Here is a 57,671-nt window from a genome sequence, read left to right as displayed (position 1 = left end):
CCGAACAATCCCGGATTGCCGAGCGCATTCAGCGCCTTTTGGAATTCCCCGTCCAGTTTGGTGGACAATGACGGATTGTCCTGTTTCAGATGCAAGGTGTTCAGCACTTTAAACGTCCCGTACGCTTTGGCCAGCAACACCTTGGCTTTGGAGTAGTCGTTGAAATCCTGCGACAGGTTGTCCAACCGGCGCTGGATATTGCGAACCAACGCCTGCCGCCAATAAAACAATGCCTGATCGGCTTTTTTTACTTGCAAGTTTTGTTCAATCGCCTTTGTCAGTTGCGGTCCGATCTCCGCGTGCTCGGCCATTTCAGCGCGCACTTGCTTGAACTCCCGTTCAGCAGTCGCAAAATCAGCCGGTTTCTTGTTCAAGGCGACGTATGCTTTTTGATACGCGTCCGCTACTGGATCCTCATCCGGTTTTCCGTACGAATAGGCCCATGCCGTGGAGGTTTGCATTCCCCAAATCACGAGCAGAGCCATTAACATAACCAACCACTTTCGCATTGTCTTTCCTCCCCAAGGAGTGTCCGATCTATCGGATTGTCCTGGGTAGCTCTCCCGCCTATCTCGGCTGCAGAACCACCCAAGACGTGTGTGATCAATATCACGCGCATCACTTACCCGGCTCGCTCCACTAGCGCCTGGGAAAATGATGCCGCCCCTTATGGAATTACCAGGTATGCCTAACCCCAGTTTGCCCTTCTCACGACAGCCGCAGACTGTCCATATTGCCGGGACGCTTCAGTTGAATCGGAAGCATGGCTCACATCCCCATTTTTGCGAACGGCAACCGTCTGTTCGGTACGAATTGTGGCTGACGGTGCAACGACACGGCGTTTGAACCGAACCCAGCTGAATACGACGGCAAAATAACCGAGATAGGCAAGAATTTGCTCGATCGACGGGCTGTGGCTGTAACCGAGCAGTGTTTTGAAGAAAATCCCGACATTGCCGCTGATCAACGGATGCGTGCCGTGCTCCCGGACATAATGAGCCTCATCCACCGGATGTTCCGGCATCAACCAATCGAGATTGTAAACGTGCGGCATCGCACTTTTCATCAGACCGATATCCTGCATCATGCCGATCGCCTGCACCAAAAGTCCGGCAGCGATCAATACGATCATCGCACCCGTCACACGGAAAAATGTCTGCAGAGAAAACCGCATCGCCCCACGGAAAAACAGGTAGGAAACCACACCGGCGACCGCCACGCCAAACAGCGCTCCCCAGCTCGTAATGGCTTTATCAATCTGGCCGCCCGAGATGCCGGCGAAGAAAAAGACGGTTTCCACGCCTTCGCGCACGACCACCAAAAACGCGTGAATGATCATGCCGATCACGCTACCGGTGGTAAGGATATCACTCAGCTTGCTCTCCAGGCGTCCCTTGATCCCTTTGCTCTGGTCCGCCATCCACAACACCATTTGTGTTAACAGGACGGACGAGATCAGCATAATGGTAATCTTCAGATAGATTTCGCTTCCCATCACTTGAAAACCGGTCAGTACCACTTGGAATAAGAGTGCAACGAAAAAACTGGCCACCACGGCGGCTCCTGCTCCCGTCCACACCCATTTGTTGAAGTGGCTCGCTCCGACCCGTTTCAGGTAGGAAGTGATCAATCCCACAATCAACAACGCTTCCAATACTTCGCGAAAAGTAATCAAGAACGCCTGTACGTCCAGAGACCCGGCCAATGTGTCCACTCCCCTCTGCCTGTTTCCGTGCGGTCATCTATGATAATGATAACAGTTATCAATTTCATCGTCGGTTTTATTATATGACGGGTAAAAACGAAGGTCAACCGAGCTGGAAAAGCTTGTACGAAAAACGGAGAAAAAAACACAGACCGTGATTTTCGGTCTGTGAGACTGTTGACAAAGGGTTGTGCCATCGCGATTTCAGGCGTGCCATTATCCCTCTCGCTCCTGAATCGCTGCGCTCAAAGGTCGCTCTGATCAATCCCGGCCGGCGTCTCTTTTTAACGCACAGCATCATAGCGCGTGACGAACGGGGACTCCTTTTTCGCAATACGCCCTTCAGCCGCCAACCGGTCCAGCTCTTGCTTCAACCGTGGCACGTCCCATGTCAGGCCGCATTCCCGGTTCACATGTGTGACCGCATCCAGCAGGTCGGTGTCAAACAGCGGTAACCGTGACAGCAACACGTTCAGCACATTTTCGTCCTGTTCCTGTCGGATCGACTGCAATTCTTCAAACGGATTGGTGACATGCGGACTCCGGGTATAGGCCGCCCGCACCCGCATGAACACGGTACGGCCGAATACAGCGGAGGAAACGAACGTATCGCCGGAGCGCAAGTACGGCAACCGCTTCCCCTCCTCCGGTGTCAAGTCGGTCTCTTCCCGCAACGTGGCGATGTCGGTGCCACGCACGGTACGGAAGACAAACTTGGTGTTCAACTGAGCCGTGATCGTCTCATCCAAGAGGGTGGGACGTTGGGTGGCAAACACGAGGAAAACGCCGTATTTCCGACCTTCCTGGGCGATCTCCTTTAAAATCGCCTTGGCCGGTGAGTCCACCCCTTTGGGGGCGAAATTGTGTGCTTCGTCCGTTACGATGAGAAACGGCGGAAAAAACCGACCGTTCTCCCCGTTCATCCGGGCATCTTTGTACTCCCGCCTTTTACGGTACAACGCGCCGATCACATAGGTGGCAAACACCTGCAACAACCAGGCCGAACCCTGTACCACCACCAACCTTCCCTGTTCCAACGCCCGCTCGATCGGCCGGATGTCCTGCTGGAACAATCCCGCCTTTTCCAGCCGGTTAAGCCGCCATTGAACCCCTTTGAGCGACGCGAGCGGCAAGCTGTTGTATTGTTGATACAATGTCAGCAAATCCTTGAGCTTCTCCGCCTCTACCGGATCGATGTCTCCGCCGTGCAACCGACGCTCCAGCCCCTGTTTGCCTTCTTCCAAAGCCTGAGCCACATTGTTCAACCGGTCGCTGAACGTGCGGAACGAATCCTTTTTCTTGTGCAACATCTGCACCACATTCACCATCGATTCCGTCACACTTCCGCCGGCGGCACCGAGCAATCCCTGCAAATCCCGGGTGGACAATGAGGAAAAATCAATCCCCACATGCTGTCCGATCTGTACGGCCACCCAGCGATTAGTGAAATCCGGAGCATATTTTGCCAACTCCGGCACCGTCTCACTGAAATCCATCTCAAAGTGCGGATCGAACACCACAGTGGGAATTCCCAGTTTCATCAGCTCTTCCAGCATCACCCGCAAACCGAACGATTTCCCGGAACCCGACCCGCCGAAAATCCCGATATGCGGATACTGCTGCATCGCACGGATGTCGAATAAAAAAGGGACGCCCGCCTGCGGTCGCATGACCCCATCTTCAACGATGTGTACCTGATCCCTCAGATCCTCATCCAACGTATCCGCCAACGCTTCCGTTCCGCGGATCTCCCCCAAGACCATCCCTTCTGTCGGCGTTGTCTTCACCAACAAGCCGCGCACCTCGTCAAACCGGGGTTCCCGTACGGGACAACCGGTCCGAACCGGATGAGGTGCCTCAGAAAACAGACGTAATTTGGCCAGGTTCAACTCATCCGAACCGATATCATAACCGATCTGTTCCAACGAACGGATGACCTGTGTGTCTACCAGCGAACGATCGAGACCCATCGGTATCAGACGGTTGTAAGAAAGGGTTTCCACCACTTCCCCGCGCGGGTAGTTCAGCGCCGGATCTTCGATCACCAGAATCTCGTTGATGCGAAATTTACGTTCCCTCGATACCACGTACACTTCCTGCTGTGTCGTTACGCCGACCACTTGCATGGCCATTCCTCCCCTCCTGGAGATGATCCGTCACAACACGCGTTCGCTGCGTTTGGGCAAAAACAATCGATGGCGCAAATCAGGATCGATATACTCCTCCACCATCGCCTCCACCAACCGGTCCGTCACCCGCACCTCGGCATCGACGATATCGAGCCACAACGGGATTCCCCTCCCCTGCTCCGGGGTCAACGTACGGACCAGCCGAACCAGATCCCATTTGTGCGCTGCTTGCGACAACAGCCCGTCGATCCCGATCGGTTGCGGACTCCGGGACGAACGGAGGATCACTTTCCACAACCCGCTGCCCGCAGGACTCCAACCCGCCCATTCAAATGCCTCTCCGGGTTTCAGCGTCCCATAAAACACCTCACGATCCGTCCATGCGGGATAATCGGGGAACACCTCACGTGCCAAACTCTTGGTGCCAATTTCTTCTGAAACCCCCACCAACAACACGTCCGCAGATTCCGCAAGTCGAGCCAACCGGGTCCATTCTTCTGCGTCATCGATCAAAAAATGAAGCAGAGAACCGTCCATCATCACGACCCTGGGCTGCCAGTTCTCCACGGCATATATCGCAGCCTGCATCTCCAGCCTAGACAGAAGTGCTCCCCGGTGGCGCGCTTCCCGCGCAGCATCCGCTTCGTCTTCACCGTTCGTCAAGAGCGGTGTATAGACGTCCCCCGCCCAGTATTCCTCTCCTTTGGTTCCCTTGGCCAATGCCTGAAACACCGACAATGTCCGGGGATGACTGCCCGGCGTGGAGTTGACGGAACCGTCCACACCCACCAGTGTACGATCCCCCAACCACCGGACGAATTCCGTATCTTCCAGCCTGGAGACGGAGACAAAATCCCCCACGTTTTGCAAACGGCGTCGAATGGCTGTGTACTCAAACGCTTCACTCGGATAGGCCTTGCGCAGTTCCCGGTTGGTTTCCTGCAGTTTACGTTTCAACACGTCCGATACGGGGAGCATGTCCGTTCCTCCTTTGCGTTCCCCAGCCTGTATTTTCAGTCTACCGGAAAACCGCAACTCCTTCATCTACTAATCTGCCGTTTTAATAACTTGCAAGGATGTCTGTGATCATAGCGAATAAATCCCTCTCCCTAACATATTAATTTTTTTGTAAAACTACCAAATTGTCTTGTTGACTGTTATGGGAATCGCTGGTATGATGAAGTTGACGCCGTTCCTGTCGAAATTTGGCGTTACAGAAAAGACCAAGACCAAAGACCAAAGAGAGAGGAGAATTGGACATGCTCAAATCTACGGGTATCGTACGCAAGGTGGACGAGCTGGGACGTGTGGTGATTCCGATCGAACTTCGTCGAACCCTGGGAATCGGCGAAAAAGACGCTTTGGAAATTTACGTGGACGGAGAGCGCATCGTACTCAAAAAATATGAACCGGCCTGCATCTTTACTGGTGAAGTGGACAACACCGTTCGTTACAGAAACAAAGTGGTCAGTAAGAAATGCATCGAAGAAATGTACCAACTGTTGCAAAAAGAGAGAGAAGGTGTTACTGCTGAATAATTTGGCCTAAACACCCTGAATAAGGTCGGTTCCGGATACATAGAAAAAATGAAAAGGGACCGGAAAAATTTTTCCTTCCATGGCTTTTCGCGCTCGTTAAAGTCAATCCATTCTTTAAAAAATGGATCGTTTTTCAGCGTGAATCGGATGGATTCACTTATTGACTTTTAAGTGGATATATTTTCTGCACAACGTATAAACTGAATATTCTTTACAACCTTATGTTTATTCCTACTACCAATGGCCTAGGTATTAGTTGCACTCATCATGAAAAGCGCCCCCGTTTGATACGGGGGCTTATTCTTCACCGCTTCGCCATTCGCCGATACGTATGACGTTTTCCCCTGAGCGCGATGGAGTAGGCCATAATGTTTTCCGGCGGTGCCATGCCCGAAAAGCCAGCATCGCCGATATGGTACAAGTCCGCTCCACATTCTTTGCCCGTAACCGCCAGCGTCTCCAACAGTGAAGGTGCTGCCCCTTCCTGCGATGTGCCGACGGTAAGCATCACCAGCATTCCCACTTCGTGTGCAGCATCAATCCAGCGGATCAGCTGCCGATAGTTCACTCCCGGAACCGTACCGGCATGCGGCAGCAACAAGACATCACATCCAACTTCGGCAATGCGGGCGATTTGTTCTTCAGACAGCCAATGGTCCGTACCCGTACCCGCCCCGTGCATTTTGCCGGCCATGAGAATGAGGTCTTCTCCTACAGCCGCACGTATCGTACGCAAGACGTCGATGATCGCCTCCATTGTCACCCCGGTTTCAGGATTCCCGGTCACCGTGACGAAATCGACTCCTTGTTCGCGGGCTTTGACCGCATTGTCCGCCGTGGCCAATCTTCCCGGCGATACTGTATGCCTGGTGGCAGGTTCCAAATTGATTCCCACCGGCCTGCCGGTTACCCGTTTCACTTGTTCCGCCGTTACTCCCCAGCCCAGGTGATGTTCCCATCCCTTCAATGGCTCAGGCAGATCCGGTATCGGGGTACGGGAGGGGAATCCTGTCACCATAGGCCTCTCCACATCATACAAGTTCAACAGCAACAGATCGGCACCGAAGGCAGCCGCCAATTCGGGGTTGCTGCAACCATCAACCAATGGTGGTACGGTTACCACCGTTTCAGCCACGACCGTTCTTCCCTCCGCTGCCCGGATGGACTCCAGCAGCTGACGACCGGAGTAACGGGTCAACTCTTCCTGTGTGGCGTCTAAAATCCGTTTCACCTGGGTCATCCTTCATCCTCGCGTTCCATCCATTTCAGAATCCGATCCTTCAACAGTTCGGATCGTGTGCCAAACACGGCTTGATAGTTCCCCTTACCTAACCTGACCACACCGGACGCACCCAACCGTTTCAGCGCCTCGGTATCCAGTTTTCCCTCATCTTTGACGGTCAACCGCAACCGCGTGATACAGGCATCCAGCTGCTCGATATTCTCCTTGCCGCCGAGCGCTCGCAACACGGCGAGTGCCTCCTCATCCTCATCATTTTTGCCAATGGCAACCGGCGATTCCCCGTCTTCCCCCTCTTCCAACCTGCCGGGCGTGGGCAGATCCCATTTTTCGATGGCAAACCGGAAAATCACATAATACAAAGCGGCATAAACCAATCCGATGGGAATGATCCAAAAGGCGTTATGTGCCAACGGATAGTTGATGACGTAGTCGATAAACCCGGCTGAGAAACCGAAGCCGTGCCGGATATCCAACAAATACAAGAGGGCCATCGAAGTCCCGGTCAATAAAGCGTGAATTCCGTATAATACCGGGGCCAAAAACATGAACATATACTCGATCGGCTCCGTAATTCCGGTCAAAAAGGCGGTCAACGCCACACTCAACAACACGCCGCGTACCGCGGCCCTCTTTGACGGCTTGGCGGCGTGGATCATAGCCAAGGCGGCAGCTGGCAAAGCAAACATCATAATAGGATAAAAACCGGCCATAAACGACCCCGCTGTCGGGTCACCTGCGAAAAAGCGCGTCAGGTCTCCCGTATAGGTGTGTCCACCTTTTGTAAACGTTCCGACAGTATACCACACCAACGTGTTCAGGATGTGGTGCAATCCAAAGGGGATCAACAACCGGTTAAGCAGACCGTAGACGAATAATCCGATCGAACCAACCCCGATCAACCAATCTCCTGCTGCTTGGATTCCCTTTTGCACTTCAGGCCACACAAACAAAAACACGACGCCGATTCCGATCATCACCACAGACGTCACAATGGGGACAAACCGTTTTCCTCCGAAAAACTGCAACCAGTCAGGCAAACGTATATCGTGGTATTTGCGATACAGATAAGCAGTGACCAAACCGGTGATAATGCCGCCCAGCACTCCCGTGTCCAACTTGGTGTCTTCCGTGTCGTGCACACCGACAACTGCTTTGAGTACCATATAACCTACCACTGCCGCCAGTGCAGCCGCACCGGCTCCGCCGGTCATGCCCACGGTTACACCGACAGCGAACAAGAGGGGAAGGTTGTCGAAAATGGCGCCCGCCCCTTTGCTTAACACTTCCCCGACTTGAAACCAGATACTCCCCTTGGCAACGAGATTCGGATCACTCAACAACGCGCCCAGCCTGAAGAGGATAGCTGCCGCCGGCATCACCGCAATCGGCAGCATGAACGCTTTTCCCACCTGCTGCAGTTTTCCCAAGATATTCACCTTTACCACCTCCAAGAGGTTGCTGGTACCAGCTTATGACGCTTGTTCGTCAAATAGGCACTGATGTGTAATGCGAGTCAAATCTTTCCCCCTCGCGATAACATGCTTTCCTTCCTTTCGATATTTCTCTTTTTTCAAATATTTTTCCTGTTTCTCCTCCGAATCAAGATATGTCACAACCATATGGATTTCTTAAAAAGAAAAAGGCTTAATGAGGCTTCTCCAGCGAAAGCCCGCCAAAAAAAGCCACCGGATCGATCCAGTTCCCAGATGATCCGATGGCGATGCTAAGAAAGGTGAAGGGCATTCGAGGAAGAACGCCGGCTGTTGCTCAATCAAGCGGAATGCCTTACCCAGGCACCGTTAAGAGGCCGATCATGATGCTATGGAGAGCGAGTGACCGGTGAGAAGCAAGCCCGCCAACGAGCCGATCGGAACGAACAAGAGCGAAGACAGATGATCATCGGGGTGAGGAGTCCCCTGTATGTCAAGGTCAAGCTGATGAACACCAAACCGATCGCCACGACGATGGAGGTACCCAAACTGATGAGCCCTTCCTGGATGTCTTTCTCGCCTCCGCCGACCTCTGCGCGGATTCCTCTCTTCGACCACGAGGATTTGCACCATCCTGGCTTTCCTCCATCATTCCTTGATGATGTGGTCATCTCTTTTAATCCTGCTCTCGGTGATACAGATTGTACACTTCCCGTTTGGGTAAACCACGATCTTGTGCTGTTCGCTGGATCGCCACTTTTTTGGTTTCCCCTTGTGCGAGATAATGTTTCACATGCTCTATGACAGTCAATGACTGCCACCAAGCGGTTTCCTCCGAATCGTCCATGGAAGGCGTCTCCCCTTCCCAACCGGCGATGACAACCGTATACTCCCCGCGTGGTGGGTGATCCTCCAGCCATTGAAGACACTCGCTCACCGTACCGCGTAACCACTCCTCATGTCGTTTCGTCAGTTCACGTGCCAAAGCCACACGCCTGTCACCCATCACTTCCAGTACCGTTTGCAACATGGCCTTCAGCCGGTGCGGGGCTTCGTAACAGACCAACGTGGCCTCCACCCTTCTCCATCGACGACAAACCTCTTCCCGTTCACGGGTGTTCCGGGGTAAAAAACCCAAAAAGAGGAACGGTTGGGGGGGCAGGCCAGATGCGACGAGAGCCGTTACTGCCGCATTGGGACCCGGAACGGGAATGACGGGGATGTCGCACGCAATCGCTGACCGGATCAATTCCTCCCCCGGATCGGAGATTCCGGGCATACCGGCATCGCTCACGAGAGCGACTGTTTCTCCTTGTTTCAGACGATCGATCAATTCCTTTTCCCGAGTGTGACGATTATGTTCATGGTAACTGATGAGCGGTTTTCGAATGCCGAATCGGTTCAGCAGTTTTTGCGTGTGGCGTGTGTCTTCGGCGGCGATGACATCGGCTGTTTCAAATGCGTTTTTGGCTCTCGGAGTCCAATCGTCCAAGTTGCCGATCGGTGTGCCCACGATGTACAATATACCGCCCGTGTGATCAAAACTCTTTTGCACCTGCAACTTACTCACACCTCCATTCCATACATGAGCCGTTCTTTTTGCCTACGGCTCATCCGTTTGATCTCCCTCTCCCGCTTGAGCGCCCATGACCGATCCGGCCCCGTTTCCACCCATCTGACGATAAACGGTCCCCTGCCGCGGGTATACTTGGCTCCTTCACCCGATTCATGCTGACGAAGGCGACGATTCAAATCGGTGGTGATCCCCGTGTAAAATGTGCCGTCCGCACATTCCAACACATATACCACATACGGTTTCGCGCTCATTTGCGCAACCTCCCTCACAAAAAAAACACCGGCTGTTCCGACGAGACTTCTCACAAAAGTCCCGCGGAAAGCCGTCCCTTACCTGAAGGTTCCGTATCCTCCCCCTGTCAAGACATCCTGATGTCCAACGCAAAACCTGCTCGTGGAAAATCGGGCACCTTGTCAACAACCTGACTTTGCGAATAACGGTCACTCATTTGTTCAAAAAGGACAGACAGAACAAACAATCTCCATCTGAGCGCAAACTACCGTAATGCACATTGCAGATGTGAAACCCTTCGTTGTAGAGGCGGGTTAGGTTGTCATACCCCTCTCCTCCCGCTTCCTCGGAACGTTTTCGCACATGTTTTCCTTCTTCCGTCCGGCTCAACTTCTTCAATTGTTCGCGTAAGTTCTGGTTTTCCATCACCAGACGCGTATTTTCTTCGATCAGCTGGACAATCTGTTCCTTGAGGCCTCCCAATTCGGTATAAAGATCGCCGATGCGTTCTTCGATTTGGGACACTTGGGTAAAAATCGCCTGTTTGTCCACGCCCCCCACCTCAATCACCCGATCTCTGTGGCATAACCATCCGCCGGTGGTTTCAATACCGCTACACCGAAGATTCTGTCATGACGATGATCGTAATGGCGTCTGTTTCTCATCTGACAACGGTGACTTCCTCCGCAGGATGTTCCACTTTGCGGCCGGATTCTGTCAATTCCACTTGGACTTTGCGTTCCAGCATGTTGAGAACGACTACTTTTCCTTCGCCTTCGGGGGTTTTTACCCGCGCCCCGATGTCGGGCATATTGCGTTTGGCCATTTCATAATGTTCATTTTCGAACTTGAGACAACACATCAACCTGCCACACAACCCGGATATCTTCGCCGGATTGAGTGACAGATTCTGATCCTTGGCCATTTTGATTGAAACGGGTTCAAAATCACCGAGAAAGGAAGAACAACACAAAATACGGCCGCAAGGTCCGATTCCACCCAACATTTTGGCTTCGTCACGGACCCCGATTTGACGCAATTCGATCCGCGTGCGAAAAACAGCGGCCAAATCGCGAACCAACTCACGAAAATCAACACGTCCGTCGGCCGTAAAATAAAAAATGATCTTGTTGCGGTCAAAGGTGTATTCCGCATCCACCAACTTCATTCCCAACCCGTGCTGGCGGATTTTCTCCGCACAAATGACCATCGCTTCCTTGGCCGATTCACGATTGGCCTTCATCACTTCAGCATCCCGATCGTCGGCGATGCGAATCACCTTTTTCAACGGCAATACCACTTCATCTTCCGACACAAACCGTTTTCCGACGACCACCTTGCCGTATTCGATCCCGCGAACGGTTTCCACGATGACGTGGTCACCGCGGCGGATCGGATGGTCGCCGGGATCAAAGTAGTATATCTTACCCGCTTGCCTGAAGCGGACTCCTACGACTGCCAACATGGACAGATCCCTCCTGCATGACCAGGACCATTTGATCCAACACCGCTTGGGGTTGCATGGGCCCAGCCAACTGCCGTCGGGCATGAAGAATGGACTCCATCGCATGTATCAGGTGAGAAATGGTCCATTGAGCGGCTTGACGCTCCCTGACGGCACTCCATTCGACAAAGACCGGCTCGCCTGCGCTCCCCAACTTGACACGGAGTAAATCCCGCAACCAGAGCAGCATCAGGTCAAGCATCGTTTCCAGCGTTTCTTTTGACGCTTCCCGATCCATCCACTCTGTTTGCAGGGTAACAAGCGCTGCCGACCTTGTCGATAACAGTTCCTCACTCCATTTTATCACCCGCTCACAAAGCTGGGCAAATCCATCCCCGGAAGCCAACTTTCGTGCCTGTCCCAAACCTTGGCTCAAATGACCGGCGATGCGGGCCAGTGTTGGGGAAATTCCTTCTTGCTCCAAAGATTGTGCGATGACATGGGGAGAGAGAGGAGTGAATCGGAGCAACTGGCAACGTGAGCGTATCGTCGGCAACAGTGCATGTACATTTTCCGCAATCAGAACAACGACCATACGCAGAGAGGGTTCCTCCAAAAACTTCAACAAACTGTTGGCCGCCTGCACCGTCAGTTTGTCCGCCTGCTCCAGTATGGCTACGCGTGTCGCCCCTTTTTCTGCACTGTATTGAAACGCCCGTTGCAACTGGCGAACCTGTTCGATTTTGATCGATTGGCCATCAGGCGTAATCATCGTTACATCGGGATGATTACCGTGATCGATCCGGCGGCAATTTCGGCATTCACCGCAAGCGTCGCCGGACAACCGCTCACAATGAAGTGCCTTGGCCAGCTCCAGCGCCATCTGTTTGCGTCCTGTGCCGGACGGTCCGACGAAGGCATAGGCATGCGCCAAACGGTCGGTGCGCAATCCGTTTTGCAGAAAGCGAGCCACATGCTCCTGTCCGACAACATCCCCAAACGCCATACGTCATCCCTCCGTCAGTATTGTTCAAACCGTTCCACCGGCAGGACGAATACCGTAGCGCCCCCCACCTGTACCTCAACCGGCGGCGACGGGTACGCATCGGCACTGTCGCCCATCGGTAACATCAGGCGTTTTCGGGATTGGCAATTATGTTGGATGATATTGAGCACCCGGTTCACGTGTTCATCATCCACACCGATGAGAAACGTCGTGTTGCCGGATTTTAAAAACCCACCGGTACTTGCCAATTTGGTCACCCGTAATTCTTCTTCGATGAGCGCCTGGGCAAGACGATGGCTGTCTTTGTCCTGCACGACGGCAATAATCAGCTTCACCGGTCAACCTCCTTCTCTTCAATACCCAAAAATGCCGCAAGATCAGCCCGGATCCGCTCAAACACCCGATCCTCCGAATCGGTGGCATCCACCACCACATATCGTTGAGGGTCGGCCGCCGCCAGCCGGAGAAAGCCTTCCCGTACTCGCTCATGGTATCCTTGCCCTTTTTGTTCGATCCGATCCGCAAGCTTTCCTCTTTTTTTCAAGCGCCTTTCGCTTTCATCCACAGGCAAATCCAGCAGATATGTCCGGTGGGGTCGAAGTCCACCCGTCGCAATGCGGTTGATCGCCTTCACTTCGTCCAGATCCCATTCCGGTGCATATCCTTGATACACCAAACTGGAGTCGACAAATCGATCGCACAGCACCACATCACCCCGTTTAAGCGCGGGCAAAATGCGCTCCTCCACCAATTGTGCCCGCGAGGCAGCATACAGCAGGATTTCCGTTCGTTGCGTCATTTCCCTCAAGGTAGGGTCCAGCAAAATCTGGCGAATCCGATCGCCGATCGGGGTTCCTCCCGGTTCTCGCAACAGTGTGCAGGGCAAGTTCATTGATCGCAAATAAGCGGCCAAACGTTGAACCTGTGTCGATTTTCCGCCGCCTTCCGGTCCTTCAAACGTAATCAACCAACCGTTCAACATCCGTTCCTCCATCATCTTTTCAGTTTGATTACCTATGACTACGTTCACTGTAACACGGATAGCGAAAAGGGGAAACGTCCGGAAAGCCCCCGAATTTTTCCACCCCGTTCCACCACTCGTTCCATATACGACACCTTTTCTTCTGTTACGGGCTCACCGGGCAACAACAACGGGATTCCCGGAGGATACGGCACCACCATTGCACCGGATATCCTCCCGGCTGCAGAGCGGAGCGGCACATTGGTTTTCTTGGCCGCCATCAACTCATGAAGCGGTCGATCGGCCAGCGTCCACGCACGCAAATCCGGGACGGACCAAGGACTCTCTTCGGCCATATCGGGAATTTCCCGGTCCAGTCGCCGCAAGGTCTCCCACAGCAACGCCCAATCACTTTCCCTCGTCCCTATGGAAAAGACGAACAGGACGGATTGATGATCAGCAAGTTCTGCATAGATCCCGTGCTGCTCCAACCACTCCAACATTCGATAGCCCGATATCCGTTTTTTGGCCTGAATCGCCAGCTTCAGCGGATCTTGACTCTTAGCGGACAACGGTTCCAGATGAGCCAGCTTGGACACCCGCCCCCGCAGGCGAAGAGCAGCCCCGATGACACGTGAAAGTTCCTCCCTGCCACGGGTCATCATGTAGCGCCTGGCCAGATCCAGCGAAGCCATCAATGGATAGGACGGACTGCTGGATTGGATGACACGCAGCCATGAGACGAGATCCTCCGGATCAATGGCGTCACCTTTCACATGCAACATCGACGACATGGTCATCGCCGGTAACATTTTGTGAGTTGACTGCACCGCCACATCGGCACCAGCCTGCATGGCCGACAATGGCAGTTGATCAGAAAAAGGCAAATGCGCTCCGTGGGCTTCGTCCACCACCAACGGCACACCGTATTGATGGCAGATCGCCGCGATGGTTTTTACGGGTTGTACTACGCCAAAATAAGAAGGGCTGGTGATCACCACCCCTTTGATCCCTGGGAAACGGTGAAGCACTTCTTCTAACTGCCCAACATCGATTCCACAGTCCAATCCGGTGACCGGATCGAGACAGGAGCCGAGATACACTGGTTGAACACCTGCCAAACGACAGGCGTGAAACACGGATTGATGCGAATGACGCTGAACAGCAAGCATATCTCCATGTCGGCAGATGCTCAGAATCGTCGCCAAAATACCCGCTGTGGTGCCCCCTACCAAAAAAAACGTCCGATCCGCACCGAAAGCGTCAGCCGCCAACGACTGTGCCTCAGCAATCACACCTTGGGCGTCGTGCAGATCATCCAAGGCCCCCACCTCTGTCAGGTCGATCTCCAAAATGGAACGAAAATGCCGGAGGCCCTCCTCATCAAATGCACGACCTTGTTTGTGACCCGGGACATGATAATTCCCACGGGAATGTGAACAATGAGAGCAGAGCGCTTCATACAGTGGCGCCCGAAAATGGTCGAGCAAATTCTCCCCTCCCTCATACACAAAGAAACAGGGACACGAAGAGGTCCCCGTTTCCATTTGTTTTATGTTGTCTTATGCCTGCTCTTTCAGCCAAATTTTCCGCATCTGAACGACGAAAAACGGATACTTTTCGTGTTCGACGGGTGTGCGGATCATCTCACGCTCACAACGCCCGCAAATGAATTCTTCCATTACCGTAATCCCGTCCCAATGACGCTGATCACACACGATACAACGAAAGGGCATCACACGTTCCTGCAATCTGCCGACCCACCTTTTCGTCTTTGTCGTTTTACCCATTATCACCAGGGCGCTGGTGGATCATACCTTCTCTTTGCAAGACACAACCACACTTCGCTTCTATTTTATTTTATGCTGAAACCCATTCCATGTCACTCTCTGTTAAGCGCACAATTCAATCAAACAAAAAAGCAGCCCACCATGTGGTGAGCTGCTTTGTTTCGACCTGCCTGGCAGCGTCCTACTCTCCCAGGGGCTCCCGCCCCAAGTACCATCGGCGCTGGAGGGCTTAACTTCCGTGTTCGGAATGGGAACGGGTGGTTCCCCTCCGCTATCACCACCAGACAGGATATGGTGTTTGGTTACACCTTCAAAATTGGTTACGGGATTGTCTGCATTCACTCTGCGAGTGAGGGGAAGCCCTCGACCGATTCGTATCCGTCAGCTCAACGCATTACTGCGCTTACACCTCGGACCGATCTACCTCGTCATCTACAAGGGGTCTTACTCCCACGAGGGGATGGGAAATCTCATCTTGAGGGGGGCTTCGCGCTTAGATGCTTTCAGCGCTTATCCCGTCCGCACTTGGCTACCCAGCGATGCATCTGGCGACACAACTGGTACACCAGCGGTGCGTCCATCCCGGTCCTCTCGTACTAAGGACAGCTCCTCTCAGATTTCCTACGCCCGCGGCAGATAGGGACCGAACTGTCTCACGACGTTCTGAACCCAGCTCGCGTACCGCTTTAATGGGCGAACAGCCCAACCCTTGGGACCGACTTCAGCCCCAGGATGCGATGAGCCGACATCGAGGTGCCAAACCTCCCCGTCGATGTGGACTCTTGGGGGAGATTAGCCTGTTATCCCCGGGGTAGCTTTTATCCGTTGAGCGATGGCCCTTCCACTCGGAACCACCGGATCACTAAGCCCGACTTTCGTCCCTGCTCGACTTGTAGGTCTCGCAGTCAAGCTCCCTTCTGCCTTTACACTCTTAGGCGCGATTTCCAACCGCGCTGAGGGAACCTTTGGGCGCCTCCGTTACCTTTTAGGAGGCGACCGCCCCAGTCAAACTGCCCACCTGACACGGTCCTCCAGCCGGATCACGGCTGCGAGTTAGAACCCCGGTACAGCCAGAGTGGTATCCCACCGGCGCCTCCACCGAAGCTGGCGCTCCGGCTTCTCAGGCTCCCACCTATCCTGTACAAGCTGTACCTAGATTCAATATCAGGCTGCAGTAAAGCTCCACGGGGTCTTTCCGTCTTGCCGCGGGTAACCTGCATCTTCACAGGTACTACGATTTCACCGGGTCTCTCGTTGAGACAGCGCCCAAGTCGTTACGCCTTTCGTGCGGGTCGGAACTTACCCGACAAGGAATTTCGCTACCTTAGGACCGTTATAGTTACGGCCGCCGTTTACTGGGGCTTCGGTTCAGAGCTTCGCCTTTCGGCTAACCCTTCCCCTTAACCTTCCAGCACCGGGCAGGCGTCAGCCCCTATACTTCGCCTTACGGCTTAGCAGAGACCTGTGTTTTTGCTAAACAGTCGCTTGGGCCTCTTCACTGCGACCTCCTCGGGCTGTTAACCCTACCGAGGCACCCCTTCTCCCGAAGTTACGGGGTCATTTTGCCGAGTTCCTTAACGAGAGTTATCCCGCGCGCCTGAGGATTCTCTCCTCGCCTACCTGTGTCGGTTTGCGGTACGGGCACCTCACTCCTCGCTAGAGGCTTTTCTTGGCAGTGTGGGATCAGGGACTTCGGTACTTCAATTTCCCTCGCCATCACGGCTCAGCCTTATGACCGGACGGATTTGCCTATCCGATCAGCCTTACCGCTTGGACGCGCACTTCCAATCGCGCGATCCCCTACCCTCCTGCGTCCCCCCTTCGCTCAAACGGAGTGGAGGTGGTACAGGAATATCAACCTGTTGTCCATCGCCTACGCCTTTCGGCCTCGGCTTAGGTCCCGACTTACCCTGAGCGGACGAGCCTTCCTCAGGAAACCTTAGGCTTACGGCGGAGGGGATTCTCACCCCTCTTTTCGTTACTCACACCGGCATTCTCACTTCCCAGCGCTCCACCATGCCTTCCGGCACAGCTTCGACGCCCTGGGAACGCTCCCCTACCGCGTATCTTCCGATACACCCACAGCTTCGGTGGTCCGTTTAGCCCCGTTACATTTTCGGCGCAGGGTCACTTGACCAGTGAGCTATTACGCACTCTTTAAATGATGGCTGCTTCTAAGCCAACATCCTGGTTGTCTCGGCAACCCCACATCCTTTTCCACTTAACGGACACTTGGGGACCTTAGCTGGTGGTCTGGGCTGTTTCCCTCTTGACCACGGATCTTAGCACTCGTAGTCTGACTCCCGGAGTAAAGTAAACGGCATTCGGAGTTTGACTGAGTTCGGTAACCCGGGAAGGGCCCCTAGCCCAATCAGTGCTCTACCTCCGTCACTCATCCTCCGAGGCTAGCCCTAAAGCTATTTCGGGGAGAACCAGCTATCTCCGAGTTCGATTGGCATTTCACCCCTACCCACACCTCATCCCCTGGTTTTTCAACACCAGTGGGTTCGGGCCTCCATTGAGTGTTACCTCAACTTCACCCTGGACATGGGTAGATCACCCGGTTTCGGGTCGACGACCACGTACTCATTCGCCCTGTTCAGACTCGCTTTCGCTACGGCTCCGGCTTCTCGCCTTAACCTCGCACGTGACCGTCACTCGCCGGTTCATTCTACAAAAGGCACGCCGTCACGCCCCAAGGACGCTCCGACTGCTTGTAGGCACACGGTTTCAGGTTCTCTTTCACTCCCCTCCCGGGGTGCTTTTCACCTTTCCCTCACGGTACTGGTTCGCTATCGGTCGCCAGGGAGTATTTAGCCTTGGGAGGTGGTCCTCCCTGCTTCCCACGGGATTTCACGTGTCCCGCGGTACTCGGGGTCCGTCTCGGAGAGGCGAAGGTTTCGACTACAGGGCTGTTACCTCCTATGGCGGACCGTTCCAGGTCACTTCGTCTACCCTCGCCTTTTATCACTCCATGCGAGACGCCCCACAACCCCGCCGGGCAAAACCCGACGGTTTGGGCTGTTCCCCTTTCGCTCGCCGCTACTCAGGGAATCGCTGTTGCTTTCTTCTCCTCGGGGTACTAAGATGTTTCAGTTCCCCCGGTGTGCCCCCGTCCACCCTATGTGTTCAGGTGGCGGTACCAGCCCTCGTCGGACTGGTGGGTTGCCCCATTCGGGAATCCTCGGATCAACGCTCGCTTACAGCTCCCCGAGGCATATCGGTGTTCGCCCCGCCCTTCATCGGCTCCTGGCGCCAAGGCATCCACCGTGCGCCCTTACTAGCTTCTCCTCAGGACTCGCTACCTGTGAATGCTTGACTCTCCCGTATCCAATTTTCAAGGTGCAACATGAGGGGCATTCCCTCAAAACTGAGGAGTGGATTCCAGACTCGCCAGCACAAACACCGTTTAGTCGTTTCGCTTAAAAGCTCCGTAGAAAGGAGGTGATCCATCCCCACCTTCCGGTAGGGATACCTTGTTACGACTTCACCCCAATCATCTGCCCCACCTTCGGCGGCTGGCTCCCTTACGGGTTACCTCACCGACTTCGGGTGTTGCAGACTCTCGTGGTGTGACGGGCGGTGTGTACAAGGCCCGGGAACGTATTCACCGCGGCATGCTGATCCGCGATTACTAGCGATTCCGGCTTCACGCAGGCGAGTTGCAGCCTGCGATCCGAACTGAGACCAGCTTTTTGGGATTGGCTCCCCCTCGCGGGTTCGCTGCCCTTTGTACTGGCCATTGTAGCACGTGTGTAGCCCAGGACATAAGGGGCATGATGATTTGACGTCATCCCCACCTTCCTCCGGCTTTCACCGGCTGTCTCGCTAGAGTGCCCACCCGAAGTGCTGGCAACTAGCGATAGGGGTTGCGCTCGTTGCGGGACTGAACCCAACATCTCACGACACGAGCTGACGACAACCATGCACCACCTGTCACCGCTGCCCCGAAGGGAAGGTGCATCTCTGCACCGGTCAGCGGGATGTCAAGCCCTGGTAAGGTTCTTCGCGTTGCTTCGAATTAAACCACATGCTCCACCGCTTGTGCGGGCCCCCGTCAATTCCTTTGAGTTTCAGCCTTGCGGCCGTACTCCCCAGGCGGAGTGCTTATTGGGTTACCTTCGGCACAGAGGGCATGACGCCCCCAACACCTAGCACTCATCGTTTACGGCGTGGACTACCAGGGTATCTAATCCTGTTTGCTCCCCACGCTTTCGCGCCTCAGCGTCAGTTACAGGCCAGAGAGCCGCCTTCGCCACTGGTGTTCCTCCCGATCTCTACGCATTCCACCGCTACACCGGGAATTCCGCTCCCCTCTCCTGCACTCAAGCCTGCCAGTTTCGGATGCACCCCCACGGTTGAGCCGTGGTCTTTCACACCCGACTTAACAGGCCGCCTGCGCGCGCTTTACGCCCAGTAATTCCGGATAACGCTCGCCCCCTACGTATTACCGCGGCTGCTGGCACGTAGTTAGCCGGGGCTTTCTCCTCCGGTACCGTCACTCGAAAGAGCTATTCGCCCTTCCGCCGTTCTTCCCGGAGAACAGAGCTTTACAACCCGAAGGCCGTCTTCGCTCACGCGGCGTTGCTCCGTCAGGCTTTCGCCCATTGCGGAAAATTCCCTACTGCTGCCTCCCGTAGGAGTCTGGGCCGTGTCTCAGTCCCAGTGTGGCCGGTCACCCTCTCAGGTCGGCTACGCATCGTCGCCTTGGTGAGCCGTTACCTCACCAACTAGCTAATGCGCCGCGGGCCCATCCGCAAGTGACAGCCGAAGCCGCCTTTCCACCCCAGCCCATGCGGGCTAAGGTCCTATCCGGTATTAGCTCCGGTTTCCCGGAGTTATCCCGGTCTTGCGGGCAGGTTGCCCACGTGTTACTCACCCGTTCGCCGCTGGATCCACCAACGTCACCCCGAAGGGATCTGTCAGCTTCACCCGCTCGACTTGCATGTATTAGGCACGCCGCCAGCGTTCATCCTGAGCCAGGATCAAACTCTCCTAAAAATATCACTCAAGAAGAACTGACGAGTCCTTCCTCCACTCTTCAGTTTTCAAGGAACGCCGCTCGATCGCTTCTCGCAATCTCGCTTTCATCCTCCCGCGCTCTCGCGCGGCGACAAGATCAATCTTATCACTTTCACTCGATCTTGTCAACACTTTTTTTCGAGGTTTTTTTGTTTGCCTTCCGGACATCCTGTCCGTATCGGCGACAGCAATTAATATATCACGGTCGACATGTTTCGTCAACACTTTTTTTGATGATCATGATCCCATCTTTATCCACCCAATAAAAAGCCCTTAACGATCACCAAATACAACAATCCAGGTAAACCGAGCACACCGGTGATAAAGGCAGTCATCGGATTGATGGGAATGCGGAAATGCATCCATTCACCCACCAGGTTGAACAGAAACAACACAACCGCCCCTACCGCCGTATACAACACCCCGTACCAGATCCACTTGAGCGGTCGCCAAGCGGACCGGCTGAGCAACATAAAAAGGATCATGCCGCCAGCACCCGCCATTATCCACCATTTGATTCCCATGTTCATCCCTCCCCTTGGTACAAGCATATGAAGGAGGACTTGGGAATAGAACGATGGGCGGGGCGACACACGATCCTGGTTTGATGTAATCGGACACCGCCACTTTTATCGATGTAACAATTCCATGATCACCGATGAAGTGTTGTTGATCATGTGAAACAAAATGGGCGCCCACAGGCTTCGGAAGACAGCCTTCAGAGATCCGAGAATGAGACCCAACACCAATAACGGCGCCAGCAAAGCGACATCCACATGAAACAGCGCAAACAACACGGACGATAACAAAACACTCACCCATACACCGAGGCGACGCCGCAATACCTCCTGCAAAACCCCCCGAAACAACATCTCTTCGGCAATGGGTCCGATCATACCCAACATCACGATCTGTCCGGCCAATGCACCCCATCCGGATGTTCCAGCCTGGCGAATGCCTTGGGAGATACTTTCCTCCCGCCACGAATCCAGTTCCAACGAGAAATAGCGAGCGACGGGATGAGTCACCCATTGATCGATCCATTGGAAAAAGACGACCACATACAGCAAACTGATGACAATCACCATCCATCCGTAGGAATTCGGACGGCGAAATCCCAACAGATGCAAGCGATGGCGATACAAGATCAATCCCAGACCCAAAATGATGAGATGCGGCAAATACGGGTACAATAAACTCACACTACCTCCTACTCCCGGAAACAATTCAAAGGGAAGGGAAAGCAGGAGCGACAAGCATTGTACCCAAGCCAAAAAGTAGATCAGATCCCGCCAGGTGATATCTGCATGTGAACGTTCGTAGGCGAACCGATTGACGATGCCAGCAATCAGAAAAACACCGGTTCCCACCACTGTCCACAATGCCCATAGACCATAGGCCAATGCCAGCGACAGGCTCAAGTGATCTCCTTCGACGATTCGCCATGTTCCCGCCGATGTTTTTTCCCAGTCCAAAGAAGCATATTCCATCGGTATCATCGTGAGAAAGCTGAGAAACAGCATCCAGGCGGATATCAACTGCACCTTGGCCGAAGGCTTTTGCGAACGAGGCCCGATGGGGGGAGGAGTGGAAATCATCGGTGTCTGCATGGAAACGCTCCTTCACACAAATGCTTTATAGCTCCCGGCGACCTTCCAGCGCCTTCGTCAATGTCACTTCGTCCGCATATTCCAAATCCCCGCCTACGGGCAATCCATGAGCAATCCGGGTCACGCGCAGCCCGAACGGCTTGACCAATTTGGCCAAATACATCGCGGTTGCTTCCCCTTCAATATTGGGGTTGGTGGCCAAGATCAACTCCTGTACTGTTTCATCTTCCAACCGCTTTAACAGTTCCGGGATCTTCAACTCATCCGGACCGATCCCTTCCATGGGTGATATGGCTCCATGCAAAACATGGTACAGCCCGTTGTACTCCCGTGTCCGTTCCATCGCCATCACGTCACGGGGGTCCTGCACGACACAAATCGTCGAACGGTCACGATGCTTGTCACTGCAAATGGAACATACTTCCCGGTCGCTGATGTTATTGCAAACGGCGCAAAAGCGCAGATCACGTTTGGCACGAACGAGTGCCTTGGCCAGATCCAGTACATCTTCCTCTTCCATTTTCAATACAAAAAAGGCCAGGCGTTGGGCCGTCTTCGGTCCAATGCCCGGCAGCCTCATAAAACCTTCGATCAACTTGGAGATGGGTTCAGGTACGTACACTTCCACGCACTCCTGATGCCTTTATTTTATGGATGCAACCATGCCATTAGAACAAACCGGGCAAATTGAGTCCGCCAGTAAATTTACCGAGATCCTGGGCGATCAGTTCATCCGTTTTCTTCAGGGCATCTTGGAAAGCGGCCGTGATGAGATCCTGCAGCATTTCCACATCGTCCGGGTCTACCACTTCCGGAGCGATTTCCACGGAAACCACCTGCTTGTGCCCGTTCATCACTACTTTGACGACACCGCCCCCTGCCGTGCCTTCCACTTCTTTTTTACCCAGTTCTTCCTGCGCTTTTTGCATCTGTTCCTGCATTTTTTTCACTTGTTTCATCATTTGGTTCATGTTCCGCATCATTGTCCATTCCTCCTATCGGCCCAATGGCCTGCAGTTATCCCTTCTATTTTAATCGACCACTTCCACCAAATCCTCACCGAACAACTCGACCGCTTTTTGCATGACATCGTCAGATGGGGAGGCACCCGCATCCTTTCCCTCTTCCGCCGCGGCAGACATTTCGGTCATCGAGTCGGAAAGTGCATCCCAATCCTGACGCATCACCGTGATCAACCGGAACGAGCTGCCCAGCACATCCTGCATCACCTGTTCAATCAACGATTTGTTTGTCTCTTTTTCCGTGGTTTCCCGGTGAATTTTGTTTTTGAACGCTACGACAACAGCGTCTTTTGAAGCCATCACGGGGTCCCCATCCACCAACCATGCATGAACCGTGATTTTCCGCTCTTTTACTTTATACAGAATATCCGGCCACCACTGCTTGACACGCCGGAACGTTTCTGTGTCGGATTGTTGCAACAAACTCTTCCACTGATCTTGTTGAACGGACGCCCCGGCAGAACGTGTCGACGCTTTTTGGGGAGGATCGTGGCGACGAAATCCCGCGGTTTGGGGTGATTGAGTGACAATTTGTCCCTGAATGGCCTGAAGTCGCTCCTCTAACTGACGGATTCGTTCCTCGAGACGACGAACCGTATCAGAGGGGACCGCCTCCTTCTCGTTTAACGCAGAGTTTGACTGCGATGCGTTCACAATAGCCAGCTCCAAGACAATCCTCGGATGCGGTGTCCATTTCATTTGTTGCTGATAAGCGATCAAGCCGTCCATCACCGCAGACAATTGACCGACGGACCATTTTTCCGCCAATTCCGTCCACAGTTGATCATGAATCCGATCCTTCACTTCTGGCAATTGAGGAGCAGTCTTCATCAGCAACAAATCCCGACAGGCATGGATCAGGTCGTGCAACAGACGTTCCGGCTCCAAACCACCCATAATCAGTCGATCTGCCCGTTCCAGCGCTGCACCGGCATCGGCGTTGGCCAAAGCACGCAAAATCCCCGCCAGTTCGTTACGGGAGACAGAACCGGTCACTGCCAATACCGTTTCCTCATCCACTTGCCGGCCTCCGAATGCCAGTACCTGATCCAATAAGCTCAATGCATCCCGCATTCCTCCGTCTGCCGCCAGTGCAATCTGATGCAACGCATTCTCATCTGCTTCCACGGATTGCGCTTCGCAGATATATCGAAGACGATTGACGATCTCCGGCAACGCGATCCGACGAAACGCGAACCGTTGACAACGGGAAACAATGGTCGGTGGCAGTTTATGCGGCTCGGTCGTGGCCAGGATAAAAATCACATGCCCCGGTGGCTCTTCCAGCGTTTTCAGCAAAGCATTGAACGCTTCTGTCGTCAGCATGTGCACTTCGTCGATGATATAGACTTTGTAACGCACTTCGGTCGGGGCGTACTTCACTTTATCCCGCAAATCCCGAATTTCATCGACGCCACGATTGGATGCCGCGTCAATTTCCACTACATCCATTAAAGAGCCTTCGGTGATGCGGCGGCATGTTTGACAATCATTACACGGCTCCGGTGCCGGACCTTTTTCACAGTTGACTGCCTTGGCCATGATTTTGGCAGCACTGGTCTTGCCGGTTCCTCTCGGACCGCTGAACAGATAGGCATGCGAAAAAGATCCTTCTGCCAATGCATTCTGCAATGTTCGAGTGATGTGTTCTTGGCCGACAAGATCCTGAAAGGTTTGCGGCCGCCAAACACGGTACAATGCCCGATACGACAAAACCATCACTCCAGTATTCGTACGGGGAGGTCCCTCTATCATTTATCGACTCCATCATACTACAGTTGGCCCTTTTTTTCCAAAAGGAAAAAGCCGCACGAGCGGCAAACATTCGGTAGGGAGGGTCGCAGGGGGAGCAAACCGGAAAAGCAATTGAACAGTATTTACCAGACATCCTAATCGATATACGGCATCAATACCGTAAAAACGGTTCCCCATTCTTTGGAGGAGACGCGAATCATGCCTCCGATTTCATGAATGATTTTTTGACAAACAGGCAACCCGAGACCGGTTCCGTTTTCTTTGGTCGTAAAAAACGGGTCAAAGATCTTGTCCAGCGCATAGGAGGGGATACCAGGGCCGGTATCCTGGACATCGATAGCCAGTTTTTGTTCCGCTTCCTCCAACCTGATCCGCACGGTCAGCATCCCGCCTTCCCCCATGGCTTCAATCGCGTTTTTGCACAGATTGAGAAACACCTGTTTTAATAGCTCACTATCCGCTACAATCAGGGGGAAAACGGAGCGTTCCGTCACAAAATTAACTTCCATATTATGTAAAATAGCTTCATTTTCAACAATGGGTAGCATTTCGTTCCAAATATCAGTGACTTGAAGCGGGCGGAGTTTGATGTTGCGCGGTTTGCTGAGGAGCAAAAATTCGCTGACCAAACTGTTGATCCGGTTGATTTCACGGAGCATGATCTCCGTATATCCCTGTTCTTTAACATGCCCTTTTTCCTTGAGGGCATACTTGATCACTTGCAAAAAGCCTTTGATCGAAGTCAGCGGATTTCGAATTTCGTGAGCAGTACCTGCGGCAATTTGACCGATTGTCGCCAAACGGTCGTTGCGTTTGATTTGTTCCTCCAACAAACGCAAGCTGGTCATATCTTTCAGTACCATGTACGCTCCCAAGATATGACCTGCCTCGTCCCTCAAAGTATGAGCGTCAACCAGAAGATGTACCTGTTTGTCGCCAATCTTCCATGTCGTCGCAACATTTCGGGTCGTGATGCCGGTCAATGCATTTTCCAGCACATGCTGCTCTTGTGCGGGCAATACATGGGCCATCAACTTATCGAGCGGCTGATGAATCAGTTTGTCCCTTTGAACGCCGAACAAATCGCATGCTGCCCTGTTGATCTCCATCAAAATCCCGTGTTCGTCCACCAGCACGATTCCCAGATGGATATCGGAGATCAAATGATCGGCAAAGCGTTGCAGCAATTGTGGCTCGACCTGCCGGATGATTCGGTTGAAAAACAGGAGATGATATCGACGTTGCCCGTCCCAACCACGGACCATTTGCACATCCGTGGGAAAATAACTTCCATCTTTTGCGATAACACTACCGTGTATCTGTCGATACCAAACACAGGTATCGTTGGCATGGTGAATGAATTCAACCGCTTCATTGGGAATGGCGACAAATTGGGCGAAAGGTTTTCCCTCCACTTCTTCCCTGTCACGCAGGATGGAATGCAAAAACATCGGATTTACCGCGACGACGTATCCGCGGTCATCCACAACCATGACAGCTTGGGGCATCTTCTCCAACCAGGCGACTAACTGCCTCAACTCCATATCGAGATGAAACCCGATGGGCACCCCATGCCACCTCCCCCCTTTGCCGCAGAAATCGCCGTCTATCCAATCCCGAGAAGCGGTATTCTCCGTTTCCATCCGCAACCGTTTCATCCTACAGTTTAATTCTCGTTCTGAGTGCATCTTCCTTCTAATAATGGAATTTTTTTGACGTGTGTTTGCCACACATAAAAAGAAAGCATGGCATCCCACAGGGATACCATGCTTTCCCGCTTATGTATACCGCGCACCCGCCTTCGACCTTTCCGCCCGGGCGGCTCCTGGGCAACCGACTCAGATCAGGCACCCCTGCGGCACACGAGAGGTCTTCCTTAGTGCTGCTTCCGTCAGGACCTGACACGGTTCGGAAGTTCTCGTTGCGCAGGACCCAATCCTCAACATCGATTACCCAGACCTGGCCCCACACGGAGAAGGCCTCAGGACGGGAATTCGACCCCGCTAATGCGGATTGCGGGTTACAGGGCACCGCAAGTTCCCCGTCTAGCGCGGTTCTTATATGGTAACACATTTTGTCCTCTTTTACAATGAGGGGAAGGATTTGCTACTTGAGAGTGCAAAAAAGCCACCCCAATACGGGGTGACTCTCTCACATCTTGGATCTGGCGGAGAGGGTGGGATTCGAACCCACGGTACCGGGAATACCGGTACAACGGTTTTCGAGACCGCCTCCTTCAACCACTCGGACACCTCTCCACGGGTCGGATTGATGTACTGGACATTACATAATCTTAAGGGTAAACTGCCGAGAAGTCAAGGGGAAATCCATCCAGAGGCTCTCCTTTACCTTTTACGCCGTTCTCTCAGCTCACGGAAAAAATGAGTTAACAACGAACCGCACTGCTCGGCCATGACACCGGAAATGACTTCGGCCTGATGATTGAACCGCTCATCTTCCAGCAGATTCATCAATGTACCCGCACACCCGGCCTTGGGATCGGCGGCACCGTATACTACCTTGCCGATTCTGGATTGTACAATCGCACCTGCACACATGGGACATGGTTCCAGTGTCACATACAAGGAACAACCGATCAACCGCCATCCGCCCAGTCGTTCCGCTGCTTGACGAATGGCGATCATCTCCGCATGCAGCGTAGGATCTTTGGCTGTCTCACGCAAATTATGTCCGCGGCCGATAATTTCTCCGTTTCTAACGATCACCGCCCCGATCGGTACCTCCCCGATCTTCCGGGCTTTCTCTGCTTCCTCGATGGCAACTTGCATCCATTTTTCATGCTCCACATTCATGAGGTTTCTGCTCCTGTTGCTTTAATTTTGGTCACAGTCAACACAACGTCCGTAAATTTCAAAACGATGACCGGTGATGTGGAAATCCTCGGGTTGACCCAAAATAGCGTTCATGGGACAAATCTCCAATTTCCGTGTCCGACCGCATTCGGTACAGATCAAATGGTGATGGTGGGTATCGCCTTCGCAACGGAAGCGATACCGCCGCTCGCCATCCCAATCCGTCCCTTCCAAAATACCCAGATCCTCGAACAGAGAAAGGTTGCGGTACACCGTGTCGAAACTTAAGCCCGGGTAAGTTTTCTGCATGTGGTCCAACACTTCTTTAGCGGACAGATAGCGATTCTCTTCTGCGAACAGCTGCACCATCATTTCCCGTTTTCCTGTGAATTTATACCCGTTTGCCTTCAATTTCTCCAGTGCATGTCGATAATCCATCCCGATCCGCTCCCATTCCCATTGTTGGAAAAAGGTTCATTCAGCCTCTTGTTCCCGTTTCATCCAACGGTACCGGCTGATCTGTTGGAGCCGTTTCAACAGGATCGTCAGCAACAGCCAACCAACGGCGATCAGCACGATCGTGCCACCAGGGGCCAAATCGAAGTAAAAAGAACAGATCAATCCACTGATCACGGATGTTTCCGCAAATAGTACGGAGAGCATAACCGTTTGCCGAAAACTTTGCGCCAATTGCAAGCTAGCAGCCACAGGTAAGGTCATCAGCGCAGAGACCAGCAAGATGCCCACGACACGAACCGATGCCGTGATCACCAGTGCGACCAACAGGATAAAAACCAAGTTGATTCCGCGACGGGGGATACCGGAAAGATACGCGCTCTCCTCATCAAACGAGAGAGCAAACAGTTCCTTATACAAAAGCGCGATCGTCAATGCAACGATGATCCCGACGACCACGACCCACTTCACATCGTTATCGTTTACGGCGATGATCGAACCGAACAAATATCCCATCACATTCACATTAAACCCTTCTCCGGCACTGATCAGTACCACGCCGAGCCCGATCCCGCCGGAAAGAATAATGGGAATCGCCAACTCCTGGTACGAACGATACAAACGACGCAACTGCTCGACGAACAATGCACCCGCCACAGAAAAAGCGGTCCCCATATAGAGCGGGTTGAATGATTGAAGCCAAGAGATTTCCCTCTGCAAAAGCAAGCCGGCAGCAACCCCCGACAGTGTCACGTGCGACAATGCATCAGCAATCAACGACAACCGGCGGACTACCAAAAACACGCCGACCAATGGTGAGATCAGCCCTACAATCACCCCGGCCAGCAATGCATGCCGCATAAACTCATATTGCCACATCACTTCCATCATTTACGCACTACCAGGGCGTTCTCCTTTGATTTTACCACTTATATCAGACACGCCCTAATACGCGCTTCCCCCTCCCGCACCATTCTCATGTACTGACGAACAGGGACATCTCATCTTTTGCCTCGTGCTGATGGTCAATCATCTGCACTTCGTGGCCGTAAGCGGCTGTGAGAATCTCTTTTTGCTTCCGGGTAAATTCCTCCGGGTCGCCATGGAAGAAAATCCGTTTGTTCAAACAGGCAATTCGATCCACATAGGTGGTGACCGCACCGATGTCGTGCGTGACCAACAGCAACGTCAATCCCTTTTCCCGGTGCAAATGTGTCAGCAACCGGTAAAATCGGTCTACTGATTCGGCATCGACCCCAACGGTCGGCTCATCCAATATCAGCAGGTCAGGATCACTCACCAACGCGCGTGCAATAAATGCACGTTGTTGTTGTCCCCCGGAAAGGCGACCGATGTTGCGGTGAGCCCAATCGCTCAATCCCACCTGCTCGATCGCTTCATACACTTTTTGTTTTTCCTTTCTTCCCATCCACCGGAACAAACCCATTTTCCCGTATAATCCGGCGGCCACCACTTCGAAAACGGTCGCCGGAAACCCTAAATTGAAGCTATTGGCTTTCTGGGATACATACCCGATCTTGTCGCGATCACGAAACCGTCTGATATCCTGTCCCATCAGTTGAATGTCGCCCGCTTGCGGTTTGAGCCAACCGAGTGCCAATTTGATCAGCGTTGATTTTCCGGAGCCGTTTGGTCCGACCAAGGCCAGAAATTCCCCCTGGTGCAGTGTGAGACTCACATTGTCCAACACTTTTTCATTTTGATACGAAAAATGAACCCGTTCCATCCGAATCATTTCCGTCATGGTTGGATCCCCCACGCTTGGGCCAGGTTCTTCCGGTTTTTCTCCATAATCGTGAAGTAGTTCTCCCCGCGTTTGATCTCCTCCGGCGTCAAGCCTTCCAGCGGATTGAGCGTCAAAGCCTTCGCCCCGATTTCCCTTTTCAGCGTTTCCGCCGTTTTGGGATTAACCAGTGTTTCAAAAAAGATCACACGTACCTTTTCCCGTTTGGCCGTTTCAATCAACGCTTGCAATTCCTTGGCACTGGGCTCATCAGTCGGAGACAGACCGGCGATGGCGATTTGTTTCAACCCGTAGCGATCCGCCAAATATCCGAAGGCTGCATGGGAAACCAGAAATGTCTTGACGGGAGTGCGTTTCGCCAGATCGGCAAATGCCCGGTCCAGCTCATTCAAACGTTGTTGCAACTTCACGTAATTGGCTTCATACTCCGCTTTGTGACGCGGATCGGCTTGAATCAATCCGTCCCGGATGTTGCGTGCCTGGATCATGGCACGCTGCGGATCGAGCCAAACATGCGGATCCACACCGCCGTGCCCGTGCTCATGTTCCCCATGCTCCTCATGTTCCGCCTTGGCATCCAGCAACGGAACTCCTTTGGTCGCGTTCACCTGCACCGTCCGACTCGGATCAAGCGTCTGTTTCGCCTGCTCGGACCATGCTTCCAATCCCGCACCATTGTAAATGAACACATCCGCTTGGCTCAACCGAGCCATATCCCGAGTCGACAACTCGAATTCATGCGGTTCCGTCCCAGGCGGAACCAATGCATGGACGTCGACCCGCTTTCCCCCGATTTGTTCCGCAAAATAAGCGAGCGGATAAATGCTGGTATATACTGCGATCTTGCCGTTCGCACGATCGGCCGCCTCCGGCTTGGCACATCCCGCCAACGCCGTCAAACTGCAAAGCAGAACGGCCAACAAACCGAAACCGATCTTTTTCACTTTGGATACCCACCTTTACCGTCTTTGTAATAATCCTAGTCATGGATGATTATATGTCACTCACCACCATTTGTAAAACGTAAAAATTACGATTTATGAACAGGATGCGCAAAAAAAAAATGCGGTTCCAAAGGACCGCGTGATTGTCGAGAAAGCCTGAGATCTCCGATTTCCCGGCTCCGTTCTGTATCAAGCCGTCTAGGGCTCAATAGGAAATAATGAACTGGAAAGCTCTCGGCCAGTTTTTGTTTCACGAGAAACAGGTTTTTCTATCCTAATCAATACAGAATTTACCTAAACCGTCACACCAGCTTCCCCTCGTTTTGTCCGTCGCAGGCGGAATCCCTGCCATACGCGGTACAATTCCACGATCAGCAAAGCAACTGCCATAAACCCGACCAAAATCCAGGCGTCACGTTCCAACACACTAACATCCCCGGTAGTAACGGCGGCACGCAATCCATCCACAGAATAGGTCATCGGCAAGTAGGGATGAATGTGACGGAAAAAGGCCGGCAACAATTCAACGGGATAGGTGCCTCCACTGGAAGTCAATTGCAGCATCAACAGCAAAATGGACAGGAAACGGCCCACGTTGTTCAACAACAGTACCAACATTTGATTCAACGCGATAAACGCAAACGACATAAGGATCGCAAACGCGTAAACTCCCACAGGATGTTGCGGGGAAATGCCCAATCCCCTCGTAAGCGCCGTTGTGGCCACGACCGCTTGCAATACACCGATCAGTCCCCCCGCAACCCAGGAGATGCGTTGTTGTTTCTCCCACGGGGACCGATAAAGATCCAGAATCGTAAACAGAATCAAGCCGCCCACCCACAAGGAAAGCGACAGGAAATACGGAGTTAAAGCAGTCGCATAGTTGGGCACCGGGTTCAATCGGTCTTCCTTTATATCGACCGGATCAGCCATCATCTTGGCTTTGGCATCCGCTCCCCGCAGCTGATTGCGAGCTTGATCCGTACCCTCAACCAATCCATGAGCCAATTGGATTTGACCATCAGTGATACGGGTCAATCCGTCACTCAAGCGATCGGTACCATCATCCAATTGGGCCAGCGCACCCGATAGTTGTTTCTGACCGGCAATCCATTGACTGAGTCCGTCTCGCCATTGACTGATGCCGGACGTCAGGTTAGCCATTCCTTGCTGAAGTTCACGCAATTTGCCGGCAAGTTGCGACGATCCGGATACCAATTGCGCCGCACCCGCTTGTTGTTGAACGATCCCGTCGCGCAGTTGTTCGGTTCCCTGAACCACCCGATCCTGTCCGTCAGTCAAACGGTTCAATCCGTCGTTTAATTGCGTCACTCCCTGATGCAGTTGATCAGCTCCATCGGACAGCCGTTGTCCACCGTCACGCATTCCCGTCAAAATGACCGCCAGTTTGATGCCGTCGGGGTCCGCTTTAAGCCAGGGATAGCGTTTGAGCAGTTGTTGGTAGGTCACTTGGGCCTGTTCCGCCCCTTCAGCCACTTTTTCACTTCCCTCGGCTACTTGTGCGGAGCCCGGCAACAACCGGTCGTTCACTTTACGAGAGGCTTCCTGCAAACCATCCTTCACTTGCCGCGCGCCCTCGTTCAGTTGGGCGGCTCCCTTTGCTCCCCGCTGAATCCCCTGAGATAATTGATGAATTCCGCTATTCAGCCGTTCTGCTCCGGCAGCTAATTGACCTGCTCCATCGCCAGCTTGGGCAGCGCCCTGTGCCAATGCTTGGGCACCGTTGTCCAGCTGGTCACCGCCTTGTTTCAATCGCTGGGCTCCCTGTTCCAACCGTTTGACACCCGAATGGATCTTGCGCCCGGCAGATGCTGCCTGACTGGTGGAGTCGGCCAATGTTCCGGCTCCATCAGCAGCTTTGGACAAATCTTGGGTGGAGCGCTTCATTTTATCCAACATACCCCGAGCGTACATCTCAGTCAACTGTCGCTGGATTTCTCCTTCCATGGCCAAAAAAGCCTTACGGCCGATTTGGGAGGAAATGAAATTTTTCCCTTCATCCACATAAAACTCTAATTCCCCTTTCAACGGAGCGGCACTGTTCACACTTACCGCCCTGCGGGAAAAATCCCGTGGAATGACAACACCGAAATAATAGCGGTCTTCCCGAAATCCTTTCTCCATTTCTTTGCGCGAAACAAAATCCCAATCCAATTTCTTTTCCTTTTTCAACTCCTTGACCAGATCATCACCGGCACGGACTGCCTTCCCATCCGCCACCGCTCCCTGATCCTCATTCACCACGGCGACAGGGAGGCGGTCCACCTGTGCATAAGGATCATAAAATGCCCACAGATAAATAAAACTGTAAACAACAGGGACCAAGATGATTCCCAACAGCCCCAACCGCAAGCCCGGTTTTTCCCACATGTTCATCAGACCGTACGTTTGGGGCCATCTCCATGCTTTTCTTCGCAATCGGCTCATCCTCCCCATCACACTATATACTGACTGGTCAGTACAAATGACATTATACTCTATCTATCCAAATTTGCAACCTGAAAAACACCGTCAAACTCAAGCGGTGATCCCGTTAAACAACAGATGTTCCAATGTGTCGATGATTTTGGGGATTTCCGCCTCCATTTGTTCCGATTGATCCTGACAACGATAAATCGTGTGCAAAACCGCTACACCGACAGCACCAAAAATGGAAGCGGCCGTTTCATTTGGATGGGTCAAGTGAAATATTCCCTGCTCCGTTCCCCTGCGCAATACCTGTTCGATGAGATCAATGTATTGACGGATGCGACTTCGAAACGCCTGTTGCCGTTCCTTGGACCCCCACACTTCCGTCAATAGGAGCTTGGTGAACGTCCCGTGTCCGATCAAAAAACGCACCTGAGCCGCCAACATGCGGCGAAGCTGTTCCCGGGGAGGTTCGGCCTGTTCCATCTCTGTGCGTGCGTGATCCAGCATTTTTTCTAAACCTTCGTTCATCAAAGCGACAAAAAGCTCTTCCTTGCTTTTGAAATGATAGTAAATCGTCCCTTTGGCGATGCCCGCCTTCATGGCGATATCATCCACTTTGGCCCGTTCAAAACCATATTCAGCAAAAACTTCGACAGCTGCATCGAAGATCAGATCGATCGTTTCATGACGCATACTTGGATAAACCTCCACATATTACGGATATGTCCTATTTTATATCAGGAATAAAGGTTCTGCACTAGTCGCGGGCAAAGTACGCTTCGATTAGCGGGTATTGCCCGCGATTCAATCCCTGCGCTTTCCGGATCTTCGCTCAGCAAGGGCTTAGGTCAAGTCGCTCACCCGGAAAACATTTCCTCCTTACGAGACACGCCTTGTTAGGAAGCGTCTGATTTCATGGATGGAGAGCATCTGTTCGATTGAACTGTCAAATAAAAATGATACAATATGGATTGATTTTTTATTTATAACCTTCTGATACTAGTGAAGGAGAGAACATCTTATGGCCCAAAGTGTACCTGAGAAGCTCCCTTCAAACGCCACCGCAGGTGAACGACTGTTGTTCCAAGTGTTGCGCCACTTTTTACCCGACGATTATATTGTCTATTATGAACCGGACATTCAAGGCATGCGCCCGGACTTTGTCGTGATTGGGCCGGATTTGGGGCTGGTCGTGCTGGAAGTCAAAGATTACACCAAAAATGCATTGCACCGGCTGAATCCGGACCAATGGTTCATCCAGACAGCTGATGGTTTGACCGTACAAAAAAGTCCGCTGAAACAAGCGCGAGATTATGCTTTTCGGATCGCCAAACTGTTGGAACGGGATAAAAGTTTGATTCAACTCGAGGGGAAATACAAGTATCGTCTGAAATTTCCTTACGGTTACGGTGTTGTGATGACCCGTCTCACCCAACTGGATCTGGATCGGCATGCCCTCACGGATGTATTGAATCCCAAACTGTGCCTGACACGGGATGACATCGACCCACAGAGCGAATCTTTCTCCCCTGCCAATCTGTTGGATAAAATCAAAAACATGTTCGTTGCGCCGTTCCGACATGTTCCACTCAGTCAAAGGGACATCCGGACCATCCGTTATCATCTGTTCCCTGAAGTGCGGATCAGTGCGGAATATAAACCTGTCCGCCCGTTACCTGGTTCCCAGTATGCACTGGTGGAACTGGATGATGTAAAAGTGATGGATATCCAGCAGGAGAACCTGGCCAAACAAATTGGTGACAAACATCGGTTGATTCGCGGCGTGGCGGGAAGTGGAAAAACACTGATTCTGGCCAGCCGGGCCAAGATTTTGGCTGAGTCCCACCCGGATTGGCGCATTCTCGTTTTGTGTTACAATATCGCTTTGGCTCGCTATATTGATCAGATGATCCAGCACAAATTGCGGGAAAATATCGGCGAATCCAGCGAAATGTCAACGGTAAACCCGCCCCCGACCCATGGTCGAATTACGGTCCGTCATTTTCACCGGTGGCTGAAGGAGGAGCTCGGGATTCACGAGGATCAAATCCCTGACGTTCTCACACGCCTGGAAAAAGGGGAAGGGCATTTTCCACAATATGATGCGGTGTTAATCGATGAGGGTCAGGATTTTTCCAGTGAATGGTTGAAACTTTTGGTGAAACTGCTCAATCCGGAAACGATGTCCCTTTTGATCGTTGAGGATGGTGCCCAGACCGTCTATTCCCGCCGGCGAAACTTTGCACAAGATATTGGTTTGAGCTTCCGGGGACGTTCCCGTGTATTAAAGACCAACTACCGCAACACCGCACCGATTATCCAGATGGCATGGGACTTTTATCAAACCCATGGGTTGGATGACCACGATCAGGAGGACGATATGGAGGTGATCCCTCCTGAAAGCTCTCAACGCCCCGGCAATCCACCCGTCATCCACAAAGCCTCGTCCATGTCGGAAGAATTGGCATGGGTGGCAGAACAGATTGAACGGTTGCATTACGAAAAACGGGTACCTTATGAGGAAATCGCCGTTTTATATCGCTACAACAATCGATCATACCCAATTGTACGGCTCCTTCAGCAATACCTGAAACAAAGGGGAATTCCGTATTACTGGATATCAGAAAGCCAAGACACCAAAATGAATTTCAACAAAGATGAAGCAGCTGTCAAGATCTGCACGATACACAGCAGTAAGGGGCTGGACTTCAAGGCAGCTTTCGTGGTGGGCGTAGACAGCATGCCATTTCACCATCAAGAAGTCAAGCCGGCCCAAGAAGCTTCCTTGCTGTACATAGGAATGACGAGGGCCCGTGACTATTTGTTTGTATCCTACTCCGGAGAATCGACCTTCACCCCGTATTTTGACCGGTTATTGCAACGGGAGGCGGTAAGGGCCTAGAACGCAAAAACAGCCCCGAACTTGCATCGGGGCTGTCTGTCGTTAAAAGACCATAACGAAAAGTTAGGGACGGTTAAAAGCTGTCTCTTGTCGCTTCTCAAAAAAGGCGCCCCCGGCTTAGATATTGCTACTATTATTCTTCTCGTCTAATTCCTCTTTGCTTCCGTTTTATTACTGCTGCTTGATCGCATCCACAATGATCGATACGAATCTTAGATTGCCGTCCCTGTTGCGGTAGTCAAAACGTAGCGAACGGTATATTTTCCCATCCCCTGGATCCCAGTGGCGGTAATGAAACTGTCCGTTTTCGTCGCAGTATTCCAGTAGCTTCGTCTCAAAACCGGCCTCTTCAAACATCTGTGTTAAAGTGCGGTAATTGTAGACGATCTTGTGGCTGGCGGCGGGGTGATCTTTCGGTCCCGGTCCTCCCACTTGTACAATTCGCTGATATTCGGGATCTGGGAAAAAACCGTCCGGTACGGCACAACGAATATAACCACCCGGCTTCAAAAACTCGAAGCAAATGCGTGCCGCCCGTACTCCCTCTTCATAAGTGAGATGCTCCCACACATGTTCGGCCAAGATGGCGGTGAGGCTTCCTGAATGAAAACGTCGGATCCAATCTTCCCGCTTCAGGAGATTGAGCTCCTCTTCCTGAGTGTGGATCCACCCAGGATTGTTGATGAAACTACCGGCTCCCACCACGACGCGGATCTCTTTATCATTCGGCATAGAAAACCCCCTGTATATGATTGAATATTTCTACGTTATTTATTTTATCGTCTTAAACAAGCACAAAAAAGAAGGGACGGCGTTAAACCGTCCCATTTCTCCAAAAGATAAAAATAACTCTTTAAGCTTGCAATATTTCGCCGCCCAGCCGCCCATTCGATCCTTGTATTAACGCGGCTTTAACGAATTGGCGCGCCCGAGAGGACTCGAACCTCCGACACGCGGTTTAGGAAACCGCTGCTCTATCCTGCTGAGCTACGGGCGCATAAGGTCGAGCCTTATTCTACCACATTGGAAATTTTCCTGCAACCAGTGTATGTGTGGAAAGGAGTTACTTTTTCTTTTTTCGGTTGGACCGTTTTTGCCGACGCCCCCATAGTTCCCTTAATTCCAACACCAAACGGAACAACGCAATGATGGCGGCCATTAGTTGAATCCAACGTTCCATGGCCATCCCCCTTCACGAGGGTAATTTGTACACCTATTATAGAACATATGTTCGCATAGTGAAAGGGTTTCGACAAAAACGGTCAAGAATTTTTTGTCCTCATGTAAAACAGCAGAAAGGAAAGCTTTCCTCTCATTTGAGGAAAGTTCAATCGCGTCAACTCATGTTTGCTCCTTCTTGAGATACCTTTTTCCAACGAGTGTGACCTTGGAGCACTGCAATTGATGAGCGGAAGGAGAAAGAATCACTCGATGCCAAAGTGAAAGTGTGTCTGATCATGCCTGGATCGTCACGCCGTATTCGCGCATCCACATATCCAGTTGCCACCAATGGGCAAACAATTGCGGTACGTTCATCAGTTGGCCGAACCAAGGGAGATGTACTTTGGAAAGATCGGCACGTGCAAACGATCGAACCGCTTCTATATCCAAAAGATCACGCAACGGGGATTGTGGATCGTCCAGCAATTGCAGGACCTGATTCCTCACAGCGGTTAAATAACCCGGATCGTGTGTTTTCGGATAGGGACTTTTTTTGCGCCACAATACATCATCAGGCAGGATGCCGGTCAACGCCCGTCTGAGTAATCCCTTTTCCCTCCCCTCCAACGCCTTCCATTCCCATGGAACATTCCACATGTATTCAACCAGCGGATGATCGCAAAACGGCACCCGCACTTCCAATCCGACCGCCATACTCATGCGGTCTTTACGGTCCAACAGGGTCGGCATCCAACGCGTGAGGTTGAGGTAAAACATCTCCCGCATCCGCGCATTGGAATCCTCCTCTCTCTCCAAAGCGGGCACCTCGGCAATCGCTTCCCGATACCGCTCCTGTACATACTCGTCAGGCCGCGTCATCCGCGTCACATCCGGAGAGAGAAAGCGAACCCGCTGATCCGTCATACGCGCCCAAGGAAACGTGTCTGCTTCCAACATTTCCCGTCGGTGAAACCATGGATAGCCCCCAAACACTTCGTCGGCACATTCGCCCGAAAGTACCATCGTGGCTGATTGTTTGATTTCCTTGCAAAACAGGAGCAGGGAAGCGTCCACATCCGTCATCCCCGGCAGATCCCGTGCCCGAAGGGCATCCGCCAGCGCTGAGACCAATTCCGGTAAATCCACTTCGATGACGTGATGACGAGACTGCAAATATTCACTCATCCGTTTGACCCAAGGTGCATCGGAATTGGGCTGAAACTCGTTCGGCGTGAAATGCCGGTCATTCCCTACGTAGTCGACGGAAAAAGTATCCACGGGGCCGCGTCCTTCCTCTTCCATCACCCGGGACGCCCAAGCGGAGATGGCACTGGAGTCCAGACCGCCGGACAGCATCGTTCCAACCGGCACGTCTGATACTAACTGCCGGCGAACAGTATCCTGGAACAACGACCGTACCCGTTCGATCGTGGTTGGCAGATCATCGGTGTGTTCCCGGCTTTCCAATGTCCAGTACGGTTGTTTGCGGATCCCGTCCCGATCCACGATCATCCACCATCCGGCGCGCAATTCCTCCACTCCCCGGAACACACCGTGGCCAGGTGTTCGCGCCGGCGACATCACCAGCACTTCTGCCAACCCCTCGGCGTCAATCACTGGTTCCACATCGGGATGTGCCAACAAGGATTTCAGCTCGGAACCGAACAGAAACGCCCCATCACGTACCGCATAAAACAACGGTTTTACCCCGATACGATCTCGTGCCAGAAAAAGTCGTTTCTCCGCTTCATCCCAAATGGCGTAAGCAAAAATTCCCCGCAATCGGCTCATGCATGCCGGTCCCCATTGCATGTACGCCCGCAATACCAACTCGGTGTCGGATCGCGATTCCATACGGTGGCCGCATTGTTCCAACTCCCGCCGCAGTTCGTCCATATTGTACAATTCGCCATTGTAGACAATGACGTATGTTCGTTCCTCGGTCCGACGGACCATCGGCTGGGCCCCCCCTTCCAGGTCGATCACGGCCAGACGCCGATGACCCAATGCCGCGTGTTGAGACAGCCATTTTCCCTCTGCATCCGGTCCGCGGCGACAATGGGTTTGGTTCATTGTCTCCAAAATCGCACCCTGGTTTCGCAAATCCCGTTTCCAGTCAATCCATCCCGTGATACCGCACATGGGTTTCCCATCCCTCCATGCCAATGATCCACTGTTGGGTTCTGGGCGATTGCCCCACCAACATCCTATGTGGAGAAAGGGATCTGGGTGCGCCCTGACACCGAGATTCGGCAATGCTCCCTGAATTCACCGTCATATTCGCGGCCGGATCGTGAAAAATAAACATTAACGTCCAAGCAAAGGAGTGACAAAGCATGGCGCGAGATGTACTGTGCGAAGTCAACAATTGCACTTACTGGGGCGAAGGTAACAAATGCAAGGCCGATCGGATCTATGTCGTCAGTCATCGTGGGGAACAAGCAAAAAATTCCGAGGAAACCGATTGTCACACGTTTAAGCCGAAATGAACCTGAAGAAAAAGGAGCCGTCATCGAGACGGCTCCGTATCCGATCGAAAACGTTCAATTAATCCTATCCAGGGAAAACACCGAAGGAACGGATCACCCAATGCACTGTCTTTTTCGATTGTCTCATGGGGCAAGCCTTCTTGATTCAACCATAAAAAGGAGCCGTCCTGCCCATGCAGAACGGCTTCCTCGTGTTTGGCGGAGAGGGTGGGATTCGAACCCACGGAGGGCGTAAGCCCTCGGCGGTTTTCAAGACCGCTGCCTTAAACCACTCGACCACCTCTCCATAATAGACGGAGACATGATGTCATTATACTCAAATGCGCCAAATTGTCAAGGGTTAAGGGGAATACTACCGGGTTTGTTTACCATCTCAGGAGGTTGTTAGAAAGGGGCGGGACCTGTTTTCCCGTTGAGGTATGTCCAGGGAATACCACTGAGAAAACGGTCCCCCATTATGGCGATCCACCTGTGCGCTTCACTGTCCGGCCGGACGTATGAATTCCATTCCACCCATATAGGGTTGGAGCGCTTTCGGAATCCGCACGCTGCCGTCGGCCTGCTGATGATTTTCCAAAATGGCCGCCACCGTCCGACCGATCGCCAATCCCGAACCGTTCAGGGTGTGGACGAATTCCGGCTTGCTTTTCGGGTTGCGGCGGAAGCGGATGTTGGCTCGACGAGCCTGGAAATCCTCAAAGTTGCTGCACGAAGAAATCTCTCTGTAAGTTCCCGAGCTGGGCAACCAGACTTCCAGATCGTATTTTTTTGCGGCGGTGAATCCCAAATCAGCCGTGCACATGTTTAATACGCGGTAGGGAAGCTCCAGCAGTTGCAGGACTTTTTCCGCATCAGCCACCAATTTCTCCAGCTCCTGATAGGAGTCCTCTGGACGGACGAATTTCACCAGCTCCACTTTGTTGAACTGATGCAGGCGAATCAACCCGCGGGTATCCCGTCCGGCGGAACCGGCCTCCGAACGGAAACAGGCACTGAACGCCGCATAACGGATCGGCAACTCCTCTTCCGACAGAATTTCCCCTGCGTGGAAGTTGGTAACCGGCACCTCGGCCGTGGGGATGAGGAAGTAATCCGTATCCCGAACGCCGAACGCGTCTTCTTCAAATTTGGGTAATTGACCTGTACCGGTCATGCTGTCCCTGTTCACAATATAAGGCGGTAACATCTCCACGTATCCGTGTTGTTCGGTGTGCAAATCGAGCATGAAGTTGATCAGGGCTCGTTCCAGCCGGGCACCCGCCCCTTTGTAAAATACGAAACGGGAACCGACCACTTTGCCCGCACGCTCAAAATCCAGGATGTCCAATGCTTGTGCAATTTCCCAATGCGGTTTCGGTTCAAAATCAAACTGAGGTACTTCTCCCCATTGGCGTACGGGAACATTGTCTTCCTCGCTGTTCCCCACCGGCACACTTTCGTGTGGCAGGTTGGGGATGGTTAACAGGATTTCCTCCAATTCCGCTTCAACTTGGCGCAGTTCCTCATCCAACCGTTTGATTTCGTCTCCTACCCGCCTCATGTTCTCAATCTCGGCGGTGGCATCTTCTCCCGCTTTTTTCTTTTGGGCGATTTCCCGGGAAACCGTGTTGCGCTGGTTTTTCAACTGCTCGGTTTGTCGCAGGAGTTCCCTTCGCTTTTCGTCCAGTTGCTGAAAGGAATCAAGCCCGCTGATATCTTCTCCTCGATGTTGCAGCCTGGCTTTCACTTCATCAAACCGATTGCGCAACAGTTTCATGTCCAGCATGCACGATCAACCTCCCAATTCAAAAATAAAAAACCTCCCGCCACCGAAGGGACGGAAGGTTCCGCGTTGCCACCCTTGTTGACCGAAAAGGATGGTTTCCCACCGTTTCGGCCCGCTCTCCGACGGAGTAACGTTCCGCCTGACGGAAGCGTTTCGGGCACGGAACCGTTAACGGGTCCGCGCTTTCACGCCCTGCTCCGAGAGGGATTCCCTTCATCTGACGCGACGGTTCGCACCACCCACCGCCTCTCTGTAACCGACAGGATGAAGGTACTCGTTCTCATCAGCGCATTTGGCATATGTCAGATGGATTTGCCGGGGACATCCGGCAGGTACCAGTTATGCTCGTGGTCATGATTCACTGCCACTTTCAATCCTATTATCATCCAACACTCCGCATTTAAACCGTCGGGACTTGCAGGGATTCCTTCACCATGTCCACAAAGTAGGCATGCACCCGTACGTCATCAGTCAGCTCAGGATGGAATGCGGCACCCAGCAGATGACCTTGACGGGCCGCCACGATTTTTCCGTCGATCTCGGACAGTGCTTCCACACCGTCATCCACTTGCGTGATGTACGGTGCCCGAATAAACACCGCACGGAAGTTATCGGCCACGCCGCGAATGTTCAGATCGGCTTCAAAACTTTCACGCTGACGACCGAATGCATTCCGCTCGACGGCGATGTCCATCAAACCCAAATGGTGGGTGTCCGTCCCTTCGATGCGTTTGGCCAGCAGGATTAAACCGGCGCAGGTACCAAACATCGGTTTCCCTGCTTCGGCCATCCGTTTGACCGGCTCCACGAGGTCGTATTTATGCATCAGCTTGCTGATGGTGGTGGATTCCCCGCCCGGAATGACCAAACCGTCCAGATCAGCCAGCTGCTCGGCCCGTTTCACCGGTACCGCGTCGGCGCCGGCCATTTCCAACAAGCGCAAATGCTCCCGAACGGCTCCCTGCAAAGCGAGCACCCCGATTTTCATCGTGCCATTCCTCCCATTACCAGCCGCGTTCCTGCATGCGGTCTTCTTTGGCGAGGCGGGAAATTTCGATTCCCGTCATCGCGCCGCCCAAACCTTTGGACAGATGGGCGATCAGCTCAAAATCTTCATAATGCGCCGTTGCTTCGACGATCGCACGGGCATATTTTTCCGGATTCTCCGATTTGAAAATCCCCGATCCGACAAAGACGCCGTCAGCACCCAGGTGCATCATCAATGCAGCGTCTGCCGGTGTCGCCACACCGCCTGCGGCGAAGTTGACAACCGGAAGGCGGCCGGTTTCGTGCACTTGCAGCAACAGCTCATACGGTGCTCCCAGCTGTTTGGCTTCCGCCATCAGTTCGTCGCGGGACATCGATTGCACCTTGCGGATCTGGCTCTGCATCATCCGCATATGGCGGACGGCCTCGACGATATTGCCGGTGCCGGGTTCCCCTTTGGTCCGGATCATCGATGCACCTTCACCGATCCGGCGCAGCGCTTCACCCAAATCCCGCGCTCCGCAGACGAATGGCACGGTAAATTGCGTTTTATCGATATGGTACACGTCATCCGCCGGCGTGAGCACTTCGCTTTCGTCGATATAGTCCACGCCCAGCGCTTCCAACAGACGTGCCTCCACGAAGTGTCCGATCCGCGCTTTGGCCATGACCGGAATGCTCACCGCGTTCATCACTTCTTCGATAACGGTCGGGTCCGCCATCCGCGCCACACCGCCCGCGGCCCGAATATCGGCCGGGACGCGCTCCAGCGCCATGACGGCCACTGCTCCGGCGGCTTCCGCGATTTTGGCCTGTTCGGCGTTGACGACGTCCATGATGACGCCGCCTTTTTGCATTTCGGCCATGCCGCGTTTGACACGGTCCGTACCTGTGATCACGTTTTTCTCAGCCATTGCTTCTCTCCCTGCCCTTCCCGCATCCCGATGAAACTCCATTCAATGCATGTATCCTTGATCGTTTATCGTGTTCTCACTCAGCACATTTATTATACCAAATAACCGTGGAACTGTAAGAGACCAACCCCTGGGAGTGACGATCAATCCCTTCCCCATGTGGAGAAGTCACTACCAGGGAAAGGCCGTTTGTCAGACTCAGACTGGCTACCAAACGACAAATCAGCTTTCATCAATTACAGCATCAAGAAAACAAACCGCTGACTTCCTCGCCGATTTTCCGGAAAAACAACTCCCACCAGCTGGCTTTTTCCACATCCTGAAGTACTCTGACGGGAATGGGATCTGGATTCCGCATCTCTTTCCCATCATACAAAATTCGCAGTGTACCGACTACCTCTCCTGCACGAAGCGGAGCTTCCAGTCTTTTTATGTAATCCACGTGGAGCGTGTACCGGCTCTCTTGTCCTTTCTCAACCGGAAAAACGACAGGGTGATCCGTCACCAGCGGAATCTCGGGCACCACACCGTCCGTTACCGGCACGCGCTCGTACCCCGGTATCACTTGTCCGCCCGAAAGAAACGTCTTTAGGGTGAATTGGCTGAACCCGTAATCCAACAATTGCTTTGTAGCCGTAAATCGGGTGCTTTCGGCCGGCGTATCCATCACAACGGTGATCAACCGCATCCCATTCTTCACGGCGGTTCCGGTGAAACAATATCCCGCATTCCTGGTGTGGCCGGTTTTCAATCCGTCCACGCCGGGGTAGTAAAACCTGAGTCCCGGCAACATGAGATTCCAGTTGGTCAGACGTTGTTGGCGTGGTTCTCCTTTGCGAAAAACAATTCGCGGCTGGGAAATGATCTTGGTCACTTCCGGATAATCTTTCAACAACCGACGTGCCAAAAGTGCACAGTCACGTGCGGACATCACATGAGAACCCAGTACGTTGGGCGGATCAGCATAGAAATGATTGTCCAACCCCGTCGCATTGTGATAATGCGTATGGGTCATTCCTAACTCCCGGGCCTTGCGGTTCATCAATCCCACAAATGCTTCTTCGCTCCCGCCGATTTTTTCAGCCAAAGCAACGGTCGCGTCGTTGGCCGAATAGACCGACATGGCCGTAAACAGTTCCAATATGGTCCGTTTCTCACCCGGCACCAAATTTACTTGGGCTTCATTCACACCCGCGGCGTGCTTGCTTACCGTCACCTGATCCTCCCAATGAAGTTCCCCACGCCGAACCTTTTCCATCACGATGTATTCCACCATCATCTTGGTCATGCTGGCCGGCGGACGAGGTACATCTGCATCTTTCTCCGCCAGCACCCGGCCGGATTGGAACTCCATCACGATGTAGGAAGCGGCGCGAACCTGAGGTGGTTTTGAAGCGGCCTGTGCCGGTACAAGGGAGGGAAGCAGACAAAAGATCAGTAGGAGTGCAGCGATTTTTCTCTGTTGAGCACTCCGAAACCAGTGACGCAAACGTGTCACCTCCGGCGACAATTGGAAAAATTGAACACAAGCATATCTCCATTTTACGTTCGCGATCGTGCGGAATCAATGACAGAAAAAAGGCAAGAAAAAAGCAGGGAATCTTCCCTGCTGATATTGCGAGCGGATCCGAATTTCCCGTCGAGCGCGGAGCGGAGACGGGAAATAGCCCGCAAACTTTGTGAAACAGAGAAGATTCCCCGCCGAATCTTACAGATGGTAGTTGGGTGCTTCCTTGGTGATCTGGATGTCGTGCGGATGACTTTCACGCAACGATGCATTGGTGATCCGGATGAACCGTGTGTTTTCACGCAGTTCGTCCAGATTTTTCACCCCGCAATAACCCATGCCGGCCCGAAGTCCACCGATCAGCTGATACACCGTGTCGGCCACCGGCCCTTTGTATGGCACGCGCCCTTCGATGCCCTCGGGTACCAGCTTGCGTACATTTTCCTGGAAGTAGCGGTCTTTGCTCCCTGCCTGCATCGCGCCGAGTGAACCCATGCCGCGATACACTTTGAACCGGCGCCCTTGATAAATCTCCGATTCACCCGGGGATTCCTCACAACCAGCGAACAGACTGCCCAGCATGACCGCATGCGCGCCTGCAGCGATCGCCTTGACGATGTCGCCCGAATAACGGATCCCTCCATCGGCGATGATCGGGACACCGTATTCGCGTGCCACCGTAGCACAATCGTAGATGGCTGTGATCTGGGGTACGCCGATACCTGCCACGATGCGGGTAGTGCAGATCGAGCCGGGACCGATCCCCACTTTGACGATGCTGGCACCGGCCTCGATCAGGTCACGGGTACCCTCGGCTGTTGCCACATTGCCGGCTATGATGACCAGATCGGGGAACATCTCCCGAAGTTTGGCCACCGTCTCCAGCACACCCTTGGAATGGCCATGCGCGGTATCCACCACCAACACGTCCACTTCCGCTTCCACGAGCGCCGCCGCTCGCTTAAACGTATCCTGCGATACACCGACCGCCGCACCGGCCAACAAGCGGCCCTGCTCGTCTTTGGCGGCATGGGGGAACAATGTGGCTTTTTCAATGTCCTTGATGGTGATAAGTCCTTTCAGCACACCGTTTTCGTCCACCAAGGGCAGTTTTTCGATCTTGTGTTTTTGCAGGATGCCTTCCGCTTCTTTCAGCGTGGTGCCGACCGGCGCCGTGACCAGATTCTCCTTGGTCATCACTTCGCTGATCGGCGTGGAATAATCGTGGACAAAGCGCAAATCCCGGTTGGTAATGATACCTACCAGTTTCCGCTTTTCATCCACAATCGGCACACCGGAAATCCGGTATTTCGACATCAATTCTTCCGCTTCATACACTTTGTGATCGGGATGGAGATAAAAAGGATTGGTGATGACTCCACTCTCGGAACGCTTGACGCGATCCACTTCTTCTGCCTGTTCCTCGATTTTCATGTTTTTGTGGATGATACCGATACCACCTTGCCGGGCCAACGCGATGGCCATCGGCGCTTCCGTCACCGTATCCATGCCTGCGCTGATCAACGGGATGTTCAACCTGATCTTGTCCGTCAGCTTGGTGGAAACATCCACGTCGCGCGGCAACACGTCTGTCTTGTTGGGTATCAGCAAAACGTCGTCAAACGTGAGACCTTCCTTGGCAAATTTGTCATCCCACATGGGTGCATCCGATCCCCTTTTTTGTTTAAGTTTCCGAATGATAGTTTGTGCAAGTGTAACAAACACTTAATCGGTCCGTCAAGACAAAACCCGCGATTTTCACGGAGTAGTGCAAGGTCGAATTTTCTAAACAAAGCATGGCTTTCCACGAACCGGACAAACTAATAAAACATTGACATTCGAGGTGTATCCCCGTGATCCATCCGACGGAAGAAACCGTCTGGTCGCTGTTTTTGCGGTTGGAAAATGAACCCGCGGCCAAGCGGTTTTTGACCGAACGCTACCGGGAACAGGGAGTAGAAAATGCGGAAAGGGCGGCATATCTCAGTTCCCAACCGTTCCGCTATTACCTCACACTTGGCCGGGAGACCATCCACTCCCTACGGACATGTGACCCGCTGATTCAACCACTTCCCGCCTATTATGGCATGATGCATTTGATGAAGGCGATCGTACTGTCACGGATGCCTGATTATCCCCAAAACACATCGGTCCTGCGGCACGGACTCTCTACACGCAAACGGAAAAAAAGCTTGTTCCGCTTTCGGGACGAAGAAGTGCGTGTGCAAAAGGAGGGATTGTTCCCTTTGCTGCTTGGCCTGTTTGGGATATGGGGACTGGAGGGCGAAGTGTTGTTTCTGAAGGAATTATGGGGATTGATTCCGGAATTGCAGGAAACGTACCAGTTTCTTTATGGGCACACTACGCTGTACCCGATCATCTGTCACGAAGAGGATGTTACAACCCCTTTTTACTCGGTTTCGGAAAAATTACTCGATGCATTGCACTTGACGCCTGACGGCTGGATTCGACGATTGAACGGATCAAAGAAAGCGGGGAATCATACATTCATCCTCTTATCCGCCAATAATGGCCGCGTATCCTTTCAACTGCAATCCGATCATGACAAACCGACCCGGTTAGAAGAGGTACACCCCTGGTTTCGCGCTTCCCTGACGAATCAAACCTTTGTCTATACCGGGGAAAACGCCGTATGCGGACTCCTCCCCGAGCTGTTGGTCCACTATGCCATCCTGTTTGCACTCAGTATGCTTTGCCGCTATGAAACACCTTTGTGGGCGGAAATGAATCTTGAAGGTACGGCGGATGAAACAGCATTGATCCGTTCATTTTTGCTTTTGGTGCGAATAAAGATGCCGTTGTTGGTATGGGATGCCCTGTGGTGCCGGAACGGATGTTTCCACAATTCCTCCACGGGTTGTGGATAACTCTGTGGATAACTTGTGGGAATCCCGCACGAAGAAGCCCCGTCCGAAAAGTTGGCCGCTGATCGGACGGGGCTTTGTATGAAATCCTTTCTCTCGTATATGACAATTTTCCCATTCATGTTATAATCATGGTTGGATATAGTGAAAAATTTTTCAATCATTCTCAAAAAGAAGGGTTGGGAAAACGTGTTTGGGAAAGTGGCAGCCGACGTATTGGGATTGAGCGATATCGGGTCCGTGATCTATCCGAAGGATTACGACAAGGTGGACGCCGATGATTATTTGATGCATGAAGACGGCGAGAAAATCTATTTTCTGATCAAGTCGAAATCGGATGAGTACTGCTTTACCAACAAAGCGTTGATCCACCTGGACGGTACCAGTGCGACCAGCAAAAAACGGGTGCTCCGCCGCTATGATTACGTGACGCACAAAATCTCCAATGTCGTGCTTGAAACTGCCGGTACGGTAGACTTAGACGTGGAACTCAAATTCCACATCGGTTCCCAGCACTACTCCATAGATGTACATAAAAAGCATCTGGAAGAGTTGAAGGATTTGTACAAGGCACTCATCAAAATCGCGGAAATCACGCACGAAAATGAAGTAATACTGTCTTACGCCAAACAAAGCCTGGAACTGGCTTCTCAAACGCTGAGCCGAGTGGCGAGCACGGAAAGCGGATTGGTCAATCAGTTCAAAGAGTTAAACCAGGCTTCCTTCCAATGGCTGGTGGACGCCACCAAGCAATATCGCATTAAGGATTTCGGTTTTGTCTTTGAGCGTTATATCAATAACTAAACATGGCCGCCTGATAGAATGGCCAGACACGCCCTCAACCACTTTGTTAGCGCTTGGGGCCTCCCTTTGATGGGAGGCCCCAAGCGTGACTATTCACTCGTCTCTTCTCCGTTTTCCTCTTCCTTGTGAACCGGTGCAACGGTGGCTACTTCCTCTCCCTCTTTCAGGTGAATCAGCTTGACGCCCTGAGCATAGCGTCCCTGCGTGGAGATACCCGCGATTTTCTGCCGGTTCACGACGCCGCCGGTGGTGACGATCATGAGATCCTCTTCCGGCGATACCACTTTGTGTGCGACGACGAATCCCTTCCGTTTGTTCAGACTGAGTGTCTTGATCCCCTTGCCGCCACGGGATTGTACGCGATATTCTTCCAGCGGGGTCCGCTTGCCATACCCTTTGGAAGTGACGATCATCACATCCAAACCATCCGTGGCGACGTCCATATCAATCACTTCATCCCCCTCGGCGAGGGTGATCCCTTTCACTCCTGTGGCCGCCCGGCCCATTTCCCTGACTTCCTGTTCCGGGAAGCGGATGGACATGCCATACTTGGTTCCCAGCAAGACTTCCTGGTTGCCGTCGGTCAGGTGGACGCCGACCAGCTCGTCACCTTCACGTAAGTTAATGGCGAACAAGCCGTTACGCCGGATGTTCTCAAACTCCTGCAATGCCGTCTTTTTCACGACACCGTGCCGGGTGGCGAAGAACAGGAATTTGTCTTGGGCGAACTCCTTGACCGGGATGACCGCATGGATGTATTCATCCTGATCGATCTGGATCAGGTTGATGATTGGCGTTCCCCGGGCCGTCCGCCCCAACTCCGGCACTTCATACGCTTTGAGCCGATAGACTTTCCCCTTGTTGGAGAAGAACAAGAGGTGGTTATGCGAATGAGTGACGAACAGGTGCTGGACAAAGTCATCCTCCCGCGTGCCCATGCCAGTGATGCCGCGACCGCCACGCTTTTGCGCACGGTAGGTGGACAGCGGCATCCGTTTGATGTACCCGCGATGGGTGAGCAGGATCGCCACCTCTTCTTCCGGAATCAGGTCTTCCTCATCGATTTCGTCCGCTTTGGCGCGAATCCGCGTCCGCCGATCATCCCCGAATTTCTCGCGGATTTCCAACAGTTCCTCGCGTACCACCCCGCGAATTTTGTCTTCGCTGGACAAGATGTCGCGCAAGTGGGCGATCAATTTTTGCAGTTCCTGATACTCATCTTCGATTTTCTCCCGCTCCAAGCCGGTCAATCGTTGCAGGCGCATGTCCAGGATCGCCTGTGCCTGCTTCTCAGACAAGCCGAACCGTTCCATCAGCCCGTCGCGTGCTTCCTGCGCGGTGCGTGAGCCGCGAATCAAAGCGATCACTTCGTCGATGTGATCCAACGCGATGCGCAGCCCTTCGAGGATGTGGGCTCGCTCTTCCGCTTTGCGCAGATCGTACGCCGTACGGCGGCGGATCACCTCAATCTGATGCTCCAGATAGTGATGGAGCAGTTGCTTCAGATTGAGAATCCGCGGCTGACCGTCCACCAAGGCCAACATGATCACGCCGAAGCTGGTTTGCAGGGCGGTGTGTTTGAACAAGTTGTTTAAGATGATTTGCGGATTGACATCCCGGCGCAATTCGATGACGACACGCATACCGTTGCGGTCTGATTCATCGCGCAGGTCGGTGATGCCTTCGATCTTTTTGTCCCGCACCAGTTCGGCGATTTTCTCCACCAATTTTGCCTTGTTCACCTGATACGGCAACTCTTCGACCACGATGCGCATCTTGCCGTTGTTGGCTTCCTCGATCCTCGTTTTGGCCCGGATCTGGATGCTGCCCCGGCCGGTCCGGTAAGCCTTCTTGATGCCGTCCTTGCCCATGATGATGCCGCCGGTGGGGAAATCCGGTCCTTTGATCTTTTTCATCAATTCATCGATCGTCACATCGGGGTTGTCGATCATCAGGATCAAGCCGTCAATCGCTTCCCGCAGGTTGTGCGGGGGGATGTTGGTGGCCATCCCGACGGCGATGCCCGATGCCCCGTTGACCAGCAGGTTGGGGAAACGGGCAGGCAACACCAGCGGTTCTTCTTGTTGACCGTCATAGTTGGGACCGAAGTCGATCGTGTCTTTGTGGATGTCCCGCAGCAGCTCCAAGGTGATCGGCGCCATCCGGGCTTCGGTGTACCGCATCGCAGCGGGTGCGTCCCCGTCAACGGAACCGAAGTTGCCGTGACCGTCCACCAGCATGTAGCGGTAGGAGAAATCCTGTGCCATCCGAACCATCGCGTCGTACACGGCCGCATCGCCGTGCGGGTGGAACTGAGCGGTCACGTTCCCGACGACGCGGGACGATTTTTTGTACGGTTTGTCCGGGGTCATCCCCAAGTCAAACATGGTGTAGAGAATCCGGCGGTGCACCGGTTTCAATCCATCCCGGACGTCCGGCAGGGCCCGGCTGACGATGACGCTCATCGCGTAGTCCAAAAACGAGTTGCGCATCTCCTGGCTGATATTCACTTCTTGTATGCGCTCGGTTCCCTCAGGCATATCTCTATTCCCTCCGATTCACGCCGCATCATACATCCAGATTGCGTACCTGTTTGGCGTATTCCTGGATGAATTCGCGACGCGGCTCTACTTTGTCCCCCATCAGCGTTTCAAAGACCGTATCCGCATCCATCGCATCTTCCAGCGACACTTTGAGCAGGGTACGGCTTTCGGGGTCCATTGTCGTCTCCCAAAGCTGGGTGGCATTCATTTCTCCCAACCCTTTGTACCGCTGAATTTCGATTTTGCCCTTGCCTTCCATCTCACGAACCATTTGCTCTTTTTCCCGGTCATTGTAGGCATACCGAATCGTTTTGCCCTGTGTGATTTTATACAGGGGCGGCTGGGCGATGTAGACGTAGCCCGCCTCGATGAGCGGCCGCATGTAGCGGTAGAAGAACGTCAGGAGCAAGGTGCGGATGTGCGCACCGTCGACGTCGGCATCCGTCATGATGATGATCTTGTGATACCGGGCCTTCTCCAACTGAAAATCCTCGCCGATGCCCGTGCCCAACGCCGTGATGATTGTGCGGATTTCTTCGTTGGACAAGGCTTTGTCAAGGCGCGCCTTTTCGACGTTGAGGATTTTCCCGCGCAAAGGCAAAATCGCCTGGAACATACGATCGCGTCCTTGCTTGGCGGTACCGCCTGCGGAATCCCCTTCCACCAGATACAGCTCGCTGATGGAAGCGTCCCGGGACGTGCAATCGGCCAGTTTCCCCGGCAGGGAACTCACTTCCAACGCGTTTTTGCGCCGGGTCAGCTCGCGCGCCTTCCGGGCGGCTTCCCGTGCCCGGGCAGCCATCACCGCTTTGTTGATGATCTTTTTCGCTTCAGCCGGGTGCTCATCCAGATACATCCCGAAATGCTCGGCAAACAGGGTTTCCGTCACCGTCCGGGCTTCGCTGTTGCCCAGTTTGGTCTTGGTTTGCCCCTCAAATTGCGGATCGGGGATCTTGACGCTGACGATGGCAGTCAGGCCTTCGCGCACGTCGTCCCCGGTCAGGTTGCTGTCGTTGTCTTTAAGCAGATTGTTCCGCCGGGCGTAATCGTTGATCACCCGGGTGAGGGCCGATTTGAAACCGGCCTCGTGCGTCCCGCCCTCATGCGTGTGGATGTTGTTGGCGAAAGAATAGATGTTGGACGCGTAGGAATCGTTGTATTGTAGGGCGATTTGCACCTCAAGGCCTTCTTTTTGGCCTTCGATGTAAATCGGGGGTTGATGCAACACTTCCCGGTTGCGGTTCAAATGCTCGACAAACTGAATGATCCCCCCGTCGTATTTGAACGTCTCAGCCTTGCCTTCGCCACGCTCATCCCGCAAGGTGATCTTTACACCGCGGTTGAGAAACGCCAGCTCCCGCAGGCGCTTTTGCAAGATGTCGTAATCGAAAACGGTTGTCTCGGTGAAGATTTCCGGATCGGGCTTGAACGTGATGCGGGTTCCGGTTTCCTCGGTTTCTCCGATGACTTCCAAGTCGAATTCCGGCACACCGCGGCGATAACGCTGCCGGTGCACTTTACCGTCCCGCTTGACGATGACCTCCAGCCATTCGGACAGGGCGTTAACGACGGAGACACCCACCCCGTGCAATCCGCCGGAGATCTTGTAGCCGTCGCCGCCGAATTTGCCGCCGGCATGCAGGACAGTCATTACCACTTCCACCGCCGGCCTGCCCATCTTGGGATGGATCCCGACCGGAATCCCACTGCCGTTGTCGTCCACGGTGACACTGTTGTCTTCGTGCACCGTTACTTCGATCGTATCGCATCGTCCGGCCAACGCTTCGTCGATGCTGTTGTCCACCACTTCCCACACCAGGTGGTGCAGCCCGCGGCTGCTGGTGGAACCGATATACATCCCCGGACGCTTGCGAACGGCTTCCAATCCTTCAAGTACCTGAATCTGTGTTTCGTCATAGTTGGTTTTTTGCGCTGACACCAACTTCACCTACTCTCTCCTATGTGAAAACTTGCCGTCGGTTTGCGGAAAATTCAAGATGATCGATGAGAACCGTTTCGGGGCGGTTGTGCCCGTTTCATCAGTGTGGTCGACGAGATCGGCGAGGGGTAGATTGCCTCTTTCGTCACCACATAGGATTTGACCTCTTCATGCGAGATGGTTTCCATGCGTCCGCTGGCCTGTGCCGCCTCCAAAAACGGCGTAAGCGAATGGGGGGCTCGGCGCGTACCTGCATCCAAGATGGCCACCACCTCGGTGGAGCGAATCATCTTGTTGCCACCCAAGTGAATATACACCCGGATCACCTCCATTCGGAAATGGTTCCCTGCTTGACCGCGTATACTTGCGCCCGTGCCAATGTGTCGGAGCCGATACCTTCCAAGCCGGTCGCGGTGACAAATGTCTGCACCTTTCCACGGATCGCCTCCAACAGGTGCGTTTTGCGGCTATCGTCCAATTCGGACAGGACATCATCCAAAAGAAGAATGGGATAATGACCGGTTTCCTGTCGAATCAGTTCGATCTCCGCCAGTTTGAGCGAAAGCGCGGCCGTTCGCTGTTGTCCTTGGGAACCGTATGTATGAAGGTCCGTATCGCCGACCGCAAGTTGCAGGTCGTCCCGGTGCGGTCCGATCGATGTGCTGCCCCGGGCAATTTCCTTTTCACGCACCTTTTCCAATTGACGGACCAAACGTTCGGCCAGCACGGATTCCTCCTCTTCGGGCCCGACGGGAATGGAGGGGCAATACCGGAGTTGCAGCCGTTCCTGCCCTTGGGTGATGGCCCGGTGGATTTCTTCTGCCCAAACGGCCAACCGCCCGATAAACATGGCCCGCTTCTTCCATACGACGGCAGCAGCTTGTGCGAGTTGATGGTCCAACACTTCCAACAGCGGGAGTTGGCCACGGTTGCGAAACAAATCTTTGAGCAGATGGTTCCGCTGGACCATCAGTTTGTTGTATTGCGACAAGTGATGCACATAAGCGGGGCTGACCTGACCGATTTCCATGTCCAGGAACCTTCGGCGAACCTGCGGGCTTCCCTTGACCAACGCCAAATCCTCCGGGGCAAACAGCACCGCCGTCAATGTGCCGATGTACTCGGACAGCCGGCGTTGCTCCACGCCGTTTCGACTCGCCTTTTTCCCCTGCTCCGTCAAGCGGATTTCCAGCCGCTGCATTCCTTCGCCGCGCATGACGCGCGCATTCAGTTGGGCAAACGGTTGATTCCACTGGATCAATTCCTTGTGGGAACGCGCACGGTGCGACTTGCCCAAAGCCAGTACGTAAAGGGATTCCAAAATGTTGGTTTTCCCCTGTGCATTGGGACCGATGAAGAGGTGGAGTTCCCCCGGACACGTCAAGTCGAGGTGGTCGATGTTGCGATAATGGCGAAGTTCCAAACGTTGTACGCGCAAAACGGTCCCTCCCGTCAGTCCGCCACCACGCGCACCGGCTCCAGCCCGTCGATTTCCACAATGTCCTGTGGATAGATTTTGCGTCCGCGGCGGTCCTCCTCTTCGCCGTTCACTTTCACGACGTGTTCGGCGAGAAACCATTTGGCCTGCCCGCCGGTCTGAATCACATCCAGCACTTTGAGCAATTGACCAAGCGTGATATAGGGGGTATCGATCTTGACGATTTGCACGGGGTCTTCACTCCAACTCCTTCTTTTCCTCATCCGCAAACGTTGGCTTTTGCGTGTTCGATGAATATCGTCCGTTTTCCCGACTCATTCCAACTTTGCCCTGTCAAGGAAGCATACCATGCCCGCTTCGAACCGAAAGTACAGGACGCGGGCAAAGTTGGCTTCACTTTCAGGATATTGCCCGCGCCCATCCCTGCGCTTTTCAGTTCTTCACTCGGTCGGGCTCAGGTCTTCACCCGCCCGGGAAAACGTCACTGCCTCATGAATGTTTCAAACACGCGCTAACGCGTGCGGATCGGAACAATCAAATGAAGGGCGTCCTCACGGTCGGCCGGTTGGATGACGAACGGTGTCATCGTTCCCGTAAAGGTGATGCGGATCTCTTCGCTGTCCACCGCCCGAAGCGCCTCTATCATGTATCGGGCGTTAAACGAGATGGTCAGTTCTTCTCCGCTCACCTTGGCGGGAACCTCTTCTGTCGCCACACCGACATCCTGTGCGGCCGAAGTGACTTCCACATGCCCTTCGGCTTTCACAGTCCATTTTATCACATTGTCGCGTCCATCCCGACTAATTAATGAGGCACGCTCCACTGATTCCAGCATTTCGCGGGTGGAAGTGACCATCTCCGAGATGCCGCCTTGGGGAATGACCCGGTTGGTATCCGGATAATTTCCTTCTAGCAGTCGAGAGAAGAACAGCAGATTGTCCGCTTTGACCAGGATTTGATTGTCAGCGACGACTACATCCACCCAACCGTCCTGATCTGCCAAAATCTTGGCCAGCTCTGACAAGCTTTTGCCGGGGATGACGACATTGTGCAAATCCAGCTCCGGATCTGCTTCCACTTCGGCTTCCCGGCGGGAGAGTCGGTGACTGTCGGTCGCGACGAAGATGAGGCGTCCTTGTTTCAGCTGACACAGCACCCCCGTCAACACGCCCCGAGCCTCTTGTGTTGAAACGGCAAAACCGGTTTGCCGGATCATCGATTTCAACAGATCCGCCTGCATGCTGAAAGTTTGATGTTCCTCCAGTTGCGGCAGACGCGGGTATTCTTCGGCATCCAGTCCGTTCAGCTGGAACTGGGCCTGACCCGAACGAATTGTGGTGATCAAACGATCTACCGTCCACTCCACTTCATCACCTGGCAATTTGCGTACGATGTCTCCCAAAATGCGTCCGGGTAAGACGATATTTCCTATTCTTTCCACATTTACTTGTTCTTTATCATCCACCCGGTGGGGAATTCGTACTTGAATCGTCAGATCGGAGTTCATCCCGGTCAACGTCAAACCTGTGTCTTCAGCCGAGACTTTGATCCCCGTCAATATGGGGATCGTTGTTTTTTGCGATACCGCTTTGGACACTTGGGACACGGCTTCCACCAATGCCGCGCGTTGTACGCGAAATTTCATGGGAATCCTCCTTTTTCGGTTTCTCCTCTACGATGTGGATATGTTGGGGATTACCGGGTCTGTTGGCGTATCTGAAAGAAGCGGTCGGTGAAAAACGGAGAGGACGTTCTGCGCGGTTCCTGTTCTATTTTCTATTATTGGATAATATAAAAAAGCAGGAGTACTAGTAGTAGGGCCTGTGGATAATGTGTATAAGTGTCGTAAACCCAGATGTGACGGCATATTTCGATGTGGATAATGTGTGTACAAGCTGGGGATAAACACTGATGATTATCCACATTCATCCACAGCCCTGTTTTCATGGTGACAGCGAACTGCTTCGTATAAGAAAAGTCATCCACAGTTTTTCTGTGAATAACATGTGAATGATTAGGTCGTCCGCTGACGGATACGGCTTTTCAACTCTTCGATCGCCTGTTGCAGATGGGGATCGCTTTCGACGATCTTGGCGATCTTTTCATGAGCATGAATCACCGTTGTATGATCCCTGCCACCGAACTCTTCCCCGATTTTCGGCAGAGAATAATCGGTCATTTCCCTGGATAGGTACATGGCGATCTGTCGGGGGAACGCGACGCTTTTCGTCCGTTTTTTCCCTTTGAGATCCTCCAGATCCAACCGGTAATAATCACTGACCACTTGTTGTATGTCCCGAATCGTGATCGCCCGCGGTCCGGATTGCGTGACCAAGTCCTTGAGCGCTTCTTCCGCCAGTTCGGCCGTAATCGGTTTGCTCATCAACGCGGAGTATGCGACGACGCGGATCAATGCCCCTTCCAGCTCCCGAATGTTGGTGTCGACCCGGTTAGCGATGAAAATCAACACTTCATTGGGAATGTTGAGGTTGTCCGCAATCGCTTTTTTGCGCAGAATGGCGATTCGCGTCTCCAGATCGGGAGGCTGAATGTCCGTGATCAGCCCCCATTCAAACCGGGAACGGAGCCGATCTTCTAATGTGGGAATCTCCTTGGGCGGCCGATCGCTGGAAATGACGATCTGTTTGCTTTCCTCATGCAACGCATTGAAAGTGTGGAAAAACTCTTCCTGTGTCTGTTCCTTGCCCGCGAGAAATTGGATGTCGTCGATCAGCAACACGTCTACATTGCGGTATTTGTTCCGGAAATCCACCGTTTTGTTGTCTCGGATCGAGTTGATGAATTCATTGGTGAATTTCTCGGATGACAGATACACCACATTGCTGCCCGGATTATGACTCAATACATAATGCCCGATTGCGTGCATCAGGTGTGTTTTGCCCAACCCGACGCCACCGTAAATAAACAGGGGATTGTACGCTTTGGCGGGTGCTTCTGCCACTGCAAGTGAAGCCGCATGTGCGAACCGGTTGCCCGAGCCGATCACGAACGTGTCAAACGTATACCGGGGATTGAGCATCGTTTTGGGTGAATCGTCCATTTCCCCCGGCTCGTTCGTCGGCGAGACGGTATCATTGTCGTCATTCGCTTTCGACGAGTGTGTGACGAACTGCACGCCGATTACCGACCCCGTTACTTCCCGCAAAGTTTCTCGCACCAAATTGGAGTAACGGGATTCCAACCAGTCGCGGGCAAATTCGTTCGGCGCGGCGATGATCAGCGTCTGATCCCGGTAATCCACAGCCTCTGTGGATTTCAACCATGTTTCATAACTGGGTTTGCTCAGCTTTTCCTGGATGTACTGCAAAGCACGATCCCATAGCTGTTGATAATGCGTTTCCATCTTCTCCCCCCTTCCACCACTTTCCACAGGTTTATCCACACAAATGGGAAACGGTTTGCTCATTCATATCAACAAAAAAAGAGAGTTACCCACAGTATCC

General features: G+C 53.1%; 48 protein-coding genes, 3 tRNA genes, 3 rRNA genes, 1 other RNA gene and 1 other annotated feature (1 of these 56 running past the window's edge). Of the genes, 5 read left to right on the top strand and 50 right to left on the bottom strand.

Features of this window, described 5'->3' with window-relative positions; genetic code table 11:
- From KI215_RS00275 to KI215_RS00260, 4 genes are all read right to left on the bottom strand, one after another.
- Nucleotides 1-509 carry the 5' portion of a hypothetical protein gene (locus tag KI215_RS00275; protein WP_212773672.1) on the bottom strand. It extends 268 nt beyond the left edge of the window, so the window shows 509 of its 777 coding nt (coding positions 1-509); the start codon lies at nucleotides 507-509; the stop codon falls past the left edge of the window.
- A gap of 179 nt (nucleotides 510-688) precedes the next feature.
- Nucleotides 689-1,693 (bottom strand): FTR1 family iron permease, encoded by a 1,005-nt coding sequence (locus KI215_RS00270; protein ID WP_212774995.1) that lies wholly within the window; start codon nucleotides 1,691-1,693, stop codon nucleotides 689-691.
- A 296-nt stretch (nucleotides 1,694-1,989) separates the two neighbouring features.
- Nucleotides 1,990-3,837: an ATP-binding protein gene (locus tag KI215_RS00265; protein WP_338048314.1), complete on the bottom strand. Its 1,848-nt coding sequence runs from the start codon at nucleotides 3,835-3,837 to the stop codon at nucleotides 1,990-1,992.
- A 24-nt stretch (nucleotides 3,838-3,861) separates the two neighbouring features.
- Entirely contained in the window at nucleotides 3,862-4,812 is a 951-nt protein-coding gene (locus KI215_RS00260) for a DNA double-strand break repair nuclease NurA (RefSeq protein WP_212773671.1), read from the bottom strand.
- Between the two features lie 281 nt (nucleotides 4,813-5,093).
- On the opposite strand from KI215_RS00260, the gene KI215_RS00255 reads away from it, so the two are divergent.
- Complete coding sequence (locus KI215_RS00255) at nucleotides 5,094-5,372, top strand: AbrB/MazE/SpoVT family DNA-binding domain-containing protein (RefSeq protein WP_205496835.1); 279 nt, start codon at nucleotides 5,094-5,096, stop codon at nucleotides 5,370-5,372.
- Nucleotides 5,373-5,676: 304 nt separating this feature from the next.
- Here KI215_RS00255 and KI215_RS00250 read toward each other — a convergent pair whose 3' ends face one another.
- From KI215_RS00250 to KI215_RS00105, 30 genes are all read right to left on the bottom strand, one after another.
- Nucleotides 5,677-6,603 carry a DUF7916 family protein gene (locus KI215_RS00250; protein WP_212773670.1) on the bottom strand — a complete coding sequence of 309 codons (927 nt, stop codon included), beginning with the start codon at nucleotides 6,601-6,603 and terminating at the stop codon, nucleotides 5,677-5,679.
- 5 nt (nucleotides 6,604-6,608) lie between these two features.
- On the bottom strand, nucleotides 6,609-8,045 hold the full coding sequence (locus KI215_RS00245; RefSeq protein WP_212774993.1) for a PTS transporter subunit EIIC: 1,437 nt from the start codon (nucleotides 8,043-8,045) through the stop codon (nucleotides 6,609-6,611).
- Nucleotides 8,046-8,434: 389 nt separating this feature from the next.
- Nucleotides 8,435-8,716: a hypothetical protein gene (locus tag KI215_RS00240; protein WP_212773669.1), complete on the bottom strand. Its 282-nt coding sequence runs from the start codon at nucleotides 8,714-8,716 to the stop codon at nucleotides 8,435-8,437.
- 5 nt (nucleotides 8,717-8,721) lie between these two features.
- A complete protein-coding gene (gene rsmI, locus KI215_RS00235) occupies nucleotides 8,722-9,606 on the bottom strand; it encodes a 16S rRNA (cytidine(1402)-2'-O)-methyltransferase (protein WP_212773668.1) in 885 nt (294 codons plus the stop codon).
- A gap of 5 nt (nucleotides 9,607-9,611) precedes the next feature.
- Nucleotides 9,612-9,872 (bottom strand): GIY-YIG nuclease family protein, encoded by a 261-nt coding sequence (locus tag KI215_RS00230; protein ID WP_212773667.1) that lies wholly within the window; start codon nucleotides 9,870-9,872, stop codon nucleotides 9,612-9,614.
- A 193-nt stretch (nucleotides 9,873-10,065) separates the two neighbouring features.
- Nucleotides 10,066-10,404, bottom strand: coding sequence for a DNA replication initiation control protein YabA (gene yabA, locus KI215_RS00225; RefSeq protein WP_212773666.1), 339 nt, complete (start codon nucleotides 10,402-10,404; stop codon nucleotides 10,066-10,068).
- Between the two features lie 109 nt (nucleotides 10,405-10,513).
- Nucleotides 10,514-11,317, bottom strand: a complete 804-nt coding sequence (locus tag KI215_RS00220) for a PSP1 domain-containing protein (protein ID WP_212773665.1) — start codon at nucleotides 11,315-11,317, stop codon at nucleotides 10,514-10,516.
- Nucleotides 11,277-12,302, bottom strand: coding sequence for a DNA polymerase III subunit delta' (gene holB, locus KI215_RS00215; RefSeq protein ID WP_212773664.1), 1,026 nt, complete (start codon nucleotides 12,300-12,302; stop codon nucleotides 11,277-11,279). Before holB ends, KI215_RS00220 begins: the two co-directional genes overlap by 41 nt.
- Nucleotides 12,303-12,316: 14 nt before the next feature.
- Nucleotides 12,317-12,637 carry a cyclic-di-AMP receptor gene (locus tag KI215_RS00210; RefSeq protein WP_212773663.1) on the bottom strand — a complete coding sequence of 107 codons (321 nt, stop codon included), beginning with the start codon at nucleotides 12,635-12,637 and terminating at the stop codon, nucleotides 12,317-12,319.
- The gene (gene tmk, locus KI215_RS00205) at nucleotides 12,634-13,281 is read right to left on the bottom strand and encodes a dTMP kinase (protein ID WP_212773662.1); all 648 of its coding nucleotides are present in this window, start codon (nucleotides 13,279-13,281) and stop codon (nucleotides 12,634-12,636) included. Before tmk ends, KI215_RS00210 begins: the two co-directional genes overlap by 4 nt.
- A gap of 47 nt (nucleotides 13,282-13,328) precedes the next feature.
- Entirely contained in the window at nucleotides 13,329-14,753 is a 1,425-nt protein-coding gene (locus KI215_RS00200) for an aminotransferase class I/II-fold pyridoxal phosphate-dependent enzyme (RefSeq protein WP_212773661.1), read from the bottom strand.
- Nucleotides 14,754-14,825: 72 nt separating this feature from the next.
- Nucleotides 14,826-15,014, bottom strand: a complete 189-nt coding sequence (locus tag KI215_RS00195) for a sigma factor G inhibitor Gin (RefSeq protein WP_338048313.1) — start codon at nucleotides 15,012-15,014, stop codon at nucleotides 14,826-14,828.
- 207 nt (nucleotides 15,015-15,221) lie between these two features.
- A 5S ribosomal RNA gene (gene rrf, locus KI215_RS00190) occupies nucleotides 15,222-15,338 on the bottom strand.
- Nucleotides 15,339-15,404: 66 nt separating this feature from the next.
- Nucleotides 15,405-18,344, bottom strand: a 23S ribosomal RNA gene (locus KI215_RS00185).
- A gap of 146 nt (nucleotides 18,345-18,490) precedes the next feature.
- A 16S ribosomal RNA gene (locus KI215_RS00180) occupies nucleotides 18,491-20,054 on the bottom strand.
- Together the 16S, 23S and 5S rRNA genes form the textbook arrangement of a ribosomal RNA operon.
- A gap of 272 nt (nucleotides 20,055-20,326) precedes the next feature.
- Nucleotides 20,327-20,599, bottom strand: a complete 273-nt coding sequence (locus KI215_RS00175) for a pro-sigmaK processing inhibitor BofA family protein (RefSeq protein ID WP_212773659.1) — start codon at nucleotides 20,597-20,599, stop codon at nucleotides 20,327-20,329.
- A 105-nt stretch (nucleotides 20,600-20,704) separates the two neighbouring features.
- Complete coding sequence (locus tag KI215_RS00170) at nucleotides 20,705-21,685, bottom strand: CPBP family intramembrane glutamic endopeptidase (RefSeq protein WP_212773658.1); 981 nt, start codon at nucleotides 21,683-21,685, stop codon at nucleotides 20,705-20,707.
- Between the two features lie 25 nt (nucleotides 21,686-21,710).
- Nucleotides 21,711-22,307 (bottom strand): recombination mediator RecR, encoded by a 597-nt coding sequence (gene recR, locus KI215_RS00165; RefSeq protein ID WP_212773657.1) that lies wholly within the window; start codon nucleotides 22,305-22,307, stop codon nucleotides 21,711-21,713.
- A gap of 46 nt (nucleotides 22,308-22,353) precedes the next feature.
- Nucleotides 22,354-22,665 carry a YbaB/EbfC family nucleoid-associated protein gene (locus KI215_RS00160; RefSeq protein WP_212774992.1) on the bottom strand — a complete coding sequence of 104 codons (312 nt, stop codon included), beginning with the start codon at nucleotides 22,663-22,665 and terminating at the stop codon, nucleotides 22,354-22,356.
- Between the two features lie 51 nt (nucleotides 22,666-22,716).
- On the bottom strand, nucleotides 22,717-24,426 hold the full coding sequence (gene dnaX / locus KI215_RS00155; protein WP_246512148.1) for a DNA polymerase III subunit gamma/tau: 1,710 nt from the start codon (nucleotides 24,424-24,426) through the stop codon (nucleotides 22,717-22,719).
- Between the two features lie 170 nt (nucleotides 24,427-24,596).
- Nucleotides 24,597-26,030 (bottom strand): PAS domain-containing sensor histidine kinase, encoded by a 1,434-nt coding sequence (locus KI215_RS00150; RefSeq protein WP_212773655.1) that lies wholly within the window; start codon nucleotides 26,028-26,030, stop codon nucleotides 24,597-24,599.
- 219 nt (nucleotides 26,031-26,249) lie between these two features.
- An RNA gene (gene ffs / locus KI215_RS00145) (signal recognition particle sRNA large type) lies at nucleotides 26,250-26,516 on the bottom strand.
- Between the two features lie 111 nt (nucleotides 26,517-26,627).
- Nucleotides 26,628-26,720, bottom strand: a tRNA-Ser gene (locus tag KI215_RS00140).
- An 87-nt stretch (nucleotides 26,721-26,807) separates the two neighbouring features.
- Nucleotides 26,808-27,275 carry a tRNA adenosine(34) deaminase TadA gene (gene tadA / locus KI215_RS00135; protein ID WP_212773654.1) on the bottom strand — a complete coding sequence of 156 codons (468 nt, stop codon included), beginning with the start codon at nucleotides 27,273-27,275 and terminating at the stop codon, nucleotides 26,808-26,810.
- A gap of 21 nt (nucleotides 27,276-27,296) precedes the next feature.
- The gene (locus tag KI215_RS00130; RefSeq protein ID WP_212773653.1) at nucleotides 27,297-27,713 is read right to left on the bottom strand and encodes a Fur family transcriptional regulator; all 417 of its coding nucleotides are present in this window, start codon (nucleotides 27,711-27,713) and stop codon (nucleotides 27,297-27,299) included.
- A 36-nt stretch (nucleotides 27,714-27,749) separates the two neighbouring features.
- On the bottom strand, nucleotides 27,750-28,622 hold the full coding sequence (locus tag KI215_RS00125; RefSeq protein WP_212773652.1) for a metal ABC transporter permease: 873 nt from the start codon (nucleotides 28,620-28,622) through the stop codon (nucleotides 27,750-27,752).
- An 85-nt stretch (nucleotides 28,623-28,707) separates the two neighbouring features.
- Nucleotides 28,708-29,496 carry a metal ABC transporter ATP-binding protein gene (locus tag KI215_RS00120; protein ID WP_212773651.1) on the bottom strand — a complete coding sequence of 263 codons (789 nt, stop codon included), beginning with the start codon at nucleotides 29,494-29,496 and terminating at the stop codon, nucleotides 28,708-28,710.
- Entirely contained in the window at nucleotides 29,493-30,440 is a 948-nt protein-coding gene (locus KI215_RS00115; RefSeq protein ID WP_212773650.1) for a metal ABC transporter substrate-binding protein, read from the bottom strand. The genes KI215_RS00120 and KI215_RS00115 overlap by 4 nt, the downstream gene beginning before the upstream one ends.
- 294 nt (nucleotides 30,441-30,734) lie before the next feature.
- Nucleotides 30,735-32,879, bottom strand: a complete 2,145-nt coding sequence (locus KI215_RS00110; protein ID WP_212773649.1) for a YhgE/Pip domain-containing protein — start codon at nucleotides 32,877-32,879, stop codon at nucleotides 30,735-30,737.
- A 99-nt stretch (nucleotides 32,880-32,978) separates the two neighbouring features.
- Complete coding sequence (locus tag KI215_RS00105; protein ID WP_212773648.1) at nucleotides 32,979-33,566, bottom strand: TetR/AcrR family transcriptional regulator; 588 nt, start codon at nucleotides 33,564-33,566, stop codon at nucleotides 32,979-32,981.
- A 328-nt stretch (nucleotides 33,567-33,894) separates the two neighbouring features.
- Between KI215_RS00105 and KI215_RS00100 the strand changes: the two genes are divergently transcribed.
- Nucleotides 33,895-35,775 (top strand): 3'-5' exonuclease, encoded by a 1,881-nt coding sequence (locus KI215_RS00100; RefSeq protein ID WP_212773647.1) that lies wholly within the window; start codon nucleotides 33,895-33,897, stop codon nucleotides 35,773-35,775.
- A gap of 171 nt (nucleotides 35,776-35,946) precedes the next feature.
- On the opposite strand, the gene KI215_RS00095 is transcribed toward KI215_RS00100, so the two are convergent.
- The 3 genes from KI215_RS00095 to asnB form a co-directional block, all read right to left on the bottom strand.
- Nucleotides 35,947-36,507: a class I SAM-dependent methyltransferase gene (locus tag KI215_RS00095; RefSeq protein WP_212773646.1), complete on the bottom strand. Its 561-nt coding sequence runs from the start codon at nucleotides 36,505-36,507 to the stop codon at nucleotides 35,947-35,949.
- A gap of 188 nt (nucleotides 36,508-36,695) precedes the next feature.
- Nucleotides 36,696-36,772: transfer RNA gene (locus KI215_RS00090), tRNA-Arg, on the bottom strand.
- 458 nt (nucleotides 36,773-37,230) lie between these two features.
- A complete protein-coding gene (gene asnB / locus KI215_RS00085; RefSeq protein ID WP_212773645.1) occupies nucleotides 37,231-39,078 on the bottom strand; it encodes an asparagine synthase (glutamine-hydrolyzing) in 1,848 nt (615 codons plus the stop codon).
- A gap of 194 nt (nucleotides 39,079-39,272) precedes the next feature.
- Between asnB and KI215_RS00080 the strand changes: the two genes are divergently transcribed.
- Nucleotides 39,273-39,425, top strand: coding sequence for a DUF1540 domain-containing protein (locus tag KI215_RS00080; RefSeq protein ID WP_212773644.1), 153 nt, complete (start codon nucleotides 39,273-39,275; stop codon nucleotides 39,423-39,425).
- A 196-nt stretch (nucleotides 39,426-39,621) separates the two neighbouring features.
- Here KI215_RS00080 and KI215_RS00075 read toward each other — a convergent pair.
- The 6 genes from KI215_RS00075 to guaB form a co-directional block, all read right to left on the bottom strand.
- A tRNA-Ser gene (locus KI215_RS00075) sits at nucleotides 39,622-39,711 on the bottom strand.
- Between the two features lie 192 nt (nucleotides 39,712-39,903).
- Entirely contained in the window at nucleotides 39,904-41,190 is a 1,287-nt protein-coding gene (gene serS / locus KI215_RS00070; protein WP_212773643.1) for a serine--tRNA ligase, read from the bottom strand.
- 44 nt (nucleotides 41,191-41,234) lie between these two features.
- Nucleotides 41,235-41,486, bottom strand: a binding site (T-box leader).
- A 104-nt stretch (nucleotides 41,487-41,590) separates the two neighbouring features.
- Nucleotides 41,591-42,178 carry a pyridoxal 5'-phosphate synthase glutaminase subunit PdxT gene (pdxT, locus tag KI215_RS00065; RefSeq protein ID WP_212773642.1) on the bottom strand — a complete coding sequence of 196 codons (588 nt, stop codon included), beginning with the start codon at nucleotides 42,176-42,178 and terminating at the stop codon, nucleotides 41,591-41,593.
- 16 nt (nucleotides 42,179-42,194) lie between these two features.
- A complete protein-coding gene (gene pdxS, locus KI215_RS00060) occupies nucleotides 42,195-43,091 on the bottom strand; it encodes a pyridoxal 5'-phosphate synthase lyase subunit PdxS (protein ID WP_212774991.1) in 897 nt (298 codons plus the stop codon).
- Nucleotides 43,092-43,335: 244 nt separating this feature from the next.
- Nucleotides 43,336-44,580 (bottom strand): D-alanyl-D-alanine carboxypeptidase family protein, encoded by a 1,245-nt coding sequence (locus tag KI215_RS00055; protein ID WP_212773641.1) that lies wholly within the window; start codon nucleotides 44,578-44,580, stop codon nucleotides 43,336-43,338.
- A 219-nt stretch (nucleotides 44,581-44,799) separates the two neighbouring features.
- Complete coding sequence (gene guaB, locus KI215_RS00050; RefSeq protein ID WP_212773640.1) at nucleotides 44,800-46,257, bottom strand: IMP dehydrogenase; 1,458 nt, start codon at nucleotides 46,255-46,257, stop codon at nucleotides 44,800-44,802.
- Between the two features lie 194 nt (nucleotides 46,258-46,451).
- Between guaB and KI215_RS00045 the strand changes: the two genes are divergently transcribed.
- Together KI215_RS00045 and KI215_RS00040 are read left to right on the top strand one after the other, a co-directional pair.
- Complete coding sequence (locus KI215_RS00045) at nucleotides 46,452-47,486, top strand: YaaC family protein (protein WP_212773639.1); 1,035 nt, start codon at nucleotides 46,452-46,454, stop codon at nucleotides 47,484-47,486.
- Between the two features lie 186 nt (nucleotides 47,487-47,672).
- Nucleotides 47,673-48,287 (top strand): PH domain-containing protein, encoded by a 615-nt coding sequence (locus KI215_RS00040; RefSeq protein ID WP_212773638.1) that lies wholly within the window; start codon nucleotides 47,673-47,675, stop codon nucleotides 48,285-48,287.
- 89 nt (nucleotides 48,288-48,376) lie between these two features.
- Here the strand turns inward: KI215_RS00040 and gyrA are convergent, their stop codons facing one another.
- The 7 genes from gyrA to dnaA form a co-directional block, all read right to left on the bottom strand.
- On the bottom strand, nucleotides 48,377-50,827 hold the full coding sequence (gene gyrA / locus KI215_RS00035; RefSeq protein WP_212773637.1) for a DNA gyrase subunit A: 2,451 nt from the start codon (nucleotides 50,825-50,827) through the stop codon (nucleotides 48,377-48,379).
- Nucleotides 50,828-50,855: 28 nt separating this feature from the next.
- Nucleotides 50,856-52,769 (bottom strand): DNA topoisomerase (ATP-hydrolyzing) subunit B, encoded by a 1,914-nt coding sequence (gene gyrB, locus KI215_RS00030; RefSeq protein ID WP_212774990.1) that lies wholly within the window; start codon nucleotides 52,767-52,769, stop codon nucleotides 50,856-50,858.
- Between the two features lie 53 nt (nucleotides 52,770-52,822).
- Entirely contained in the window at nucleotides 52,823-53,086 is a 264-nt protein-coding gene (gene remB, locus KI215_RS00025) for an extracellular matrix regulator RemB (protein WP_212773636.1), read from the bottom strand.
- 5 nt (nucleotides 53,087-53,091) lie between these two features.
- Nucleotides 53,092-54,207, bottom strand: a complete 1,116-nt coding sequence (gene recF / locus KI215_RS00020; RefSeq protein WP_212773635.1) for a DNA replication/repair protein RecF — start codon at nucleotides 54,205-54,207, stop codon at nucleotides 53,092-53,094.
- Nucleotides 54,208-54,221: 14 nt separating this feature from the next.
- The gene (yaaA, locus tag KI215_RS00015; protein WP_246512147.1) at nucleotides 54,222-54,437 is read right to left on the bottom strand and encodes a S4 domain-containing protein YaaA; all 216 of its coding nucleotides are present in this window, start codon (nucleotides 54,435-54,437) and stop codon (nucleotides 54,222-54,224) included.
- Nucleotides 54,438-54,718: 281 nt separating this feature from the next.
- Complete coding sequence (gene dnaN / locus KI215_RS00010; protein ID WP_212773633.1) at nucleotides 54,719-55,852, bottom strand: DNA polymerase III subunit beta; 1,134 nt, start codon at nucleotides 55,850-55,852, stop codon at nucleotides 54,719-54,721.
- Between the two features lie 369 nt (nucleotides 55,853-56,221).
- Nucleotides 56,222-57,571 carry a chromosomal replication initiator protein DnaA gene (gene dnaA / locus KI215_RS00005; protein ID WP_212773632.1) on the bottom strand — a complete coding sequence of 450 codons (1,350 nt, stop codon included), beginning with the start codon at nucleotides 57,569-57,571 and terminating at the stop codon, nucleotides 56,222-56,224.
- Between the last annotated feature and the right edge of the window lie 100 nt (nucleotides 57,572-57,671).

It is taken from the genome of Polycladomyces abyssicola (assembly GCF_018326425.1).
Classification (GTDB): Bacteria; Bacillota; Bacilli; order Thermoactinomycetales; family JIR-001; genus Polycladomyces; species Polycladomyces abyssicola.
The sequence above is the reverse complement of the archived record's forward strand: the minus strand, read 5'-3'. Positions and strand labels throughout refer to the sequence as shown.

What these genes read in the sequence shown, in the direction of transcription:
- gyrA (WP_212773637.1), bottom strand. Translation starts at nt 50,827, where the DNA reads ATGCCTGAGGGAACCGAGCGCATACAAGAAGTGAATATCAGCCAGGAG.
- KI215_RS00175 (WP_212773659.1), bottom strand. Translation starts at nt 20,599, where the DNA reads ATGGGAATCAAATGGTGGATAATGGCGGGTGCTGGCGGCATGATCCTT.
- KI215_RS00255 (WP_205496835.1), top strand. Translation starts at nt 5,094, where the DNA reads ATGCTCAAATCTACGGGTATCGTACGCAAGGTGGACGAGCTGGGACGT.
- dnaX (WP_246512148.1), bottom strand. Translation starts at nt 24,426, where the DNA reads ATGGTTTTGTCGTATCGGGCATTGTACCGTGTTTGGCGGCCGCAAACC.
- KI215_RS00095 (WP_212773646.1), bottom strand. Translation starts at nt 36,507, where the DNA reads ATGCCGAATGATAAAGAGATCCGCGTCGTGGTGGGAGCCGGTAGTTTC.
- holB (WP_212773664.1), bottom strand. Translation starts at nt 12,302, where the DNA reads ATGGCGTTTGGGGATGTTGTCGGACAGGAGCATGTGGCTCGCTTTCTG.
- KI215_RS00125 (WP_212773652.1), bottom strand. Translation starts at nt 28,622, where the DNA reads ATGATGGAAGTGATGTGGCAATATGAGTTTATGCGGCATGCATTGCTG.
- pdxT (WP_212773642.1), bottom strand. Translation starts at nt 42,178, where the DNA reads ATGAAAATCGGGGTGCTCGCTTTGCAGGGAGCCGTTCGGGAGCATTTG.
- tadA (WP_212773654.1), bottom strand. Translation starts at nt 27,275, where the DNA reads ATGAATGTGGAGCATGAAAAATGGATGCAAGTTGCCATCGAGGAAGCA.
- KI215_RS00220 (WP_212773665.1), bottom strand. Translation starts at nt 11,317, where the DNA reads ATGTTGGCAGTCGTAGGAGTCCGCTTCAGGCAAGCGGGTAAGATATAC.
- pdxS (WP_212774991.1), bottom strand. Translation starts at nt 43,091, where the DNA reads ATGGCTGAGAAAAACGTGATCACAGGTACGGACCGTGTCAAACGCGGC.
- KI215_RS00130 (WP_212773653.1), bottom strand. Translation starts at nt 27,713, where the DNA reads ATGGATTATCGACATGCACTGGAGAAATTGAAGGCAAACGGGTATAAA.
- dnaA (WP_212773632.1), bottom strand. Translation starts at nt 57,571, where the DNA reads ATGGAAACGCATTATCAACAGCTATGGGATCGTGCTTTGCAGTACATC.
- KI215_RS00265 (WP_338048314.1), bottom strand. Translation starts at nt 3,837, where the DNA reads ATGGCCATGCAAGTGGTCGGCGTAACGACACAGCAGGAAGTGTACGTG.
- KI215_RS00100 (WP_212773647.1), top strand. Translation starts at nt 33,895, where the DNA reads ATGGCCCAAAGTGTACCTGAGAAGCTCCCTTCAAACGCCACCGCAGGT.
- KI215_RS00080 (WP_212773644.1), top strand. Translation starts at nt 39,273, where the DNA reads ATGGCGCGAGATGTACTGTGCGAAGTCAACAATTGCACTTACTGGGGC.
- asnB (WP_212773645.1), bottom strand. Translation starts at nt 39,078, where the DNA reads ATGTGCGGTATCACGGGATGGATTGACTGGAAACGGGATTTGCGAAAC.
- KI215_RS00230 (WP_212773667.1), bottom strand. Translation starts at nt 9,872, where the DNA reads ATGAGCGCGAAACCGTATGTGGTATATGTGTTGGAATGTGCGGACGGC.
- dnaN (WP_212773633.1), bottom strand. Translation starts at nt 55,852, where the DNA reads ATGAAATTTCGCGTACAACGCGCGGCATTGGTGGAAGCCGTGTCCCAA.
- KI215_RS00240 (WP_212773669.1), bottom strand. Translation starts at nt 8,716, where the DNA reads ATGACCACATCATCAAGGAATGATGGAGGAAAGCCAGGATGGTGCAAA.
- guaB (WP_212773640.1), bottom strand. Translation starts at nt 46,257, where the DNA reads ATGTGGGATGACAAATTTGCCAAGGAAGGTCTCACGTTTGACGACGTT.
- KI215_RS00260 (WP_212773671.1), bottom strand. Translation starts at nt 4,812, where the DNA reads ATGCTCCCCGTATCGGACGTGTTGAAACGTAAACTGCAGGAAACCAAC.
- serS (WP_212773643.1), bottom strand. Translation starts at nt 41,190, where the DNA reads ATGCTGGACATGAAACTGTTGCGCAATCGGTTTGATGAAGTGAAAGCC.
- KI215_RS00105 (WP_212773648.1), bottom strand. Translation starts at nt 33,566, where the DNA reads ATGCGTCATGAAACGATCGATCTGATCTTCGATGCAGCTGTCGAAGTT.
- KI215_RS00170 (WP_212773658.1), bottom strand. Translation starts at nt 21,685, where the DNA reads ATGCAGACACCGATGATTTCCACTCCTCCCCCCATCGGGCCTCGTTCG.
- KI215_RS00160 (WP_212774992.1), bottom strand. Translation starts at nt 22,665, where the DNA reads ATGCGGAACATGAACCAAATGATGAAACAAGTGAAAAAAATGCAGGAA.
- KI215_RS00120 (WP_212773651.1), bottom strand. Translation starts at nt 29,496, where the DNA reads ATGACGGAAATGATTCGGATGGAACGGGTTCATTTTTCGTATCAAAAT.